Source organism: Cedecea sp. (assembly GCF_036500665.1).
GTDB lineage: Bacteria > Pseudomonadota > Gammaproteobacteria > Enterobacterales > Enterobacteriaceae > Cedecea.
This window is the reverse complement of sequence record NZ_DASYBS010000093.1, coordinates 1-57671: the sequence shown is the minus strand read 5'-3', so window position 1 is coordinate 57671 and position 57671 is coordinate 1. Positions and strand designations below refer to the sequence as shown.

General features: G+C 55.0%; 50 protein-coding genes and 1 riboswitch (1 of these 51 running past the window's edge). Of the genes, 18 read left to right on the top strand and 32 right to left on the bottom strand.

All coding sequences use genetic code 11. The features are described from left to right. Both alr and dnaB read right to left on the bottom strand, forming a co-directional pair. Positions 1–292: the 5' end (the start) of an alanine racemase gene (gene alr / locus VGM55_RS14660; protein ID WP_331635877.1), read on the bottom strand. Its footprint begins 809 nt before the window's first position; 292 of the gene's 1101 nt are visible here — the first part of the coding sequence; it begins with the start codon at positions 290–292; its stop codon lies beyond the left edge, outside the window. A 93-nt stretch (positions 293–385) separates the two neighbouring features. After that, entirely contained in the window at positions 386–1792 is a 1407-nt protein-coding gene (gene dnaB / locus VGM55_RS14655; RefSeq protein WP_008455821.1) for a replicative DNA helicase, read from the bottom strand. Between the two features lie 79 nt (positions 1793–1871). Here dnaB and VGM55_RS14650 point away from each other — a divergent pair, with 79 nt between their 5' ends. Beyond that, positions 1872–2855, top strand: a complete 984-nt coding sequence (locus VGM55_RS14650; protein WP_331635876.1) for a quinone oxidoreductase — start codon at positions 1872–1874, stop codon at positions 2853–2855. Between the two features lie 192 nt (positions 2856–3047). Here the strand turns inward: VGM55_RS14650 and dusA are convergent, their stop codons facing one another. The 3 genes from dusA to VGM55_RS14635 all read right to left on the bottom strand — a co-directional run bounded on the left by dusA (position 3048) and on the right by VGM55_RS14635 (position 6120). Then, entirely contained in the window at positions 3048–4052 is a 1005-nt protein-coding gene (gene dusA / locus VGM55_RS14645; RefSeq protein ID WP_154188560.1) for a tRNA dihydrouridine(20/20a) synthase DusA, read from the bottom strand. An 85-nt stretch (positions 4053–4137) separates the two neighbouring features. Further along, positions 4138–5445, bottom strand: coding sequence for a conjugal transfer protein TraF (locus tag VGM55_RS14640; RefSeq protein WP_331635875.1), 1308 nt, complete (start codon positions 5443–5445; stop codon positions 4138–4140). 171 nt (positions 5446–5616) lie between these two features. Continuing rightward, positions 5617–6120: a cupin domain-containing protein gene (locus tag VGM55_RS14635; RefSeq protein WP_331635874.1), complete on the bottom strand. Its 504-nt coding sequence runs from the start codon at positions 6118–6120 to the stop codon at positions 5617–5619. Between the two features lie 95 nt (positions 6121–6215). Between VGM55_RS14635 and zur the strand changes: the two genes are divergently transcribed. Beyond that, entirely contained in the window at positions 6216–6728 is a 513-nt protein-coding gene (gene zur, locus VGM55_RS14630) for a zinc uptake transcriptional repressor Zur (protein WP_154188563.1), read from the top strand. Positions 6729–6798: 70 nt separating this feature from the next. On the opposite strand, the gene VGM55_RS14625 is transcribed toward zur, so the two are convergent. The 4 genes from VGM55_RS14625 to VGM55_RS14610 form a co-directional block, all read right to left on the bottom strand. After that, positions 6799–7008 (bottom strand): CsbD family protein, encoded by a 210-nt coding sequence (locus VGM55_RS14625; RefSeq protein ID WP_038476694.1) that lies wholly within the window; start codon positions 7006–7008, stop codon positions 6799–6801. Between the two features lie 235 nt (positions 7009–7243). Further along, on the bottom strand, positions 7244–8578 hold the full coding sequence (gene dinF / locus VGM55_RS14620) for an MATE family efflux transporter DinF (RefSeq protein WP_331635873.1): 1335 nt from the start codon (positions 8576–8578) through the stop codon (positions 7244–7246). 75 nt (positions 8579–8653) lie between these two features. After that, positions 8654–9262, bottom strand: a complete 609-nt coding sequence (gene lexA, locus VGM55_RS14615) for a transcriptional repressor LexA (protein ID WP_154188565.1) — start codon at positions 9260–9262, stop codon at positions 8654–8656. A 109-nt stretch (positions 9263–9371) separates the two neighbouring features. Further along, entirely contained in the window at positions 9372–9740 is a 369-nt protein-coding gene (locus VGM55_RS14610) for a diacylglycerol kinase (protein WP_331635872.1), read from the bottom strand. 131 nt (positions 9741–9871) lie between these two features. Between VGM55_RS14610 and plsB the strand changes: the two genes are divergently transcribed. After that, positions 9872–12301, top strand: coding sequence for a glycerol-3-phosphate 1-O-acyltransferase PlsB (gene plsB / locus VGM55_RS14605; protein WP_154188567.1), 2430 nt, complete (start codon positions 9872–9874; stop codon positions 12299–12301). Between the two features lie 67 nt (positions 12302–12368). On the opposite strand, the gene ubiA is transcribed toward plsB, so the two are convergent. From ubiA to malK, 5 genes are all read right to left on the bottom strand, one after another. Continuing rightward, on the bottom strand, positions 12369–13241 hold the full coding sequence (ubiA, locus tag VGM55_RS14600) for a 4-hydroxybenzoate octaprenyltransferase (RefSeq protein ID WP_154188568.1): 873 nt from the start codon (positions 13239–13241) through the stop codon (positions 12369–12371). Further along, positions 13241–13750 (bottom strand): chorismate lyase, encoded by a 510-nt coding sequence (gene ubiC / locus VGM55_RS14595; RefSeq protein ID WP_154188569.1) that lies wholly within the window; start codon positions 13748–13750, stop codon positions 13241–13243. Before ubiC ends, ubiA begins: the two co-directional genes overlap by 1 nt. A gap of 438 nt (positions 13751–14188) precedes the next feature. Further along, positions 14189–15133: a maltose operon protein MalM gene (gene malM / locus VGM55_RS14590; RefSeq protein ID WP_331635871.1), complete on the bottom strand. Its 945-nt coding sequence runs from the start codon at positions 15131–15133 to the stop codon at positions 14189–14191. A gap of 99 nt (positions 15134–15232) precedes the next feature. Then, positions 15233–16552: a maltoporin gene (locus tag VGM55_RS14585; protein ID WP_331635895.1), complete on the bottom strand. Its 1320-nt coding sequence runs from the start codon at positions 16550–16552 to the stop codon at positions 15233–15235. Between the two features lie 45 nt (positions 16553–16597). Next, positions 16598–17707, bottom strand: a complete 1110-nt coding sequence (malK, locus tag VGM55_RS14580) for a maltose/maltodextrin ABC transporter ATP-binding protein MalK (RefSeq protein WP_154188571.1) — start codon at positions 17705–17707, stop codon at positions 16598–16600. Between the two features lie 373 nt (positions 17708–18080). Between malK and malE the strand changes: the two genes are divergently transcribed. The 3 genes from malE to malG all read left to right on the top strand — a co-directional run bounded on the left by malE (position 18081) and on the right by malG (position 21919). Beyond that, positions 18081–19271: a maltose/maltodextrin ABC transporter substrate-binding protein MalE gene (malE, locus tag VGM55_RS14575; protein WP_331635870.1), complete on the top strand. Its 1191-nt coding sequence runs from the start codon at positions 18081–18083 to the stop codon at positions 19269–19271. Positions 19272–19471: 200 nt separating this feature from the next. Continuing rightward, a complete protein-coding gene (gene malF / locus VGM55_RS14570; RefSeq protein WP_154188573.1) occupies positions 19472–21016 on the top strand; it encodes a maltose ABC transporter permease MalF in 1545 nt (514 codons plus the stop codon). A 12-nt stretch (positions 21017–21028) separates the two neighbouring features. Beyond that, positions 21029–21919 carry a maltose ABC transporter permease MalG gene (gene malG, locus VGM55_RS14565; RefSeq protein ID WP_038476716.1) on the top strand — a complete coding sequence of 297 codons (891 nt, stop codon included), beginning with the start codon at positions 21029–21031 and terminating at the stop codon, positions 21917–21919. 102 nt (positions 21920–22021) lie between these two features. Here malG and psiE read toward each other — a convergent pair whose 3' ends face one another. The 6 genes from psiE to pgi form a co-directional block, all read right to left on the bottom strand. Beyond that, entirely contained in the window at positions 22022–22429 is a 408-nt protein-coding gene (psiE, locus tag VGM55_RS14560) for a phosphate-starvation-inducible protein PsiE (RefSeq protein ID WP_154188574.1), read from the bottom strand. Between the two features lie 85 nt (positions 22430–22514). Further along, positions 22515–24611 carry a YjbH domain-containing protein gene (locus VGM55_RS14555; protein ID WP_331635869.1) on the bottom strand — a complete coding sequence of 699 codons (2097 nt, stop codon included), beginning with the start codon at positions 24609–24611 and terminating at the stop codon, positions 22515–22517. Then, on the bottom strand, positions 24611–25348 hold the full coding sequence (locus VGM55_RS14550; RefSeq protein WP_331635868.1) for a capsule biosynthesis GfcC D2 domain-containing protein: 738 nt from the start codon (positions 25346–25348) through the stop codon (positions 24611–24613). Before VGM55_RS14550 ends, VGM55_RS14555 begins: the two co-directional genes overlap by 1 nt. Beyond that, entirely contained in the window at positions 25345–25983 is a 639-nt protein-coding gene (locus VGM55_RS14545; RefSeq protein WP_331635867.1) for a YjbF family lipoprotein, read from the bottom strand. Before VGM55_RS14545 ends, VGM55_RS14550 begins: the two co-directional genes overlap by 4 nt. Positions 25984–26046: 63 nt before the next feature. Further along, on the bottom strand, positions 26047–26298 hold the full coding sequence (gene yjbE, locus VGM55_RS14540) for an exopolysaccharide production protein YjbE (protein WP_008455862.1): 252 nt from the start codon (positions 26296–26298) through the stop codon (positions 26047–26049). A gap of 368 nt (positions 26299–26666) precedes the next feature. Then, complete coding sequence (pgi, locus tag VGM55_RS14535) at positions 26667–28316, bottom strand: glucose-6-phosphate isomerase (RefSeq protein WP_154188577.1); 1650 nt, start codon at positions 28314–28316, stop codon at positions 26667–26669. Between the two features lie 239 nt (positions 28317–28555). Continuing rightward, positions 28556–28777, top strand: a riboswitch (Lysine riboswitch). Positions 28778–28881: 104 nt separating this feature from the next. Here pgi and lysC point away from each other — a divergent pair. Beyond that, positions 28882–30231, top strand: a complete 1350-nt coding sequence (gene lysC, locus VGM55_RS14530; protein WP_331635866.1) for a lysine-sensitive aspartokinase 3 — start codon at positions 28882–28884, stop codon at positions 30229–30231. Between the two features lie 53 nt (positions 30232–30284). Here the strand turns inward: lysC and VGM55_RS14525 are convergent, their stop codons facing one another. From VGM55_RS14525 to VGM55_RS14515, 3 genes are read right to left on the bottom strand one after another with little or no spacing between them, the layout of a single operon-like run. After that, a complete protein-coding gene (locus tag VGM55_RS14525; protein WP_331635865.1) occupies positions 30285–31073 on the bottom strand; it encodes a nucleotidyltransferase domain-containing protein in 789 nt (262 codons plus the stop codon). 3 nt (positions 31074–31076) lie between these two features. After that, a complete protein-coding gene (locus tag VGM55_RS14520) occupies positions 31077–32303 on the bottom strand; it encodes an RtcB family protein (RefSeq protein ID WP_154188580.1) in 1227 nt (408 codons plus the stop codon). 4 nt (positions 32304–32307) lie between these two features. Beyond that, the gene (locus VGM55_RS14515) at positions 32308–33435 is read right to left on the bottom strand and encodes a slipin family protein (protein WP_154188581.1); all 1128 of its coding nucleotides are present in this window, start codon (positions 33433–33435) and stop codon (positions 32308–32310) included. Between the two features lie 429 nt (positions 33436–33864). Here VGM55_RS14515 and rtcR point away from each other — a divergent pair, with 429 nt between their 5' ends. The 3 genes from rtcR (at position 33865) to VGM55_RS14500 (ending at position 36908) form a co-directional block, all read left to right on the top strand. Next, positions 33865–35442 (top strand): RNA repair transcriptional activator RtcR, encoded by a 1578-nt coding sequence (gene rtcR / locus VGM55_RS14510; protein WP_331635864.1) that lies wholly within the window; start codon positions 33865–33867, stop codon positions 35440–35442. A gap of 169 nt (positions 35443–35611) precedes the next feature. Further along, positions 35612–36544 carry a ketopantoate/pantoate/pantothenate transporter PanS gene (gene panS, locus VGM55_RS14505; protein WP_331635863.1) on the top strand — a complete coding sequence of 311 codons (933 nt, stop codon included), beginning with the start codon at positions 35612–35614 and terminating at the stop codon, positions 36542–36544. A 91-nt stretch (positions 36545–36635) separates the two neighbouring features. Further along, positions 36636–36908, top strand: coding sequence for a DUF3811 domain-containing protein (locus VGM55_RS14500; protein WP_008455871.1), 273 nt, complete (start codon positions 36636–36638; stop codon positions 36906–36908). A gap of 1 nt (position 36909) precedes the next feature. Here the strand turns inward: VGM55_RS14500 and rluF are convergent, their stop codons facing one another. After that, positions 36910–37788 (bottom strand): 23S rRNA pseudouridine(2604) synthase RluF, encoded by an 879-nt coding sequence (gene rluF / locus VGM55_RS14495; RefSeq protein WP_331635862.1) that lies wholly within the window; start codon positions 37786–37788, stop codon positions 36910–36912. A 347-nt stretch (positions 37789–38135) separates the two neighbouring features. Between rluF and VGM55_RS14490 the strand changes: the two genes are divergently transcribed. The 7 genes from VGM55_RS14490 to sorE all read left to right on the top strand — a co-directional run bounded on the left by VGM55_RS14490 (position 38136) and on the right by sorE (position 43847). Next, the gene (locus VGM55_RS14490) at positions 38136–39083 is read left to right on the top strand and encodes a sugar-binding transcriptional regulator (protein ID WP_331635894.1); all 948 of its coding nucleotides are present in this window, start codon (positions 38136–38138) and stop codon (positions 39081–39083) included. Positions 39084–39152: 69 nt separating this feature from the next. Continuing rightward, positions 39153–39956 carry an SDR family oxidoreductase gene (locus VGM55_RS14485; protein ID WP_331635861.1) on the top strand — a complete coding sequence of 268 codons (804 nt, stop codon included), beginning with the start codon at positions 39153–39155 and terminating at the stop codon, positions 39954–39956. Positions 39957–39965: 9 nt separating this feature from the next. Then, on the top strand, positions 39966–40373 hold the full coding sequence (locus tag VGM55_RS14480) for a mannose/fructose/sorbose PTS transporter subunit IIA (RefSeq protein ID WP_154188586.1): 408 nt from the start codon (positions 39966–39968) through the stop codon (positions 40371–40373). Beyond that, complete coding sequence (locus VGM55_RS14475; RefSeq protein WP_154188587.1) at positions 40373–40867, top strand: mannose/fructose/sorbose PTS transporter subunit IIB; 495 nt, start codon at positions 40373–40375, stop codon at positions 40865–40867. The genes VGM55_RS14480 and VGM55_RS14475 overlap by 1 nt, the downstream gene beginning before the upstream one ends. A gap of 65 nt (positions 40868–40932) precedes the next feature. After that, positions 40933–41730: a PTS mannose/fructose/sorbose transporter subunit IIC gene (locus VGM55_RS14470; RefSeq protein ID WP_154188588.1), complete on the top strand. Its 798-nt coding sequence runs from the start codon at positions 40933–40935 to the stop codon at positions 41728–41730. An 11-nt stretch (positions 41731–41741) separates the two neighbouring features. Further along, positions 41742–42566, top strand: coding sequence for a PTS system mannose/fructose/sorbose family transporter subunit IID (locus VGM55_RS14465; protein WP_331635860.1), 825 nt, complete (start codon positions 41742–41744; stop codon positions 42564–42566). Between the two features lie 51 nt (positions 42567–42617). Then, positions 42618–43847, top strand: a complete 1230-nt coding sequence (gene sorE, locus VGM55_RS14460) for an L-sorbose 1-phosphate reductase (RefSeq protein WP_331635859.1) — start codon at positions 42618–42620, stop codon at positions 43845–43847. Between the two features lie 238 nt (positions 43848–44085). Here sorE and VGM55_RS14455 read toward each other — a convergent pair whose 3' ends face one another. The 4 genes from VGM55_RS14455 to metH all read right to left on the bottom strand — a co-directional run bounded on the left by VGM55_RS14455 (position 44086) and on the right by metH (position 50159). Next, on the bottom strand, positions 44086–44400 hold the full coding sequence (locus tag VGM55_RS14455; protein ID WP_154188591.1) for a CcdB family protein: 315 nt from the start codon (positions 44398–44400) through the stop codon (positions 44086–44088). Next, positions 44400–44663 carry a type II toxin-antitoxin system CcdA family antitoxin gene (locus VGM55_RS14450; protein WP_154188592.1) on the bottom strand — a complete coding sequence of 88 codons (264 nt, stop codon included), beginning with the start codon at positions 44661–44663 and terminating at the stop codon, positions 44400–44402. Before VGM55_RS14450 ends, VGM55_RS14455 begins: the two co-directional genes overlap by 1 nt. 36 nt (positions 44664–44699) lie before the next feature. Next, positions 44700–46331, bottom strand: coding sequence for a Na/Pi cotransporter family protein (locus VGM55_RS14445; RefSeq protein ID WP_331635857.1), 1632 nt, complete (start codon positions 46329–46331; stop codon positions 44700–44702). Between the two features lie 144 nt (positions 46332–46475). After that, the gene (gene metH, locus VGM55_RS14440) at positions 46476–50159 is read right to left on the bottom strand and encodes a methionine synthase (RefSeq protein WP_331635856.1); all 3684 of its coding nucleotides are present in this window, start codon (positions 50157–50159) and stop codon (positions 46476–46478) included. Positions 50160–50350: 191 nt separating this feature from the next. Here metH and iclR point away from each other — a divergent pair, with 191 nt between their 5' ends. Then, complete coding sequence (gene iclR / locus VGM55_RS14435) at positions 50351–51184, top strand: glyoxylate bypass operon transcriptional repressor IclR (protein ID WP_331635855.1); 834 nt, start codon at positions 50351–50353, stop codon at positions 51182–51184. 141 nt (positions 51185–51325) lie between these two features. On the opposite strand, the gene aceK is transcribed toward iclR, so the two are convergent. From aceK to metA, 4 genes are all read right to left on the bottom strand, one after another. Continuing rightward, positions 51326–53068: a bifunctional isocitrate dehydrogenase kinase/phosphatase gene (gene aceK / locus VGM55_RS14430; RefSeq protein ID WP_331635854.1), complete on the bottom strand. Its 1743-nt coding sequence runs from the start codon at positions 53066–53068 to the stop codon at positions 51326–51328. A 51-nt stretch (positions 53069–53119) separates the two neighbouring features. After that, positions 53120–54427 (bottom strand): isocitrate lyase, encoded by a 1308-nt coding sequence (gene aceA / locus VGM55_RS14425; RefSeq protein WP_154188595.1) that lies wholly within the window; start codon positions 54425–54427, stop codon positions 53120–53122. A gap of 30 nt (positions 54428–54457) precedes the next feature. After that, the gene (gene aceB / locus VGM55_RS14420; protein ID WP_154188596.1) at positions 54458–56056 is read right to left on the bottom strand and encodes a malate synthase A; all 1599 of its coding nucleotides are present in this window, start codon (positions 56054–56056) and stop codon (positions 54458–54460) included. A 245-nt stretch (positions 56057–56301) separates the two neighbouring features. Beyond that, positions 56302–57231: a homoserine O-acetyltransferase MetA gene (metA, locus tag VGM55_RS14415; RefSeq protein WP_061276085.1), complete on the bottom strand. Its 930-nt coding sequence runs from the start codon at positions 57229–57231 to the stop codon at positions 56302–56304. Positions 57232–57671: the final 440 nt, after the last annotated feature.

Here is a 57671-nt window from a genome sequence, read left to right as displayed (position 1 = left end):
CCGTTTGAAAATTTTGGGCGGCGATAACAGGCAGGTCTTCAGCATTGAAGAACCCTTCCAGCAGCAGGATCGGCTTGGTGATGCCGCCCTCCCGCAGGCGCAGGGCTTCTTCGAGACGGGCAACGCCGAAAGCATCGGCGTCTTCTAAGGTGCGGGCGGTCTCCAGCAGACCATGCCCATAGGCGTTTGCTTTCACGACTGCCACCATGCGACTGTTCGGAGCCAGTTCGCGCAGGCGTTGCAGGTTGTGTCGCAGAGCGCGGCGGTTAATGACGACGGTTGCCGCTTGCATGTTCGTTCCTTGCTCAATGTTTGGATTAAATTGTGCAAATCCTCTTAATCATTCAGGTCACAGCAAGGCGGCTTGAAAGATGACGAGGATTTTTTATTCTTCGTCGTACTGCGGCCCGGCGTAGTTATCGAAACGCGACCACTGGCCGTTAAAGGTCAGGCGCACGGTGCCAATGGGGCCGTTACGCTGCTTACCGATAATGATTTCCGCGATGCCTTTCAAGTCGCTATTTTCGTGGTAAACCTCGTCGCGGTAGATGAACATGATCAAGTCGGCATCCTGCTCGATGGAGCCGGATTCACGCAGGTCGGAGTTAACCGGGCGTTTGTCTGCACGCTGTTCCAGGGAGCGGTTAAGCTGCGACAGCGCCACCACTGGTACCTGAAGTTCTTTTGCCAGCGCCTTGAGCGAGCGTGAAATCTCGGCGATTTCCAGCGTACGGTTGTCGGACAAAGACGGCACGCGCATCAGCTGAAGGTAATCAATCATGATCATGCTCAGGCCTTCATGCTCGCGATAAATACGGCGGGCGCGGGAGCGAACTTCGGTTGGCGTCAGGCCGGAGGAGTCATCGATGTACATGTTGCGCTTCTCCAGCAGGATGCCCATGGTGCTGGAGATTCGCGCCCAGTCCTCGTCGTCCAGTTGGCCGGTACGGATTCGGGTCTGATCCACGCGCGAGAGCGACGCCAGCATACGCATCATGATCTGCTCGCCGGGCATCTCAAGGCTGAAGATCAGCACCGGTTTGTCCTGCAGCATGGCGGCGTTTTCGCACAGGTTCATCGCGAAGGTGGTTTTACCCATCGACGGACGAGCCGCCACGATAATCAGATCGGAACGCTGCAGGCCCGCGGTCTTCTTGTTCAAATCCTGGTAACCGGTGTCCACGCCCGTTACGCCGTCGTGCGGCGTCTGGTACAGGGACTCAATTCGGGAAACCGTGGCTTCCAGAATCTGGTCGATGCTTTTCGGGCCTTCGTCTTTGTTGGCGCGGTTTTCCGCAATCTGGAAGACGCGGGACTCGGCAAGATCCAGCAAATCTTCGCTGGTACGCCCTTGCGGGTCGTAGCCGGCATCGGCGATTTCATTGGCGACGGCGATCATTTCACGCACAACTGCACGTTCGCGCACGATATCGGCATAGGCGCTGATGTTAGCCGCACTTGGCGTATTTTTAGAGAGCTCTGCGAGATAAGCAAAACCACCGACGCTCTCGAGCTGGCCCTGAAGTTCCAGGGATTCGGAAAGCGTAATCAGGTCGATGGGTTTGCTCATTTCGAGCAGGCGCTGCATTTCAGTGAAGATCATGCGGTGCGGACGGCTGAAGAAGTCGTTGGCGACCACGCGCTCGGCGACGTTGTCCCAGCGTTCATTATCCAGCATTAAACCGCCCAACACCGACTGCTCCGCCTCAAGCGAGTGCGGCGGCATCTTCAGCCCTTCTACCTGACGGTCGCGGGGTTCTTTCGGTTTGTTGAAGGGTTTATTTCCTGCCATAGTGAGGGAGCTACCAAATTCATAGTGAGAGACCGGGAAGTATAACCATTCTTGTCCCTCTTCGACACAAGGAGTTTCCATGGCAACGCGCATCGAATTTAGCCAACACGGCGGGCCTGAAGTACTGAAAGCCGTTGAGTTTACGCCGAAAGATCCGGCGGAAAACGAAGTTCAGGTTGAGAATAAGGCTATTGGTATTAACTACATTGATACCTATATCCGCAGCGGGCTCTACCCACCTCCGGCGCTGCCGAGCGGGCTGGGCACCGAAGCCGCCGGCGTTATCAGCAAGGTCGGCAGCAGCGTCACTCACCTGAAAATTGGCGATCGCGTTGTTTACGCGCAATCCGGCCTGGGCGCCTATAGCAGCGTGCATAATGCGCCAGCCGATAAAGTCGCTAAAATCCCGGATGCCATCTCCTTCGAACAGGCCGCAGCCTCGTTTCTGAAAGGGCTGACCGTGTTTTACCTGCTGCGTAAAACCTACGAAGTTAAAGCCAACGAAATCTTCCTGTTCCATGCAGCCGCCGGTGGCGTGGGCTTAATTGCCTGCCAGTGGGCGAAAGCACTGGGGGCAAAACTGATTGGTACCGTCGGCTCGGCGCAAAAAGCCGATCGCGCCCAGCAGGCCGGCGCCTGGCAGACCATTAACTACCAGCATGAAAACATCTCTGAGCGCGTCAAAGCGCTGACCGGCGGCAAGAAAGTCGCGGTGGTTTATGACTCGGTCGGGAAAGAGACCTGGGAAGCTTCGCTCGATTGCCTGCAGCGCCGTGGGCTGATGGTCAGCTTCGGCAACTCCTCCGGCCCGGTTACCGGCGTTAATCTCGGTATTCTGAACCAGAAAGGTTCGCTCTATGTGACGCGCCCTTCGCTTAACGGCTATCTCACCACCCGCGAGGAATTCGATGAAGCCTGCAACGAGCTCTTTTCACTCATCGCCAGCGGCGTAATTAAGGTAGACGTTGCGGAAAACCAGAAGTTTGCGCTCAAAGACGTGGTGCTGGCCCATAAGACGCTGGAAAGCCGTGCGACGCAGGGTTCCAGTTTATTGATTCCGTAGAAAGAATTAGGGCTTCCCTTAGGAAGCCCTTTCTTTTTTGTTCGTGCTGTATGTAGGGTACAGCGCGATGAAGTCTTGTTACTGCCAAACGATAGTCGCAGATTTAATAAGTAATTGAAATGACGCTGCCGGGATTAAGTTCAGGCTTGTGATCGGCTCCGCAATACCCAAATTATCCCGCCGTTTTTACGCCTAAAGCTGACGCTTATCGGCCACCAAAGACAACGCGTGTTCAACCACACCAATGCCTGCACCCGCCTTGTGGGCGTTTTCGCTCAGGTAGCGGCGCCACTGGCGCGCCCCAGGAATGCCCTGGAACAGGCCGAGCATATGGCGAGTGACGTGGCCCAGGTAAGTCCCGTTCGCCAGCTCGCGTTCAATGTACGGATACATCGCGCGTACCACGGCAACGGAATCGCTGTCCGCCACATCAGCACCGAAAATCTCACGGTCGACCGTAGTCAGCAGGCCTGGGTTTTGATAAGCCTCACGCCCTACCATCACGCCATCCAGATGCTGAAGATGCGTTTTGGCTTCTTCCAGCGTTTTGATACCGCCGTTGATAGCCATCGTCAGGTGCGGGAAATCACGCTTGAGCTGGTAAACGCGCGGATAATCCAGCGGCGGGATTTCACGGTTTTCTTTCGGGCTCAGGCCAGAAAGCCAGGCTTTACGTGCGTGGATGATGAACATCTCGCATTCGCCCTTACCTGCTACCGTTCCGATGAAGTCGCAGAGAAACGCGTAGCTGTCCTGGTCATCAATGCCGATGCGCGTTTTCACCGTCACCGGGATAGAAACCACATCGCGCATCGCTTTAATGCAGTCAGCAACCAGCTGCGCTTCGCCCATCAGGCAGGCACCGAAGCGCCCGTTCTGCACGCGATCGGAGGGACAGCCAACGTTAAGGTTAATTTCATCGTAACCGCGCGCTTCGGCAAGCTTCGCACAATGCGCCAGCGCCTGCGGATCACTTCCGCCCAGCTGCAGCGCAATCGGATGCTCATCTTCGCTATAGGCCAGATAGTCCCCTTTGCCGTGAATGATCGCCCCGGTCGTCACCATTTCGGTGTACAACAGCGTGTGGCGAGACAGCTGACGCAGGAAATAGCGACAGTGGCGATCGGTCCAGTCGAGCATCGGCGCAATGGAGAAGCGGTGCGGCTGGAAAGGAGTCTGGTTGCTTTGTGAGGACATACGTTTACGCAGGCTACGATTAAAAAAGGGTCGCTACTATAGCATAAAGCTGCGCCGGGGCATCAGGCTGCCCCGGCATTCAGCATCAGAAGGCTACGCTCAGCTGTGCGCCAGCGCCCCAGGTTTGATCCTGGCCATACAATCCCATCAAATCGACGTTCACATGTTTACCCGCCGCGAAGCCCACGCCGCCGGTAAAGACGTTGCTGTCGTTATTTTTCACATCCGCACGGTAACCGGCACGCACTGCCAGCCAGGAAAGCGGCCTCACTTCGGCACCTACGCCAACATACCGGGAATTGGCTTCGCTTTTGAAACCTTTTGTTTCGGTCAAATCACCGTCGGCACTCAGCGTCACCAGCTCGTTATGCCAGGCCACCCCAGCGGTGACCAGCGGGCTGATTTGATAAGTATCTTTATAGCTACGGACTTCACCGGTGCGCCCGTTAGTGATGCGGATATCTTTCGTGTCGATATCACGGGAAACCAGGTTCTGGCCGCTCAGGCCAACGGTCCAGTTCTCGCCAAAATCGGCCGCCACGCCGGCATCCAGGTTGAATCCGGTGTCATCGTTGCGGTACTGGCTGTTCTTCCAGTCGCCGCTGCGGTAGTCATAAATAGAGGTGGTGTAGTTATAGAGCCAGGTTTTCTGCAGCTTTGGCGTGACGCCAACGGAAACCGGCACGCCACCGACGTCAAATTTGTGGGCCAGCGCAATGCCGTAATCAGAAACGATAGCCGCACGCCCGGAGGCGGTGGAGTTCAAGTTCCGGGTGATACGGTCTGAGCCGTTTAGCGCCGCATCAATCGCTACGCTGCCCGCCACCAGGCTGGAATTCTGGATGCTGTGCAGATAATCGATATCGTTTTGATCGATTGAAGAGCTGACCTTCGCACGTGCGTAAGCCCTGGTGACAAAAGCAACTGAGAGTGTGTCATTTGGAATACTGACCGCAATGCCCGCTGCGGCTTTGGCATTTGCCGTTTCGCCCCGTAAATCTTCCAGCTCACCGGCTAAATCCCCTGCCGCACCGCGGAACTGATTTAACGTGCCGTTCGGATTGATAAGAATATCCCGCGGCGTTAACGATCCAATGGCCAGCTTATAGTTGTCCACCTTATCGCTAATCTCATCAATTTTGTCTTCGAGATTATCTTTATCCGTTATTTGCGCCCCGACGGTCGGCAGAATAACGGTAATATTGTCATCTGGCTGCGATCTGGCTAATAGCGCCGGGTTGATTAACACGCCGCTGCCATAATTAGCAGAAGCAACACCTGTTCCCCCCATCGCATCGTTACGCGCTTCGGACCAGGTCCCTGCCGCCCCGGCCTGATGGGCAATAAGTAACGTTGCGGCAAGTGTCGCCACCGAAGATTTTATTTTATTCATTCACAGCACGCCTGTCTGATTGTCAGATGATGTAACTCGCCCCTGACAGTTATGACTGAACAGAGGCAGACTATTGCTGTGAATAGCGCGATAAAAAGATGGATATTTGAACCATCAAGATCCCAAATATATCCTTAGGGTTAACGTCTCGTTGTTTCCTTGCTGATTAATTTATAGTTTACCCTTTGGCTTTCGTGAAGGCAGACCGTTATGCGGACCAAAGAATTGAGGGGGATGATCTATCCAGCGATCCTTGCGCTGCACGGCGTAAGACTGATTTAGCGGGTAATAAATTTTATTTTCAGCTTTATTAGCCTCCCCTACGACCAATAGCCGAACGTCTTGCTCGGTATTATTGATAAAGGTATGGCAAATGCCTGTTCCGGCAGGAAAACCTACGCTATCGCCGGGCTCAAGCTGCCAAAGATGGCCATTGATCCACACTTCCGGGTGCCCTTCGAGCACATACGCAAACTCCTCCTCGCTGCTCTCCGCATGGGGATAAGAGGTTCTGCGTCCAAGCGGAATGCGCTCGTGGTGAATACCAAGGCGGCCTAAGCCAAAACTGCGGGCAAGCGGGGCACCAATAGAAAACAGCTCCGTGCTGTCCGGATAGGTTGAATCATCCTCGCCTTCCAGCTCGCGCCAGTGGCGAATACAATCGGGTTTTTGCATCACTTCCTCCTGGGTAGATAGGGTCATTATGTACCAGGATTCGGCGTTTTATCCGCATTATGGTAAAGTATTGCGTCAATGACCGGGAGAGGCTGATGGACACCACAACTTCGCATGACGTGTTAGCACAGGCTGAAAAGCTGTGCCTGCAACGCAATGTACGCCTGACGCCGCAGCGTCTCGAGGTGTTGCGCCTTATGGCCGAGCAAACCGGCGCCATCAGCGCCTACGACCTGCTGGATCTCCTGCGCGTCAGCGAGCCACAGGCTAAGCCACCCACCGTTTACCGTGCGCTGGATTTTCTGCTGGAGCAGGGTTTTGTGCACCGGGTGGAATCCAACAACAGCTACGTGCTGTGCAATTTTATCGATCATCCAACCCATTCTTCTGCCATGTTTATCTGCGACAGATGCGGGGCAGTGAAAGAGCAGGCGGCTCAGGGTGTAGAAGATATTATGCAGAATCTGGCGTCAAAAATGGGTTTTGCCCTGCGCCACAACGTGATTGAAGCCCACGGGCTGTGTTCAGACTGTTCGGAAGTTGAAGCCTGTCGCCACCACGGCGCCTGCAATCACGACCACACTGTGCAGCCGAAGAAAAAGCGTTAAGAAGGGTAGGTACATCCTTGTACCCGGGCAGGATTGGTTTACGGATTAGCACATTTGAGGGGCCGCCAGGTTACCAGCGGTATTCGTTCCTGGACTCCCAGTCCTTAACCTCTTTCTCTGCCTGGTCTTTGGCGTAACCATAACGTTCCTGGATTTTACCCACCAGTTGGTCACGCTTCCCTTCAATGACGGTCATGTCGTCATCGGTCAGCTTACCCCATTTTTCTTTGACCGTACCTTTGAACTGCTTCCAGTTACCGCCGATTTCGTCCTTATTCATTGTCATCTCCTCATCGTTCGGTTTAGGTGTTTTGCATCCTCACTGTCGGATGCTGAATTTCTGGAAAACATCCAATATCTGCTGGATGTAGAAATAATTGTAGTCAAGGATTTCGGGTTACATTTAAAACTCAGAATCTTTAACCATTTTCAAAATCAGTGGCACGCGGACTCCCGCCTTAAAAGCGGGAAATCAGCATGATAGATGAGAAGTTAACGAGGATTAGAAAACGCGATCAATGGTCGCCATGCGCGGCAAACCAGGTGTTATTGCGCCAGTGGCGCCGCCAGATATAACCGAGCGACAGGCCGCGCAAAGCCAAAAATACCGCCAGCGACAGCCATAAAGCGTGGTTGCCAAACAGCGGCAGCGTAAGCAGCGTCACGCCAAAGCCTAATGCGGCAACCGCCATGCTGTTACGCATCTCCGCGCCACGCGTCGCCCCAATAAACATGCCGTCCAGTAGATAGCACCAGACGCCGACGACCGGCAATACGACCTGCCAGGCCAGGTAACTGTCGGCCTGCTGACGCAGTTCCGGCAAGGACGTCAGCAGCGCGACGATGTGTTCTCCGGCAACGGCATAGAGAGCGGCAAATGCAACCGCGACCAACCCGGCCTGCCTGCACGCTGCGCCCCAAACCTCCAGCAGTTGCCCACGGTTACGTGCGCCGTAGGCCTGCCCGGAATGAGCTTCCACCGCATAAGCGAAGCCGTCCAGCGCATAGGCGGTGAAGGTCAGCAGCGTCATCAGCACGGCGTTCACCGCCACAATTTCGCTACCGAGACGCGCGCCGAAGATGGTGATGGAGGCAAAGCAAATTTGCAGCAGCAGCGAACGCAGCATGATGTCGCGGTTGAGCGCCAGCAGCTTGCGGAGATCCCCCTGCCAGGCCGTTTTAAGACGTGCCCAGCTAATACCGCGCAGCTTCAGAACGTTACGCACCATCACCAGGCCGATAATAAACGTGGCGTATTCAGATACTGCCGTCGCCAGCGCCGCCCCCTGCACGTTCATCTGCAGCCCCATCACCAGCCAGAGGTCGAGCACGATATTGATAAGGTTCCCCACCACCAGCAGGATCACCGGTGCCCGCGCATACTGAACGCCCAGCAGCCAGCCCAACAGCACGAGGTTAGCCAGCGATGCGGGAGCACTCAGCCAGCGGATCTCCAGGAAACGACGAGCCTGATACAGCACGTCTTCGCTGCCGCCAACGACATGCAGCGCGAGGGCGATCAGCGGATAACGCAGTAGCACGATGGCAAGCCCGGCGATCAGCGCCAGCATCAATGGCTGAATCAGCGCGCGCGCCAGCCGCTGTGGATCGTTTGCGCCAAACGCCTGCGCCGTTAACCCGGTGGTACTCATTCGCAGAAAAAGCAGCAGCATAAACAGGAAGCTGGTCGCCGTCGCGCCGATAGCCACCCCGCCAAGATAAGTCGGGCTATCGAGATGGCCGATGACGGCGGTGTCGACAAGACCCAGCAGCGGTACGGTTATGTTGGAAAAAATCATCGGCAGCGCCAGCCACCACAGCGCACCATCCGTTGACGAGAAGAATCGCATGGGAATGATCCAGGGGAAAATAGAGGAGTTTAAAGCGAGTGGTACGGCAGATTTACCGCACCACCAGAAGAAGGGTTACAGCCATTCGCCGTTGCGAATCACCCCAACGGCCAGACCTTCAATGCTAAAATTCTGCTCGCGGAGATCGACGACAATAGGTTGGAATTCGCTGTTTTCCGGCAGCAGATGCACGGTGTTGCCCTGCTTTTTCAGGCGTTTCACGGTCACTTCATCGTCGATACGCGCGACAACCACCTGGCCGTTACGCACGTCCTGCGTTTTGTGTACCGCAAGCAAATCGCCGTCCATGATGCCGATATCTTTCATCGACATGCCGCTTACGCGCAGCAGGAAGTCCGCATTCGGCTTAAACAGAGACGGGTCAACCTGGTAGTGGCCTTCGATATGCTGCTGCGCCAGCAGCGGTTCACCGGCTGCAACGCGGCCCACCAGCGGCAGGCCACTTTCTTCTTCAACCAGCAGGCGAATACCTCGCGACGCGCCGGAAACAATCTCGATAACCCCTTTACGGGCCAGCGCTTTGAGATGTTCCTCAGCGGCGTTTGGAGAACGGAACCCCAGACGTTGTGCAATCTCGGCGCGCGTCGGTGGCATGCCGGTTTGGTTGATATGATCCCGAATGAGATCAAACACCTCTTGCTGCCTGGTAGTTAGTGCTTTCATTCCGCCCCCTGGGTGTTTATACAGTTATGCTGTGAGTATATACAGCCCCGGGCGAATTTGAAACCACAAATTAAGCAAAAAACCAGCGACTTAAACTATTCTGGAAAGGCTATCGCAAATGTGACCAAAGCAGCGTGGCCCAGGTCACAACGGCAAGGATAATCGCTATCAGCACCGCAGCAGAACCCATGTCTTTGGCTCGTCCGGAAAGCTCGTGGTACTCGGTGCCCACACGGTCAACCAGCGCTTCAATGGCGCTATTGAGAATCTCGACAATCATCACCAACACGACCGAGCCAATCAGTAAAATACGGGTAATAGGGTCAACGTCCAGCCAACAGGCGATAACAATAGCGATAACCGCAGCCACGCCCTCCTGACGAAAGGCGGCTTCGTTGATCCAGGCCGCACGCAGCCCCTTCCACGAGTAGCCTGCAGCCTTAATAATGCGGGTGATGCCGGTGGTATTATTCGCCATTCAAGGAAACCTTTTTAAATATTGAGCGTCAATGCTCATTGAGTCTAAATCGCAGCGCCACAGAAATTCCCCAGAGTTTCTGATATCCTTGCGGCGCATTTGCATTATTAACCTGAGGCTTTACATCATTTATGTCAGGCTGGCCAAGAATTTACTACAAATTACTTAATTTACCATTAAGCGTTCTGGTAAAGAGCAAGTCTATCCCGGCGGATCCCCAAACCGAGCTCGGTCTGGATCCTTCACGCCCCATTATGTACGTCCTGCCCTACAATTCTAAGGCAGACTTACTGACGCTGCGTGCCCAATGTCTGGATCACGACCTGCCCGACCCACTGGAACCGTTGGAAATTGACGGCGTACTGCTGCCGCGCTACGTGTTTATTCACGGCGGGCCGCGCGTCTTTACCTACTACACGCCAAAAGAAGAGTCGATAAAACTGTTCCACGATTATCTGGATCTGCACCGCAGCAACCCAGACCTCGATGTGCAGATGGTGCCGGTTTCCGTGATGTTCGGCCGCTCGCCAGGCCGCGAGAAAGGGGAAATCAATCCGCCTTTACGCACCCTGAACGGTGTCCAGAAATTCTTTGCGGTTTCGTGGCTGGGCCGCGATAGCTTCGTGCGCTTTTCCCCACCGGTTTCGCTGCGCCGCATGGCAACCGAACACGGCACGGACAAGATTATCGCCCAAAAACTGGCTCGCGTGGCGCGTACTCACTTTGCCCGCCAGCGTCTGGCTGCGGTCGGGCCACGCCTGCCGGTACGCCAGGATCTTTTCAACAAGCTATTGGCGTCAAAAGCGATTGCCCGCGCGGTTGAAGATGAAGCTCGCAGCAAGAAAATCTCCCATGAGAAGGCGCAGCAAAACGCCATCGCGCTGATGGAAGAGATTGCCGCTAACTTTTCCTATGAAGCGGTGCGTTTAACGGATCGCGTCTTAGGGTTAACCTGGAACCGTCTCTACCAGGGCATTAACGTGCATAACGCAGAGCGCGTGCGCCAGCTTGCCCATGACGGCCATGAAATTGTCTATGTGCCTTGCCACCGCAGCCACATGGATTACCTGCTGCTCTCCTACGTGCTTTATCACCAGGGGCTGGTCCCGCCGCACATTGCCGCCGGTATTAACCTGAACTTCTGGCCAGCCGGCCCGATTTTCCGCCGCCTGGGCGCGTTCTTTATTCGCCGTACGTTCAAGGGCAATAAACTTTACTCCACGGTGTTCCGCGAATATCTCGGCGAGCTGTTCAGCCGCGGCTATTCCGTTGAGTACTTTGTCGAGGGTGGGCGTTCACGTACCGGTCGCCTGCTTGATCCGAAGACCGGCACCCTGTCGATGACGATTCAGGCAATGCTGCGCGGCGGTACCCGCCCTATTACGCTGGTGCCGATTTACATCGGCTACGAGCACGTAATGGAAGTGGGTACTTATGCCAAAGAACTGCGCGGAGCGACCAAGGAAAAAGAAGGTTTCATGCAGATGGTTCGCGGTCTGAGTAAGCTGCGTAACCTTGGCCAGGGCTATGTAAACTTCGGCGAACCGCTGCCGCTGATGACCTACCTGAACCAGCATGTGCCGGAATGGCGAGATTCTATCGATCCTATCGAAGCGATTCGTCCCGCATGGCTGACGCCAACGGTGAACGATATCGCCGCCGATCTGATGGTGCGTATCAACAACGCAGGGGCGGCCAACGCCATGAACCTGTGCTGTACCGCACTGCTTGCTTCGCGCCAGCGCTCGCTGACGCGTGAACAGCTTACCGAACAGCTCGATTGCTATCTGAACCTGCTGCGTAACGTTCCGTATTCTCCGGACGCCACCGCACCAACGGTCACGGCGGATGCGCTAATTAACCATGCGCTGCAGATGAACAAGTTCGAGGTTGAGAAAGATACCATCGGTGACATCATCATTCTGCCGCGCGAGCAGGCCGTGCTGATGACCTACTATCGTAACAACATCATGCATATGCTGGTGCTGCCTTCTCTGATGGCGTCTATCATCACTCAGCATCGCCACATCTCACGGGTCGAGCTGCTGCGTCAGATAGAAGTGATTTATCCGATGCTGAAAGCCGAACTGTTCCTGCGCTGGGAAAAAAGCGAGCTGGGCAGAGAAATTGATGCGTTGATTGCGGAGATGGAACGTCAGGGTCTGGTGATGGTTGCCGATGATGAAGTGCAGATCAACCCTAACCGTTCACGCACCCTGCAGCTCCTGGCAGCGGGCGTGCGCGAGACCATCCAGCGTTATGCCATCACCTTCTGGCAGCTGAGCGCCAACCCGTCGATTAACCGCGGGACACTGGAGCGCGAAAGCCGCACGGTGGCGCAGCGTCTGTCCGTTCTCCATGGCATTAACGCCCCTGAGTTCTTCGATAAAGCCGTCTTTACCTCGCTGGTGCTCACCCTGCGGGATGAGGGCTATATCAGCGATACCGGGGACGCCGACGCGACTGAGACCATCAAGGTTTACCAGATGCTGGCAGACCTGGTGACCTCGGATGTACGTCTGACTATTGAGAGCTCGGCCTCACAGGACGACGCCTCTTAATCACGCGGAAACAAAAAAGGCGAGTCGGCATTGCGCATCGACTCGCCTTTTTTTATTGCCTGAACATTCAGAAATGCAGGTAGCTCAGCGCCAGCCCAAGGAACAGCACCAGTCCCACATAGTTATTGTTCATAAACGCTTTAAAACAGCCTTCCCGCTCGCGCCTGGCAATGAGTTTTTGCTGATGAATAAACAATCCACCCGCCAGTAAAATTGACCAGTAGAACGCGCCACCCAGGCCGTTTAGCCAGCTAACAATCCCCATCAGCACCATGGTCGCGATTTGCAGCAGGCCGATAATCAGCTTGTCGTTGCGGCCAAACAGAATAGCCGTCGACTTAATGCCAATCTTCAGGTCATCGTCACGATCGACCATTGCGTACTGCGTGTCATACGCCACGGTCCAGCAAATATTCGCCAGGAACATCAGCCAGCAGCTTAGCGGCACAGACTCGCCAGCCGCGGCAAAGGCCATTGGAATCGACCAGCCGAAAGCCGCCCCCAGCACCACTTGAGGCAAATGCGTGTAGCGCTTCATAAACGGATACACCCATGCCAGCGCCAGCCCCGCTATCGATAGCAGGATAGTCATGGTGTTTAGCGTCAGTACCAGCAGGAAGGCAAGCCCCACCAGCACAACAAACAGAATCTTCGCTTCTCTCTCGGAAACCGCCCCGCTGGGCAACGGGCGCTGTGCGGTACGCTTAACGTGGCCGTCAAATTTACGGTCAGCATAATCATTCACGACGCAGCCCGCGGCACGCATCAGCCAGACGCCAGCGATAAATACGATCAGATTCTTCAGCGATGGCAGTCCCGGCGTGGCAATCCACAGCGCCCACAGCGTTGGCCACAGCAGCAGCAAAGCACCAATTGGCTTGTCGGTACGCATCAACCGGTGGTAGGCCAGAAGTTTTCCCTGGTTAAGACTCCACTCCATTATCTTTCCTCTTTGTACAGCGGAGACGCCGGCAGGAACAGTTCGGTCAGCAGCAGCGGTTTGCCGGAGAGTCTCAGCCGGGAGCGACGCCCCCAGAGTTCGGCGCTGCGGCCAATTTCAATGTAGTCGCGCGTCAGGGTTGATGAGCTAAACAAATAGCGTCCGAGCGGCGTATTGCCAAGCTTCTGCAAGGCCAACTCGGGGCCCTCTAGCGTGGTTTCAGGCACAACGGTGCGCCCAAGCAGCCAGGGTTCGTCATCACCACAGAGAATAATTTCCCGCAGCCAGTAGCGCTCAGAGACGGGCAGTAACCCGGCTTCAGGCATATCACTGCCGGCCGGAAAAAAACCTTCACGCACAATGCGGACGGTGACTTTGCTGCAGTGCTGTTCGAAGCGTTTGGTCATCGAATCTTCCAGCAGCAGCCAGTCGAGATAAGCGGAGCTAAGCCCTTGCGGGACCTCCGTAAAGAATTTCAGGGCGCGCAACGGCGAAAGCGCGTCGGACATGGGAATACTCTCCGATACATAACCTGACGGCATTGTAGCGCAGAACGTCATCGGGGGGCAGACAATGGCAACACCCGCGGCAAATATCGCAACAATTGAGCAACAGGAAATGCTGCCCCCCTCTTTCCCCTAAATAATGCCAGTCACACCCAGGCGGCAAGGGAGTGACAAATTCGCGCAAGCGACTTTGAACGCAGTTTACTGCGGCCCCGTAGGGGGAATAATCCCCTGGAGCTTATATAAATAAGTGACTGGGGTGACAAATCTGCCGGGAGCAGATTTGAACGTTGCCAGCAACGGCCCTGAAAGGATGAAGATCATGGATGAGCTCAATAACCAGAGTGCAGCCAACTCCCCTGAGACTTGAATTATGACGGGGAAAAAAAAGGTGCGCCGGGGCGCACCAATACTTCAAGCATCAACAATGTGGGGAGATAGTTACCCCTTGCCTTTTACACTGCTGATAAAAGTTTTACGGGCGGAGGTGGAACCCAGACGCTCGGCTTCATTCAGCAGTTTCAGGGCCTTATCAATGTCGCCTTTATCCACAGCCTGTTTAATCGCGTGGTTAAAGTAGCTTTCCGTATCATTGAGCATTGGATCGCTCTTCTCGGCAGGAGCAGGTGCCGCGACCGGAGCGGGCACAGCCGTCGGTGCCGCGTAAGCCGTCGGCGGTGCAACGTTGCCTACGACAACAGGTTTCATATCGGACCCACCGAAGATCTTGCCAATCATGATGTTGCCGCTGTTCTGTTCGGTTTTGACCTGCACCGTCAGCATACCCTGCCCGCTGTGGCGGGCAACCGGGTCGGCAACATCAGGAATGGCGTTGCTTGCCCCTTCGGCGTAGAGTTTCGCTGGGTTAATCATACGGGTAGTTTCGGTCAGATCGCGTTTGGTGGTGTACACCAGCATATAAATCTGTTTCTGCCCCATCATCGGGGTCAGCTTCATCACGTTTTCCAGACGGTTGCCGGAGGTCATGCCCGGCTTCTGGTACTGGAAGTAGCTGCTCGGGAAGAAAGCAGAAGGCTGCATTTGCCCGTCGAGAATCAGGACGTTTGGCGCGTAAACGCTCAAGTCTTTTACCAGGCTGGTCAGCGTGATTTCCAGCGATCCCTGGTCGGCGGGCAGGATGAACGCCGCCACGCTACCGGAGAGCTCACCCACGTTAAGGCTAGCCGAAGAAGCACTCAGCACCACGTCCTGGCTGACGGGTGGCATCAAGGGAGTCCACGGCAAGCTCTGTAATTTCTCCGCTGGAATAGACGGTGCGGTTGAGACGTTTTGCGGGTTGATCGCCGCGTTGGCGGCAAAGGAAGCCGGCACGGACGATAAGCCCAGAACGGGAAGCAGGCAAAGCGCGAGAAGATGTTTTTTCATTGTTTTATCCTCGAAGCGAACCCGTCTCCTTCAGGCAAAAAAGAGACGGGTCAGGCATGTGAAACCGGCGGGCGCTAAGCACCCGCACGGCGGATTAACTTACCACCAGACTTCCATCTGAGCACCGAAGGTGACTTCGCTGTCGTTGCCGCGGCTGAAAGTACGGGCGCTGGTATCGCTGAAAGCAATGCCGGATGGCGTGCCCGCTACATAGTTAGAGTCGGTGGAATCGCTGGAAGAATAACCCCACTTCTCATCCCACTTGGCGTAGGTTGCGAAGACGCGGATAGCCGGACGAGACCAGATGCTGTTCCCCGCCTGCCACTGCTGTGCCAGGGTGATTTTGTACTGGTTGTTGCTCTTGTCGGTCAGCTGAGACTTCACGTTGTCGTAGCCGACTTCCAGCAGGGTGCTCATGATTGGCGTCCATTTGTACATAGGACGAACGCCCACGGTCCACCACTTGGTGCCGTTGTTATCATCGCGGTTGATATCCTGGTACATACCCACGTACATCAGGCCCCAGGTATCGTTGAAGTCGATAGCACCGTGGTCGATAACGCGCAGCATTTTACCGTCGTTGTTTTGGAAGGTATTCGGGCGCCCGGTACCGTTGGTTTGTGCCATCGCGTTAGTGCCGTACTGCACCACAAATTTGTTCAGGCTGGTGCCGAGGAAGGTCTGAGTATGTTCCACGGTACCCAACCAGCCATTTTTAGTCGCATCCTGCACGCCAAAATCGTAGTGCTTGCTGGTATTTGCGCGACCGTAATCAAAGCCAACTTCCAGAGAACCGCCTGGGTTCACTTCCATTTGCCCTAAACGAATATCAAAGATGTCGTTCGCCAGGTCTTGTTTTTTGGTAGTACCGTTGATAAATGCCTCTGAACCACCGGCTTCACCGTTACGGGTGGCAGCCAGGGAGAGTTTACCGAAGCCCAGGTTAATATCTTCCAGGCCAGCACCTGGGCCAGAAACGTCCCAGTAGTAGAAGTCGATCATGTGCACGTCATGGCGTTTGTAGTAACGCTTACCTGCCCAAATGTTGGCGCCCGGCAGCGCGTCGATCAGGTTTTTACCCACCACGTTCATCTGGCGCACGCGCGGACCACCGTTGGTGTCCTCGTCATCGTTCAGCTGGTTAGTGGCGTAACCAATCATGGTGTCAACGTAGAAGCTTTTCTCGCCTTCCTGCCAAACTTGCTGACCTAACTCAATTTCAGCATAAGTTTCACATTCGTTACCCAGACGGTATTTAGAGCCAGCACCTGTCGCTTTAAAACACTGCTGCTGGCCGCCGCTACCTGTCCAGCCAATACCAGAACGTGCGTAGCCCTTGAAATCAACGGCACCCGCCTGTGCAGACACGATGCCTGCAATTACGGCGACCGCCAGTGGGAGTTTGCGCAGAGTAATCATCATTCTATCTCCTGAGATCATTGCTTTTCTTTTTTATGGGAATGCTTAAACGCCGGGCTCTTGATGCAACCGACGACATGCGGTGCCATCTTCTCGGAACAGATGGCAACGCTCTGGCGGCAGGCCAATAGCGAATGTGGCACCCTCTTTTACCAACACCACGTCGTTCTGGCGGTAAACCAGGTTTTGACGAATGGCGGGGATTTGGATGTGAATCTGAGTCTCATGTCCAAGCTGTTCAACGACCTGCACTTCCCCTTCAAGGGTGACGTCAGCAATGTCGCTCGGCAGCAGGTGTTCCGGGCGAATGCCAAGTGACATATTGGCCCCCACCTGAACGTTGCGGCTTTCCACCGGCAGCCAGACATGCTGACGGTTAGGCAATTCCACCTGCACCTGATCAATGGCCGTCGCGGTCACTTTCACCGGCAGGAAGTTCATTTTTGGCGACCCGATAAAACCCGCCACAAAGCGGTCTGCCGGGTAGTGATAAAGCTCTAACGGCTTCCCGACCTGCGCGACGCGACCGGCGTCCAGCACAACGATTTTGTCGGCCAGGGTCATCGCCTCAATCTGGTCATGGGTCACGTAAATCATCGTGCGGCCAAGGCGTTTATGCAGACGGGATATCTCGATACGCATCTGCACGCGCAGCGCCGCATCGAGGTTTGAAAGTGGTTCATCCAGCAGGAACACGCGCGGCTCCGCGACCAGCGTTCGGCCAATCGCTACGCGCTGGCGTTGTCCACCGGAGAGCGCTTTCGGGCGTCTTTCCAGCAGGTGCGCGAGCTGCAGGGTTTCTGAAACCTGATTGACGCGCTGGTTGATATCGTCTTTTTTTGCCCCGGCAAGCTTCAGGCCAAAGGACATGTTTTCCGCGACAGAGAGATGCGGATAGAGGGCGTACGACTGAAACACCATGCCAACGCCGCGTTCAGCGGGCGGGATGTCGTTCATGCGCTTTTCACCAATCAGCAACTCACCGCTGGTGATGGTTTCAAGCCCTGCAATCATTCGCAGCAGCGTTGACTTACCGCAGCCTGAGGGTCCGACAAAAACCACGAATTCTCCTTCATTGATGTCGAGGTTGATATCTTTCGACACCACCACGTCACCCCAGGCTTTTGTTACGTTCCGCAGCTGTACGCTTGCCATTACCACTCCCTCATTACTGCCGCCTGCCGTCGGACAGGTGATTCAATATGTGTCCGACTATGAGGGATCGCTACATTTGGTAAATCCTCCACCCTAACGCTTTTTTGTGGGGGAGGAGGCGGGAGGATGAGGAAGAGGGATCTGCAACCGGTTGCAGGTGGCACAAGGGATTTTCGTGATCGCGGCTTCAGTTTTCAGTGCGTTTTTATGTGCGCCAGAACACATAACGGCCAGTTATGCAAAGCAGATCACAGATAACCACCCAGGGGCGTAGAGCAAAGGAGGATGAGAAGCGCTTGCCATCTCCGCAGACTTAACAACGTTAATCTGCACTACCCTATAAAGCGCATACCACCACTCAAAGGATGGGAACATGAAAATTAAAACCGGCGCCCGTATCCTCGCTCTGTCAGCCCTGACGACGATGATGCTTTCCGCCTCTGCACTGGCAAAAATCGAAGAAGGCAAACTGGTCATCTGGATTAACGGCGATAAGGGCTACAACGGCCTGGCCGAAGTCGGTAAGAAGTTTGAGAAAGATACCGGTATTAAAGTCACCATTGAACATCCTGATAAACTTGAAGAAAAATTCCCACAGGTGGCGGCAACCGGCGATGGCCCGGACATTATCTTCTGGGCTCACGACCGCTTTGGTGGTTATGCGCAGTCCGGCCTGTTGGCCGAAATCACCCCGGACAAAGCTTTCCAGGACAAGCTCTATCCGTTCACCTGGGACGCGGTGCGTTACAACGGTAAATTCATCGCTTACCCGATTGCGGTAGAAGCGCTGTCGCTGATTTATAACAAAGATCTGGTGCCAAACCCGCCGAAAACCTGGGAGGAGATCCCGGCCCTGGATAAAGCGCTGAAGGCGAAAGGCAAGAGCGCGCTGATGTTCAACCTGCAGGAACCGTACTTCACCTGGCCGCTGATTGCCGCGGACGGTGGGTATGCCTTCAAGTTCGAAAACGGCAAATATGATGTGAAAGATGTGGGCGTAGACAGTGCGGGTGCAAAAGCGGGCCTCGGCTTCCTGGTCGATATGATCAAGAACAAGCAGATGAACGCCGACACCGACTACTCCATCGCCGAAGCCGCGTTCAACAAGGGCGAAACGGCGATGACGATTAACGGGCCGTGGGCCTGGTCCAATATCGACAAGAGCAAAATCAACTACGGCGTGACGCTGCTGCCAACCTTTAAAGGTAAACCGTCTAAACCCTTCGTGGGCGTACTGAGCGCCGGTATCAACGCCGCCAGCCCGAATAAAGAACTGGCGAAAGAGTTCCTTGAAAACTACCTGTTGACCGATCAGGGCCTGGCGGACGTGAACAAGGACAAACCGCTCGGTGCCGTGGCGCTGAAATCCTTCCAGGAACAGCTGGCGAAAGATCCGCGTATTGCCGCCACCATGAATAACGCCCAAAAAGGCGAGATCATGCCGAATATTCCTCAGATGTCTGCCTTCTGGTATGCCGTGCGCACCGCGGTTATCAACGCCGTGAGCGGTCGCCAGACCGTTGATGCTGCACTGAAGGATGCTCAGGGACGTATCACTAAGTAAACCTTGCCCCTCACCCCGGCCCTCTCCCCATAGGGGAGAGGGGGAATTCGGATTGAATCCGGCCTCTCCCCTAAGGGAGGGGGAATTCGGAAGGCATCCGCGCCTCCGCTGGAGTGAGAAAGCTGGCCCTTTCTATCCCCTCTCCCCTGCGGGGAGAGGGTTAGGGTGAGGGGAAATAATACGCTGTAGAGGAAGACCCCATGGATGCAGTTAAAAAGAGCCGCTGGTGGCAACGCGAGGGACTGAAGTGGTCAGTCATCGGCGCATTAGGCCTGCTGGTTGGCTATCTTGTGGTTTTAATGTACGCCCAGGGGGAGTACCTGTTCGCCATTATGACGCTGATTTTAAGCTCACTTGGCCTCTATATTTTTGCTAACCGTAAGGCCTATGCCTGGCGCTATGTTTACCCCGGAATGGCCGGTATGGGGCTGTTCGTCCTGTTCCCGCTGATTTGCACCATCGCCATCGCCTTTACCAACTACAGCAGCACCAACCAGCTGACCTTTGAACGCGCGCAGCAGGTGCTGATGGACCGCCAGTATCAGGCGGGAAAAACGTTCAATTTTGGGCTTTACCCGAACGGCAACGAGTGGACGCTGGCGCTCACCGACGGAGAAAGCGGTAAAAACTATGTTTCGGACAAATTCACCTTTGGCGGCGCACAAAAAATCCAGCTGAAAGAGGCTGATGCGCTGCCGGAAGGCGAGCGCGGCAACCTGCGTGTGATCACCCAAAACCGCCAGGCGCTCGGCCAGATAACCGCCGTCCTGCCGGATGAAAGCAGGGTCGTCATGAGCTCGCTGCGCCAGTTTTCAGGCACTCGCCCGCTCTATACCCTGGCGGAAAACGGCGAGCTGACCAATAACCAAAGCGGCGCAAAATACGCGCCAAATGAGCACATCGGCTATTACCAGGCGATTAACGCCGACGGCAGCTGGGCCGGGGAGCAGCTAAGCCCGGGCTATACCGTGACCATTGGCTGGAAAAACTTCCTTCGCGTCTTCCATGATGACGGCATCCAAAAGCCGTTCCTGGCCATCTTCGTCTGGACGGTGATTTTCTCCGTGCTGACGGTGATTCTTACCGTCGCGGTGGGGATGGTGCTGGCCTGCGTAGTACAGTGGGAATCATTGAAAGGCAAAGCGGTCTACCGCCTGCTGCTGATTCTGCCCTACGCCGTGCCTTCGTTTATTTCGATTTTGATTTTCAAAGGCTTGTTCAACCAAAGCTTCGGCGAAATCAACATGATGCTGAGCGCGCTGTTTGGCATTAAACCGGCATGGTTTACCGACCCGATAACCGCCCGTTCGATGATAATCATCGTCAATACCTGGCTGGGCTATCCGTACATGATGATTTTGTGCATGGGGCTGCTGAAGGCCATTCCTGACGACCTTTATGAAGCGTCGGCGATGGACGGTGCAGGTCCATTCCAGAACTTCTTTAAAATCACGCTGCCGCTGCTGATTAAGCCGCTCACGCCGCTGATGATTGCCAGCTTTGCCTTTAACTTTAACAACTTTGTGCTGATTCAGCTGTTGACCAACGGCGGGCCGGACCGGCTCGGGACGACCACGCCGGCCGGCTATACCGACCTGCTGGTGAGCTACACCTACCGCATCGCCTTTGAAGGCGGCGGCGGCCAGGACTTTGGCCTCGCCGCGGCTATCGCCACGCTTATCTTCCTGCTGGTTGGGGCGCTGGCTATTGTGAACCTGAAAGCCACCCGCATGAAGTTTGATTAAGGAGCCTGACCTATGGCTATGGTGCAACCCAAATCTCAAAAGCTGCGTCTGTTTCTCACGCACTTTCTGCTGCTGTTGTTTATCGCGGCAATCATGTTCCCGCTGCTGATGGTTATCGCCATCTCACTGCGTCCGGGTAACTTTGCGACCGGCAGCCTTATCCCGGACCAGGTCTCGTGGGAACACTGGAAACTGGCGCTGGGCTTTAGCGTTGAGCATGCCGACGGCCGCGTCACGCCGCCGCCGTTCCCGGTCCTGCTGTGGCTGTGGAACTCGGTAAAAATTGCCGGCATTACGGCGATTAGCATCGTCGCCCTTTCCACCACCTGCGCTTACGCCTTTGCCCGTATGCGCTTCCCGGGGAAAGCGACGCTGCTGAAAGGCATGCTGATTTTCCAGATGTTCCCTGCGGTGCTGTCACTGGTGGCGCTGTATGCCCTGTTTGATCGCCTGGGCCAGTACATTCCGTTTATCGGCCTGAATACCCACGGCGGGGTTATCTTTGCTTATCTGGGCGGGATTGCGCTGCACGTCTGGACGATTAAAGGCTACTTCGAAACCATCGACGGTTCGCTTGAAGAAGCCGCCGCGCTGGACGGAGCAACGCCGTGGCAGGCGTTCCGACTGGTGCTGCTGCCGCTGTCGGTGCCGATTCTGGCGGTGGTGTTTATTCTTTCGTTTATCGGCGCGATTACCGAAGTGCCGGTGGCCTCTTTGCTGCTGCGCGACGTGGACAGCTATACGCTGGCCGTTGGCATGCAACAGTACCTTAATCCGCAGAACTACCTGTGGGGTGATTTTGCCGCCGCGGCGGTGCTCTCCGCGATACCGATTACCGTTGTCTTCCTGCTGGCCCAGCGCTGGCTGGTGAGCGGCCTGACCGCCGGCGGGGTGAAAGGTTAACGTTTATCCCTGAAAGTCATTTGCTTCATCTTTATGCCATACCACTGCAACCCTCACTTTGACCTTAGCATTTTATTCAGGCGGCCCCAGGGCCGCCCTTTTTTATTCTCGTTTCAGGCGCTGGCTGTTGCACAGCCAAAGCGTTATCACCAGCACCAGAATCGCCCCCGAATAAATCAGCACGTCGAGCGGTGATTTATGATCGATGATAATCAGGCGCACGATCGCGGTGATGCCGATGTAGACGAAGTAGCGCAGCGGGAAGTGATAGCCCGACTGAAAGTACTTCACAATCAGCGCGATAAACTCGAAATAGAGGAAGTAAACCACCAGACCCTCGATAAACAGATACGAGCTGGCGTCATCCCCCGGCGTGAACAGCACGGTGGCCAGGTGAATGGTTTCTTTGCCCAGGAAGATAATCAGGATCAGCCCCAGGGCTAATAAACCCAGATTGAGCACCGTCTGCATGACGGTAGAAATCCAGGCAAAACGCGGTGTCGCAGGCATAACAGCCCCTCATTATTATTGTGGTATTGAGAGGCTGTTATACTTTGAAAATGTGATCTTGATCTAGTTTATTTACTTACCTTCACTAGCGGAAATTTTCACTGCGATCGTTAGTCATGCCGTAGAGGTCGAACTTACGACCCAGCATCTGCCCACCGTCTCGCGTCAGCGGCGTCCAGCTCACCTGGGCACGGCTGCGGGTCGGGTAAGCCGAGAAGATATCCAGCGGCACGTTGATGTAGAAACCTTTGGTAAAGTCCCCTTCCCCGTACTCTTTTTTCGACACGTTGGTGATGGTGGCGTAGGTACCTACCACAATCCCGCTGTCAAAGTGTTTAGATATCTCCAGCGTGCCGCCCTTATCCTGTGCCAGGTACTGGCCAATGCTGAGCTTAACCAGCACATCCTGAGCAAACGGCGGCGTCCAGTAGCCGGTGATATGCCCCGTTTTGGCGCTGTAGTCGGTAAACTTCATCATATCCTGCGAGCTGCGCCAGTCGCGCTGCTTGACGTAGTTGCCGTTGACGCCAATCGCCCAGTTGCTGTCCACCGGGCGGTAAAGCAGCTCGGCGCCTGCCCCGCCGTACATCGTTTCCAGGTAGCCCGCATAAACCTGGCCGTAGATCCCATGTCCGAAGTACTGGAAGTAGTTAGCCTGCAGGTTGTTGATGTAGACATCGTTTTCTACGTAATCACGCACATGCGTACGCACGCGCGGCAGCGTGGAGTCCGCCGGCGGGTTGGTGTAGTTAAATTTGTCGTAGTTATTGGCGACGTTGGCAAACAGGCTGCCGCTGGTTAACAGGTGATCCGTCAGCCAGTAGTCCGCGTTCCCCATCACCCCAAGCTGGTACATATAGAAGCTTTCCGGGCCGCCGATGGACTGGTTGAGGATCGGATCTATCGAGTAGTTAAAGCGCGATTTTTCAATGTAATAACCTTGCTCGGTGCTTTCAGGTACCACCGGCTCAACGCGTTTTTGTACCAGCGTGGTTTCATGACCCAGCGGCTCGCCTGCAAGATGGTTGCGCAGGCTGGCGACGTCCGTTTCCGTGGTCACCTGAGGCATGTTGAGGCGGCTTTCAGTCACGCGAATGGTGCGAATATTGTCCGGCAGGTCATTCATGATAATGCGGTTGGCTCGCTCAATGCCTTCGCGGGAATTACGGTATTTCACCTGCTCGCCCGTGACGTACAGCGTGTCACCTTTGACCTGAATATTTGGGTTAACCAGCCCGGCGTTGTACTTGAGATCGGTCAGTTGGTTTGCCACCACGTTATGCTGCAGAATTTCGTCCTGCGGATGAGGCTGGTACTCCGGGCGGCGGGAGTCGTTGTAGCCCGGCTTGAGGTCGTTGAAATTGGTGCGGAGCGTCACGCCGAACATAAAGGTGTTGCCGCGCTCGTAGCTCATGTTCACGTCGGCCCAGTCGGTCAGCCGGTAGATAGCCCCAACGTTCACGCTGCTGCGCTGGTCTATTTTCCCTGCGAACTCATGGCTATAGTTGTTGCCTTCGTACTCAAGCTTCAGCCTCAGCGGCTGCCACGGCGTTTGGTACTCTACGCCGCCAAACAGCGACGTGGGGCCGTGGAACATACCGCTGAAGTTAAATGAGCCAGCCATGTTGTAGCTGTTATCACGATGACAGTATTTGTCGCTGTATTCACATAACGGGTTCTTGATGTTTCCGCTGGTGCCTAAATAGCCCCAGCCCATGCCGAGGCTGAAGTCGAACGGCCCCCAGGCTTTACTCGCTACCACATATTCGCCATCAAACAAACCAGTGCCACCCAGATCGCGAATACCAGCAGACACTCCAGGTAGCCAGTATCCCTCTTCCCACAGGCGGAATTTCACGTCAAACGCCTTATCTTTATAGGTCTGGTTACCCGAGAACGCCTGCACGCTACTGTAGCGGCGGGTACGCACGTCGGTATAACGCAGCGTGGCTTCCATCCAGGGGAAAAGCTGCATGGAGGCGGAGTAAAAGCGGTACTGGTCGTTATCGCGGTAGTTAAGGTTGAACTCACCCTCTGGCGCCATACGCGCCGTCGGCGTTTGCAGCAGGCCTACGCCGCCAAAGTCTGCCTGAGAGGGACCAACGGGTGCCGGATACGTTTCGGCGCGGCAGGCGGAGGTCACCGCCAGCGCAATCAGGCTATACAGGTAACGTTTTTTCATTAATCCGGTATCCGGTGTGTCAGGGAATTGAGGATTTGCTGGTTCAGCTCGTCAAAAGTGGAGCTGAAAAGGCGGTCGGAGAAACCCACAAAAATGAGGCTGCCTGGCGAGGGTTCGATATGGCGTTTATTCCAGTACGCCACCGGCGCTTTTTCGGTTTTGCCATCCGGGTAAATGACCCAGGCATAGCTTCTGTCTGCACCGCTCAACAGGCTGGTGTCGTCGAGATATTCATCCACGCTACGTCCGGGCGTGAACGCTTTCACGCCCGGCGAGCTGACTAACCCCACCAGCGTTATTGTGGTGGGCTGTGGCCCAGTCCACAGGATGTACTCCCCCTGAAGCGGCACGTTCGCCTGCGGGCGCAGACGGACCCAGTCAGGATCCAGATTAACAAACTGCCGCCCGGTGACATGGATTGCGCTAAGCTGTTGGCGCAGCCCGTTGATTGCCGCACCGTCATCACCGCCTTCATCCGCGGCAACTTCGCTGAGGCGCGACAGGAGCTGCTGCTGTTTTTGTTCTTCTGCCGCGCTGGCCTGCCGTTCGCTGATAACCGCTCCCGGCCACCAGCTGCGGCTGAGTTCAGGGCGTGTCACTAAATCCGCCAGCCGCTCAGCGTCTTTAATCACCTGCGGCTGCGTTTGCGATTTGCTATAAACCGTCACGGTACTTTCTGCGTGGCTTAAGGCGCTGGCGAAAAGCAGGGCTATCAGGGGAAAGGGGATTTTTTTCATTGTTTTGCCGCCTTCACAAGAAGGGTGGTGATAGGCCAGTAGCCTGGACCAAGATACTGTTTTGATTGGCGGATTTGCCCTTCATCGTCCACCCAATAGCGGTTCGTCCAGCTTTTACCTGACGCGGTAACGTCTTCTTCAAGTACCCGAACTTTGGTCACACTACTGCCAACTTTCACCGTGTCGGTGCCATCAAATTCAAAAGTGGAGGTCGCGGTTGCATAGCGTACCTGCTGGTGTTCGGTCCAGGCTATTTGCCGGGTCCAGCTCGCACCCTCCGTAATCTGTTTCACTTTCGCCAGCGGGTCGCTGCCCAGGTTGGTGACTTCCGTCAGGTTGTCCCCCAGCCCGGAGGTTTTCACAATGCGGCCGTTTTGCGTGACGATGACCGCTCTGTCCTGCGTCACCCATTTCTGCTGGCCATCTTCGTTATAAGCAAGCACCACGAACAGCTGAGGCCCGCTGTTGATGCTCATGTACTGGCTGGCGTAGCGCATCTCGGCAATTTCATCGTCAGTAAGCTGCACACCACCGCCCCCGGCGATACTGTGCCAAAGTGAAGCGCCCAGCCCCCTTGTAGTGGCGGAGCACGCCTGAAGTAACAGACAGACAAAGAGTATTGCGAGTCGCTGCACGTTGATTCCCCGATTTAAAATAACCACACCGAAGTGTGGTTATGGTTAAACACACCCGAAACGTTAACGGGTGGTGGTGCTGGTCGTGGTGGTTGTGGTGGTGCCGGTGTTAGAACCGTCGCCGCCACCGGTCGCGGCTAACGCCACGCCGACCGCAGAACCAACAGTGCTGGCGCTGGTTGCAGCAGAACTGCCTGCAGACACAGAGGTCGCCTGCGCGCCGGCCGCGTCACCCACTGCTACAGGGTCAGCATTCGCCGCGCCGGCGGCTGCCAGCGTAAATATGGCTAAAGCGCCATAAAGGGTTTTTCTCATTACAATTTCCCTTCATTGAATGAATGGAGATTTACCCGAAAAGGCTTTCAGGCGCGATCGAGTATACACAACACAATGTGGTGAATTAGCTTGCGGGAAATAAGGAGCGCACTTTAAGAAAAAGAGTAAAAATCAAAATTGAAACCACATAAAACTTAAAATAAATGCATAATAAACAAACAATTAAATACAAATTAGATAAGCTCAAATTCAAGATAATCTTAAATTAAAGACATAGATACGGTGCAGGAAAGATAATTTTCAGATTTACCTCAGGGTGGCAATATCGAAAATTATGACAACAAGGAGATAACTCTTATAAAAAATATGCCAGCACAAGGCTGGCATATTTTAATCACGCGGGTTAATTAATCACGCCATGCTTTATAGCGGTTAATCAGGCCGTTGGTTGAGCTGTCGTGGCTGGCGATTTGTTTGTCGTCGCCCAGCTCCGGCAGGATGCGGTTAGCCAGCTGTTTACCGAGCTCCACGCCCCACTGATCGAAGGTGAAGATGTTCAGGATAGCGCCCTGGGTAAAGATCTTGTGCTCGTAGAGCGCAATCAGCGTACCCAGGCTGAACGGGGTGATTTCACGCAGCAGGATAGAGTTGGTCGGGCGGTTGCCTTCAAACACTTTGAACGGCACAACGTGGTCCAGCGTTGCCGGATCTTTACCCTGGTCACGGTATTCCTGCTCAACCACGTCGCGGGATTTACCGAACGCCAGCGCTTCGGTCTGAGCGAAGAAGTTAGACAGCAGCTTCGGATGATGATCCGACAGCGCGTTATGGCTGATAGCCGGCGCGATGAAGTCGCAAGGAACCATTTTGGTGCCCTGGTGGATCAGCTGGTAGAACGCATGCTGACCGTTGGTGCCCGGCTCGCCCCAGATGATTGGGCCAGTTTGGTAGTCTACGGCGTTGCCGTTACGGTCAACGTATTTACCGTTGGACTCCATATTGCCCTGCTGGAAGTAGGCAGCAAAGCGGTGCATATACTGGTCGTATGGCAGAATCGCTTCAGTTTCAGCGCCGAAGAAATTGTTATACCAGATGCCGATCAGCGCCAGCAGGACCGGCAGGTTTTGCTCGGCAGGCGTAGTGGAGAAGTGCTTATCCATCGCGTGCGCGCCGGACAGCAGTTCAACGAAGTTGTCGAAGCCAACGGAAAGAATGATGGACAGGCCGATCGCGGACCACAGAGAGTAACGGCCGCCAACCCAGTCCCAGAACTCGAACATGTTGGCAGTGTCGATGCCAAATTCGCCGACGGCTTTGCCGTTGGTGGACAACGCAGCAAAGTGTTTCGCCACGTGTTTTTCATCGCCAGCCGCGCGCAGGAACCAGTCGCGGGCGCTGTGGGCGTTGGTCATGGTTTCCTGAGTGGTGAAGGTTTTGGACGCCACCAGGAACAGCGTGGTTTCCGGGTTCACTTTCTTCAGCACTTCAGCAATGTGGGTCCCGTCAACGTTGGACACAAAATGCATGTTGAGGTGATTTTTGTACGGGCGCAGCGCTTCGGTCACCATGAATGGGCCGAGGTCGGAGCCGCCGATACCGATGTTCACCACGTCGGTGATAGCCTTGCCGGTATAGCCTTTCCAGCTTCCGCCGATGATGCTTTCAGAGAAGGCTTTCATCTTCTCAAGCACCGCGTTCACTTCCGGCATCACGTCTTTACCGTCGACCACGATCGGCGTGTTGCTGCGGTTACGCAGCGCAACGTGCAGCACGGCGCGGTCTTCGGTGCGGTTAATTTTTTCACCGGCGAACATGGATTTGATCGCGCTCTGCAGGTCGGTCTCTTTCGCCAGAGCCTGCAGTTTTTCGAGCGTTTCGGTGGTAATGCGGTTTTTAGAGAAGTCCACCAGCATCAGGTCATCGAAGGTAGCTGAGAACTTGCTGAAGCGGTCGTTATCTTTCGCGAACAGATCGGAAAGCGTAACGTCTTTCATCTCATCGTAGTGTTTCTGGAGCGCCTGCCAGGCAGAGGTCTGCTTCGGGTTGATGTTTTTCATAGCAATACTCTTCTGATTTGAGAATTGTGACTTCGGTCGATTGTAGCGCCTGCAGGCAAAAATTGTGATTGATTTTATGCCATTAACCGAGGGTTTCCCGTAACCCCCTAAAAAGCGGCAAAAATACCCTCTTATAAGTTAAATTCCTGATTCCGGATTTAACATGAAAAATCCGCATAACCCCGCAGTTGACATGCCTTCGCTGAAGCTTTATTTATTAGGCGCTACCTGCGCTTGCGCAGGCCAGAAGAGGCGCGTTGCCCAGAAAATCGTATCCGAGAAACCAGTAACGAAGACGATACGTGAGGGGGAGCAACGCCGAGATGATGGAGCGGCTGGTCACGCTTATTGTCGGCTGCAGGGGCTAAATCCTCTGGGTTGTCACCAGGAAACGTTCGCAGTCGAGCGTTTCATGTTCGGCTCATAAAGCCGGATAAACAAGGTGGAGCACTTCTGGGTGATATCGTAGTTCTCCTGCTCTGCGCCCACCCGTTTACCGCTCTTCCCTTGTGCCAAGGCTGAATACTTTTTTGCCAGTTGAATGGCCCCCTGACACGAGGTAGTTATGTCTCAAACCGTAGTCGCCAAATTTGGCGGTACCAGCGTCGCCGACTTCGACGCGATGAACCGCAGCGCCGATGTCGTACTGGCCGATAGCCATGTCCGCGTCGTGGTCCTTTCCGCCTCCGCTGGCGTGACCAACCTGCTAGTTGCTCTGGCCGAAGGGCTCGAAGCAACCGAGCGCTTCGTCAAGCTCGATGCCATTCGCAAAATTCAGTACAACATCGTTGAACGCCTGGCGAGCCCGGAAGTGATCCGCGAAGAGATCGACCGCCTGCTGGAAAACATCACGACGCTTGCGGAAGCCGCCTCCCTTGCGACCTCAACCGCGCTGACCGACGAACTGGTCAGCCACGGCGAACTGATGTCCACCCTGCTGTTTGTTGAGATCCTGCGTGAACGTAGCGTTGAAGCGCAGTGGTTCGATATTCGTAAAGTCATGCGTACCAATGACCGCTTTGGCCGTGCCGAGCCGGATATCGCCGCGCTGGCGGAGCTGGCAAGCCAGCAAATGCTGCCGCGCCTGGCGGAATCGTTGGTGATCACTCAGGGCTTTATCGGCAGCGAAGAAAAAGGCAGAACGACCACCCTTGGCCGCGGCGGCAGCGACTATACCGCCGCATTGCTCGGCGAAGCGCTGAATGCCGCTCGTGTAGATATCTGGACCGACGTGCCGGGCATCTACACCACCGACCCACGCATGGTGCCAGCGGCAAAACGTATCGATCGCATCGCCTTTGAAGAAGCCGCTGAAATGGCCACCTTCGGGGCGAAGGTCCTGCACCCGGCCACGCTGCTGCCCGCCGTACGCTGTGATATCCCGGTGTTTGTTGGCTCCAGTAAAGATCCGGCCGCAGGCGGGACGCTGGTGTGCAAAAAAACCGAGAATCCGCCGCTCTTCCGCGCCCTTGCGGTACGCCGCAAGCAAACGCTGCTGACGCTGCACAGCCTGCATATGCTGCATTCACGCGGTTTCCTCGCGGAAGTGTTCAGCATTCTGGCTCGCCACAATATCTCCGTGGACCTGATAACCACCTCCGAAGTGAGCGTGGCGTTGACGATGGATACCACCGGTTCAACTTCTACCGGCGACAGCCTGCTGACCACCTCGCTACTCACCGAGCTGTCGTCTCTGTGCCGCGTGGAAGTCGAAGAAAACCTGGCGCTGGTTGCCATCATCGGCAATAAGCTGTCCCAGGCCTGTGGCGTAGGCAAAGAAGTGTTCGGCGTGCTCGACCCGTTCAACATCCGCATGATTTGCTACGGCGCATCCAGCTACAACCTGTGCTTCCTGGTGCCCGGTGATGATGCCGAGCAGGTCGTGCAGAAGCTGCACCGCAACCTGTTTGAATAACTAAATAACCGAGAAGAAAAAGGCCCGGCAACATCGCGTATACCGGGCCTTTTTTATGTGTTCAATACGGTTTTCATCAACAGCCGGTCGAGTTCGCGGCTATCGCCCTCCCGGCTGTCCGGCAGCTCGGGCGGGATTTCACCTCGCGCCAGCTCAGAGACGATAAACTCATGCAACAGCGGCCGACGCGGGCCGTATTTCGCTTCTCCGACGCCCCGTTTGATCTCCAGCAGCTCGTCCACTTCCTTACGCAGAGACGCATCCAGGTTACTTCCCGCCAGCAATTCAGCAAAACGCATCGGCGGGACGCCCTTTCCTTCTTCTACCCAACGCAAAGCCAGCAGCGGGCGCAGCACGTAGAAGTACTTTTTCAGACGCACTTCATCGCCCTGCAGGTAGCCGCGAAAGTTTTTACGCGCCATGGAGTAATAGTGCCAGCGAGCCCGCAGCGGCGAAAACCAGCGGGGAACCTGCGCTTTCAGCTCGGCGATTACAGCCTCATCCTGCTGATAAACAACCGGCGAATCCAGCCACTCGATAAGCGTCGGGTTCGCGCCCTTCAACAGGCCGAGCGCTTTACGCCATTCCCAGCCGCAGACATCCAGCTCATCATCAATAGGCAATTCAATCACATCCCTGCCGGCATCAACCCGCAGATACCATTCCGGGAGATGAACGTATAAAAACCGCACGTCATAATCGCTGTCCGGGGAAGCAAAACCCCAGGCCCGGCTGCCGGACTCGCAGGCATAAAGCACCCGTACGCCAAAGCGCCGTTCTACTTCTGCTAATTGTTGCCGTACCCGCTCGCGCATTGCGGCATCTACTCCGTTGTAAGTCATTTTTTATCCTTTTACACAGACGACCTGCCGGAGCGTATGCACAATTTCCACCAGCGAAGACTGCGCCGCCATGACGGCATCAATGTCTTTATAAGCCATCGGGATTTCATCAATTACTTCACTGTCTTTACGGCACTCAACATGGGCGGTGGCGCGTATCTGATCCTCAACGGTAAAGCGATTTTTAGCCGCCGTTCGGCTCATGGAGCGCCCGGCGCCGTGGCTACAAGAGCAAAAACTTTGTTCGTTACCCAGCCCACGCACGATAAAGCTTTTGGCCCCCATAGAACCTGGAATGATGCCCATCTGGCCTTTCTGTGCCGAAACAGCCCCCTTACGGGTGACCAGCACTTCCTCACCAAAATGCGTTTCCTGCTGCACGTAGTTATGATGGCAATTCACCGCTTCCTGCTGCGTCATAAACGGTTTGCTCACAATACGCGACAGCGCGGCCAGCACGCGAGACATCATGACCTCCCGATTATGGCGGGCAAAGTCCTGCGCCCACTCCACCGCTTCGATGTAATCATCGTAGTGCTGGCTGCCTGCCTGAAAGTAAGCCAGGTTTTTGTCCGGCAGATTGGCCATGTGCTGCTGCATATCCTTCTGCGCCAGGGCGATAAAAAGATTCCCGATGGCATTTCCCACACCGCGCGATCCGCTGTGCAGCATCACCCATACTCTCTGCTGCTCATCCAGACAAACTTCAATAAAGTGGTTACCGGTGCCCAACGTCCCCATATGTTGATAATTGTTGGTTTTCAGCAGCTTCGGGTATTTGTCCGTCAGGCGCTTAAATCGTGGTGCCAGCTGCGACCAATGCCCGTCAACCTCTTCAGGCGGTGTGCTCCACGCGCCTTTATCACGGCGAGAGCGCGTGTTGGTTCGGCCATGAGGCACCGCCTGTTCAATCGCACTGCGCAATCCGCTGAGGTTATCCGGCAGATCGCCCGCCGCCAGCGAGGTGCGCACGGCAATCATTCCACAACCAATATCGACCCCAACCGCCGCCGGTATAATGGCGCCTTTAGTGGGAATAACGCTGCCGATAGTTGATCCTTTTCCGAGATGCACATCCGGCATCACCGCCAGATGTTTAAAAATAAACGGCATCTTCGCCGTGTTCAGCAATTGCTCGCGCGCCTCCGGCTCAACCGGTACGCCGTGGGTCCACATTTTTATCGGCGCGCTGTTTTCCGCCGCCAACAGTTGAAATTCGTTATGCTGCATTTTCTTATCCTTTGAGATTAACCAGTCCGTGTAGAACCTGATCCAGGCCACCAAAAACGGAAATTTTATCAATGCGTTCCGCGACTCTTTCGAGCGTTTCCAGTTCCTTTAAGCGCAACGCTACCGGGTTGTTTTCCATCACCTTTGCGGTATTCAGCAGCGAACGCGTGGCCGCCGTCTCTTCACGCCGACGAATTACATTGGCCTGCGCCGATTTCTCAGCCTCTACAAGCCGGGACAGAATGGTTTTCATGTCGCCCGGCAACACAATGTCTTTTACGCCCAGCGAGGCTATTTCGATACCGAACGGGGCTGTGCGGTTTTTTACCTGTGCGCTGACGACCTCATCAATAACTTGCTTATCCTCCAGCAACTCGTCCAGCGTTCGCGTCCCTACCGCTTCTCGCAGCGCAAATTGCAGCTCACGATACAAATGCTCTACTGGTTTAGTTAATTGGCCAAAAGCCTGTAACACATCGTTGTAGCGCCAGTTTGCGGCCATGTTTAAACGCAGGTTTACCTTATCTTTGGTCAGGATCTCCTGCCCACCGACCTCCAGAGCCTGCAGGCGGGTATCCACCACTTCGGCTTCAACCAAATGATTTATTTTCCACCATGCGGTCATGCCCGGCGGTAACAGCGCCTGAGTTTCACCATCAATTTTTATGACGCCAACGTGCCAGGCTGGCACAGAAACGACCAAGATGGCATCTCGCCCTTTCACCGCGCCGCTTCGACGTGGCTGCAGAACTGCATTCATTATTTCGGCGGGCACCTGCACGGTTTGGGTATCGATGCGTGCCAGCGTCAACGTATCCCCGGCCTGCCAGAACAAACGCTGCGTTAAAGGGGGTAAAATTTCCTGCAAAATGCCGTTTACCGACAGAGCGCCAATTTCGCCATCCGCCAGATCCACGGTCAGGCAGTAGCGTTCAACCCAGTCGGGCTGGAAACGACGTAAATACAGCGCGAGCATTTCAGGAACTTCGCTGCCATCCAGATTCACCACCAGCACTTCCGGCTGGCTAAACCAAGGCAGCCGGTGTTCACCCGCTTCCAGAACCTGATAGTAATCGCCCTGCTTCGCCAGCAGCCCCAGTTGACCTTTGCGTATTGTTATTTTCTTCATCATTTTCCTGTTCCTTAAAAATCAGGCGCGGGTAAGGGAGCGAGACTGCAGGGGAATTCCTTTTTGCCTGCGGCCCGGCGCCATTACCGGCGACCCTCTTCGGAGCTTGCTGACAGCTCAAGGCTCCTGTGTGACTTTCTTCGTTAACAACCAGTTATGAATTGGGAATCGAACCCTTGTCTGTGCGTTCTCACCACGGAACACGCCCGAAAAACAGTCTGTACCGTTCCTGGCGTGCCGGTGGGGTTTAACCCCCTTTGTGCTAAACACATTTACGTTATTGCCAGAAGCGTGCCAGAAAATAAAAAAGATAAATAAATCACATAACATTATGATTAATAGATATTTTAAAAATAAACCCTGGTTCAGGCCTTGTCGGATATAGCGCTATTTTTTATCCTTTAATATCGATATTTATCTTTTAGGATAAAAATGAAAAAACGGCGTGTGGTGATTGGCGTGCTGGGCACGGTGCTGGATAAACGCGGCAAGCGGGCAAATCGTTTCCATAAATGGCGACCAACGGTTGGCCTTTGCCAGCAGCCGGACTTCCCCGTTGACCGGCTCGAGCTGCTTTATCAGCCGAGAGATTCCGGCATGACGGAGCAGTTATCAGACGATATCGCGCGTGTTTCGCCCGATACGGAGGTACGCAGGCATCAGGTCACAATCAAAGATCCGTGGGACTTTGAAGAGGTGTACGCCGCCTTTCTTGATTTTGCTACCCGGTACGATTTCGATACCGAAAATGAAGAGTATTTGGTGCATATCACCACCGGAACGCATGTCGCACAAATTTGCTGGTTTCTCTTAACGGAGGCGCGCTACCTCCCCGCCAGCTTGCTGCAAACCAGCCCGGCCCAGAAAGGCACCCCAGAAGAAGGCTCTCCCGCAGGAACTTACTCGGTTATCGACCTCGATTTAAGTCGCTATACCACCTTAACCAGTCGCTTTCAGCGCGAGCAGCAACGGTCCATTTCTTTCCTGAAAGCGGGCATCGACACGCGAAATGCCACCTTTAACCAGCTTATCGATCGCATTGAGCGGGTTGCGCTCCGATCCGCGGCCCCCATGTTACTTACCGGCCCTACCGGGGCGGGCAAATCTTTCCTGGCAAAACGCATTTACCAGCTCAAGCAAGCTCGCCACCAGGTTGGCGGCAAGTTTGTGGCGGTAAACTGCGCCACGCTGCGGGGTGATAACGCGATGTCCACGCTATTCGGGCACGTCAAAGGGGCGTTCACCGGCGCGTTGACGGCACGTACAGGGCTATTACGTGAGGCCGACGGGGGCGTACTGTTTTTGGACGAAATCGCCGAGCTGGGGCTGGACGAACAAGCCATGCTGCTTAAAGCTATCGAAGAAAAAACGTTTTTTCCGTTTGGCTCCGATAAAGAGGTACAGAGCGATTTCCAGCTAATTGCAGGCACCCACCGGGATATGCGCCAGTGGGTTGCGGCGGGCCACTTTCGCGAAGATCTCTATGCCAGGATTAATATGTGGAGTTTTGCCCTGCCGGGTCTGGCGCAGCGGCGGGAAGACATTGCGCCCAACGTAGAGTACGAACTGCAACGCTTCTCTACCGAAGCACAAACGCAGATACGTTTTGATAAAGAGGCCAGGGACCATTATCTGAATTTTGCCTGTTCTGCACAGGCACAATGGCGCGGTAACTTCCGCGAGCTCAGCTCATCCGTATCACGTATGGCGACCCTGTCCGAGCAAGGGCGGATCGCGCTGGACACTGTGCAAGAAGAGATCTCGCAGCTTAAAGAGAGCTGGCAAATCGCCTCTCCCGAAACAACGCTCAATCCAGATATAGACTTGTTCGATAGGCGCCAACTTGAAACCGTGCTGGAGGTTTGCCGCCGCACCCAGTCGCTTTCCGAGGCCGGACGCGAACTCTTTGCCGTCTCGCGGTTGAAAAAGGCAAACCCTAATGATGCTGACCGCCTGCGTAAATATCTGGCGCGTTTTAACCTGAGCTGGGAGAGCGTCCACGACGGCTAAAGCGCATAATTTGTTTGAATAATCTTCCTTGCCGCGATAAACAATACCCAGGGCCAGGCTCGATCCTGGCCCGCAATAATAAGCCAACACAACACAAACGCCGATTCGTTCATGGCCTACCACCGCATAGTGGCCAGTCTGGCGACGAGGCATTCGCAAGGAAAATAACATGTTCGCCACTCTAACCCGGCTGTTCCCGCTCTGGGCACTGCTGCTCTCCGTCGCTGCGTATTATACCCCCTCAACCTTTACGCCGATTGGCCCGTGGGTCAGCACGCTGCTGATGCTCATTATGTTTGGTATGGGCGTGCATCTGCGACTTGAAGACTTTAAACGCGTGCTGTCGCGCCCGGCACCGGTGGCCGCAGGGATTTTTCTGCATTACCTGGTCATGCCGCTGGCGGCGTGGCTGCTGGCGATGCTATTCCATATGCCGCCCGATCTTTCAGCCGGGATGGTGCTGGTCGGCAGCGTAGCCAGCGGCACGGCGTCCAACGTCATGATTTACCTGGCCAAAGGCGACGTTGCGCTCTCCGTGACAATCTCATCGGTTTCCACGCTGGTCGGCGTTTTCGCCACGCCGCTACTGACCCGTCTCTATGTAGATGCCGACATTAAAGTCGATGTGATGGGCATGCTGGTCAGCATTCTGCAAATCGTCATCATCCCGATTGGCCTTGGCCTGATTGTGCATCACCTTTTCCCACGCGTGGTGAAGCGGGTGGAACCGTGGCTGCCCGCGTTTTCCATGCTCTGCATTCTCGCCATCATTAGTGCGGTTGTGGCAGGTTCGGCGTCACACATCGCCTCCGTTGGCCTGGTGGTGATTGTCGCGGTAATTCTGCATAACACTATTGGCCTGCTCGGCGGCTACTGGGGCGGACGCCTGTTTGGGTTTGACGAGTCCACCTGCCGGACGCTGGCTATCGAAGTGGGGATGCAGAACTCAGGTCTTGCGGCCACGCTGGGAAAAATCTACTTCTCTCCGCTCGCTGCTCTACCTGGCGCATTGTTCTCCGTCTGGCACAATCTTTCCGGTTCCCTGCTCGCCGGCTATTGGTCTGGCAAGGTGATAACCTCGAAGCCTGATGACAAAAAATAATCGCTAAAAGCCTGCTGATGCAGGCTTTTTTGTCTCGTCGGCGCGGAGGGTTTGTTTTACACTGAACGTCCTTTCCCGGGAGATTGCAACGATGGCTACAGCCAGACTGACACAGCAAGACATGACGGAAAGCGAACAGCGTGAGCTTAAAACACTGCTGGATCGCGCCCGCATTGCCCACGGTCGTACGTTGACCAACTCAGAGACTAATCAGGTAAAAAAAGAGTACATAGACAAGCTGATGGCGGAACGTGCGCTGGCGGCCAAGAAAGCTCGCCAGCTGAAGAAACAGAATGCATTAAAGCCGGATACGACGACCACCTATTCATGGTCGGCCAATAACCACACGCGAGGAAAACGCTAGTTTAACGGCCTTTCTTCTTCCGGCCCGGAGACGCAAAACGCTTACGGGATGCAAGCTCGGCGGGCGTTTTTGCTGAGCTTTTCGGCCCGCTGACCAGCGGTTTTTTCGCCGCCGGGCTGGCCGTTTTTGGCTTCTCTTTTTTGGCCGGTTTCGCCTCTGAAGACGAATCCTCAATCAGCTTAAACAGCTCAATCAGTTCATCATCCGTCAGGTCACGCCATTCCCCCAGCGGAATACCGGTGAGATTGACGTTCATGATGCGCGTGCGCTCCAGCTTAGCCACTTCATAGCCAAAGTGTTCACACATGCGGCGGATCTGGCGGTTCAGCCCCTGAACCAGGGTGATGCGAAACGCAAACGGGGCTTCTTTTTTGACTTTGCATTTTTTGGTGACAGTACCCAGAATCGGCACGCCTGCCCCCATACCGCGAATAAACTCATCAGTGACCGGTTTGTTCACCGTGACCACATACTCTTTCTCGTGGTCGTTCCCGGCGCGCAGAATTTTGTTCACCAGGTCACCGTGGTTGGTGAGGAAAATCAGCCCCTGGGAATCTTTGTCCAGGCGGCCGATTGGGAACACGCGCTTGCTGTGGTTCACGTAGTCGACGATGTTGTCTCTTTCGCCGTCTTCCGTGGTGCTCACAATCCCCACCGGCTTATTCAGCGCAATCAGCACCAGGTCTTCTTCATTGCGGGGTTCGATGAGCTGACCATTCACCTTCACGCTATCGCCGGCAAAAACCCGATCGCCAATTTTGGCGCGCTTACCGTTAATAAAAACGTTGCCCTGTTCGATGTAGCGATCGGCATCACGGCGTGAGCAGATCCCGCTCTCGCTGATGTATTTGTTAAGACGGGTAGATGACTCTGGCAGCATAAATTCTCCTGTAAAAGCGAAATATACCTCACCTCGACAGCGATAAAAATAATCGCGCTTTACTCCCTGAACACTGAATGTGATCTACGGCGCCTTTCAGGACAAAAGTGCGCGCCGATGACGAAAGCAACTTTGTCAGATGAAATGACGCAGAATCAAACCATTACAAGCAAATGCACAAAAGTGCCAGTGACCTCCTTTCTGTTTATCAAATGTGCAACATAAGTCACCGTGTGACCACAATGAAAACGAAGATAATTTCTTTAAATAGCGGCAAAGCTAGGGTTATATCAGATTGTGTTCGTAAGAATCAGATTTGCACAAATGTGCAGGAGTCGAAAGTGACGGTGGAAAATAGCGACGATATTCGTCTGATCGTGAAAATCGCCCAGCTCTACTATGAGCAGGATATGACCCAGGTGCAGATTGCACGCGAGCTGGGGATATATCGTACTACCATTAGCCGTCTGCTGAAACGCGGTCGCGAGCAGGGCATCGTCACTATCGCCATTAACTACGACTACAACGAAAATCTGTGGCTTGAGCAGCAGCTAAAACAAAAATTCGGGCTCAGAGAGGCGGTAGTGGCCACCTGTGACTCTCTGCTGGAGGAGGAGCAGCTCAATCTCATCGGCCAGCATGGCGCGCAATTGGTCGACAGACTGCTGGAGCCGGGCGATATCGTCGGCTTCTCCTGGGGGCGTGCGGTGCGCGCTCTGGTAAAGAATCTGCCGCAGGCCAGCCAGTCCCGTCAGGTTATCTGCGTCCCGATTATCGGCGGTCCCTCCGGAAAGCTGGAAAGCCGTTACCACGTGAATACGCTGACCTACGGCGCAGCGGCGAAGCTGAAAGCGGAATCGCATCTCGCCGATTTCCCGGCGCTGCTGGATAACAAATTAATTCGCAACGGTATTATGCAGTCCCAGCACTTTAAAACCATAGCGTCTTACTGGGACAGCCTGGACATCGCGCTGGTAGGGATTGGTTCCCCGGCTATCCGCGACGGCGCCAACTGGCATGCGTTTTACGGCAGTGAAGAGAGCGACGATCTCAACGCCCGCCACGTCGCCGGCGATATCAGCTCGCGTTTTTACAACATTGATGGCGCGATGGTAGAAACCGCCATGAGCGAGAAAACGCTCTCTATTGAGATGGCGAAACTCAAGCAGACGCGCTATTCGGTAGGTATCGCAATTGGCGAAGAAAAATACTCCGGAATTCTTGGCGCCTTGAATGGCAATTACATTAACTGTCTGGTGACAAACAGAGACACCGCCGAGTCGCTACTGAAGTAAATTTCAATAATATGATTTCACGCAGCACTGCTGCGGGGATCCCTTTATCTAAAGAAACAGGAGTCGATAATGGATACGTGGTTAAATTTAAAAGACAAAATTATTATTGTTACCGGTGGAGCATCAGGAATTGGCCTGGCGATTGTCGATGAATTATTAGCCCAGGGCGCAAATGTGCAGATGAGCGATATTCACGGCGGCGATAAACATCAGCTCGGTGAAAATTATTGTTTCTGGCCAACCGATATTTCCAGCGCCAGCGAGGTAAATAAAACTGTCGACAGTATTATTCAACGCTTTGGTCGTATTGATGGGCTGGTGAATAACGCTGGCGTCAACTTCCCGCGTTTATTAGTCGATGAGAAAGCGCCAGCCGGTCGCTATGAATTAAATGAAGCAGCATTCGAAAAAATGGTCAATATCAATCAGAAAGGCGTGTTTCTAATGTCGCAGGCGGTGGCCCGCAAGATGGTTAAACAGCGCAACGGCGTGATTGTTAACGTTTCGTCGGAAAGCGGCCTGGAAGGCTCTGAAGGCCAGAGCGGCTATGCCGCGACCAAAGCCGCGCTGAACAGCTTTACCCGCTCCTGGTCGAAAGAGCTGGGTAAACACGGCATCCGCGTCGTGGGCGTTGCGCCGGGTATTCTGGAAAAAACCGGGCTGCGCACGCCTGAGTACGAACAGGCGCTGGCCTGGACCCGTAATATTACCGTCGAACAGCTGCGCGAAGGCTATAGCAAAAATTCGATTCCGATTGGTCGTTCGGGTCGGCTCAGAGAAGTTGCTGATTTTGTTTGCTATCTGCTCTCAGATCGCGCCAGCTATATCACCGGAGTCACCACTAACATCGCGGGCGGAAAAACGCGCGGCTAAGGGGGAAAAATGGTTAACGTCATCTTCTGCGCCCACGGCCAGCTGGCCTGCGCCATGCTCGACTCGGTGCGCATGGTTTACGGCGATGTCAACGTCAGCGCCGTGGAGTTTGTACCGGGTGAAAACGCGGGCGACATCGCCGGTAAGCTTGAAAAGTTGGTAAGTACTCACAAAGACGAAGAGTGGCTTATTGCCGTCGATTTACAGTGCGGAAGCCCGTGGAATGCCGCCGCCGGGCTGGCGATGCGCAACCCGCAGCTCCGGGTCATCAGCGGCCTGTCGCTGCCGCTGGCTCTGGAGCTGGTCGATAATCAGCAAACGATGAATGCAGAAGCGCTGTGCCAACACCTGGAACTTATCACCAGCCAGTGCTGCGTCACCTGGCGGCAACCGGAAACCGTTGAGGAGGATTTCTGATGAACATTACGCTCGCGCGCATTGACGACCGTTTGATTCACGGCCAGGTCACCACCGTTTGGTCAAAAGTGGCCAACGCCCAGCGCATTATTATCTGTAATGACGATGTGTATAACGACGACGTTCGCCGCACGCTGCTTCGCCAGGCTGCGCCTCCGGGCATGAAAGTCAATGTGGTGAATATCGAAAAAGCCGTCGCCGTATATCATAACCCGCAATATAAAGATGAAACCGTTTTTTATTTATTTACCAACCCGCAGGATGTTTTAACTATGGTCCAGCAGGGCGTAAAAATAGCGACCCTTAATATCGGCGGCATGGCATGGCGACCGGGTAAAAAACAACTAACTAAGGCTATCTCATTAGATGAGATGGATATTAATTCATTTCAACAGTTAGATAAGCTAGGTGTAAAACTCGATTTACGCGTCGTGGCCTCCGACCCTTCGATAAATATTCTCGATAAAATAGCAGAACTGTCCGTTACAGAATAATAAAGCGCGCCTGTAGTAATATGCCGTAACAGGCAGGGACCCCTATATCTTCAAGGTGACACATTATGGAAATCAGTACCCTACAAATAATAGCCATATTTATTTTTTCCTGTATTGCCGGGATGGGCAGTGTGCTGGATGAATTCCAGACTCACCGCCCATTAATCGCCTGTACCGTGATTGGCTTAATTCTCGGCGATTTAAAAACCGGGATTATGCTCGGCGGTACGCTGGAGCTGATCGCACTCGGCTGGATGAACGTTGGTGCAGCGCAGTCTCCGGACTCGGCGTTAGCCAGCATTATCTCAGCCATTCTGGTGATCGTTGGCCAGCAAAGCATCGCCACCGGAATAGCAATCGCGCTACCGGTAGCTGCCGCGGGCCAGGTACTCACTGTGTTCGCTCGTACCATTACCGTGGTGTTCCAGCACGCGGCGGATAAAGCCGCGGAAGAGGCGCGCTTTAGAACAATCGATCTGCTACACGTTTCGGCGCTAGGCGTCCAGGCGCTGCGCGTCGCTATCCCCGCGCTGGTGGTTTCGCTATTCGTCAGCGCCGATATGGTCAGCAATATGCTCCACGCCATCCCGGAATTCGTCACCCGTGGTCTGCAAATCGCCGGCGGTTTTATCGTGGTAGTCGGCTACGCCATGGTGCTGCGCATGATGGGCGTGAAGTATCTGATGCCCTTCTTCTTCTTGGGCTTTCTCGCGGGCGGCTATCTCGACTTCAGCCTGCTGGCCTTCGGCGGCGTGGGGGTCATCATCGCGCTGATTTATATCCAGCTCAACCCGCAGTGGCGTAAACCTGAACCGCAGGCCGCAGCCACCTCTTTCACCGCCATTGACCAGCTTGACGACTGATGGAGTCCAACATGGAACAGAGAAAAATAACCCAAGGCGATCTGGTAAGCATGTTTCTGCGATCCAACCTGCAGCAGGCATCATTCAACTTCGAGCGTATTCACGGGCTTGGCTTCTGCTACGACATGATCCCGGCAATCAAGCGCCTCTACCCACTGAAGGAGGATCAGGTCGCCGCACTGAAGCGCCATCTGGTGTTCTTTAACACGACCCCGGCTGTCTGCGGGCCGGTGATTGGCGTGACCGTAGCGATGGAGGAAGCGCGGGCTAACGGCGCCGCTATCGACGATGGCGCAATTAACGGTATCAAAGTAGGCCTGATGGGGCCGCTGGCAGGCGTTGGCGACCCGCTGGTGTGGGGTACATTGCGGCCAATCACCGCTGCCCTCGGCGCATCGCTGGCGCTCTCCGGGAACATTCTTGGGTCGCTACTTTTCTTTTTTATTTTCAATGCAATACGCCTTGCGATGAAGTGGTATGGGCTGCAACTGGGCTTCCGTAAAGGGGTCAATATCGTCGGCGATATGGGCGGCAACCTGCTGCAAAAACTGACCGAAGGTGCCTCCATTCTTGGCCTGTTTGTCATGGGTGTGCTGGTAACCAAGTGGACCACCATCAACGTACCGCTGGTGGTCTCACAAACGCCAGGGGCCGATGGCTCGACCGTCACCATGACCGTACAGAACATCCTCGATCAGCTCTGCCCCGGCCTGCTGGCCCTGGGCCTGACGCTGATGATGGTGCGCCTGCTCAATAAGAAAGTGAATCCGGTGTGGCTGATTTTCGCCCTGTTCGGTCTGGGGATTATCGGTAACGCGCTGGGCTTCCTGTCCTGATTATTCCGCCCCGGCGATGTCGGGGCTACCGTGCTAAATAAGAGGTGGTTTATGCAAACAACAGCCCTGCGTCTATACGGCAAACGCGATCTGCGCCTGGAAACGTTCGAACTTCCGGCCATGCAGGATGATGAAATCCTCGCTCGGGTAGTTACCGACAGCCTGTGCCTCTCCTCCTGGAAAGAGGCGAATCAGGGTGAGGACCACAAAAAGGTGCCTGACGATGTGGCGACTAACCCGATCATCATCGGCCATGAGTTCTGCGGGGAGATTATTGCCGTCGGCAAAAAGTGGCAGCACAAGTTTCACACCGGGCAGCGCTACGTGATTCAGGCCAATCTGCAGCTGCCGGACCGCCCGGACTGCCCGGGCTATTCATTCCCGTGGATCGGTGGAGAAGCGACCCACGTGGTGATCCCTAACGAGGTGATGGAGCAGGATTGCCTGCTCTCCTGGGAGGGCGACACCTGGTTTGAAGGCTCGCTGGTGGAGCCGCTTTCCTGCGTGATTGGCGCGTTCAACGCCAACTATCATCTGCAGGAAGGCAGCTATTACCATGTAATGGGCATTCGCCCGCAGGGACGCACGCTGATCCTCGGCGGCACCGGTCCGATGGGCCTGCTGGCTATCGACTACGCACTGCATGGCCCGATCAATCCGGCGCTGCTGGTGGTCACCGACACCAATAAGCCCAAGCTCAGCTATGCGCGTCAGCACTATCCGTCCGAGCCGCAAACGCTGATTCACTATCTTGATGGCCATGATGCCTGTCGCGAAACGCTGATGGCGCTCTCCTGCGGCCACGGTTTTGACGATATCTTCGTTTTCGTCCCGAACGAACAGCTTATTACCATGGCTTCATCGCTGCTGGCACCTGATGGGTGCCTCAATTTCTTTGCCGGCCCTCAGGATAAGAGGTTCAGCGCACCCATTAACTTCTACGACGTACATTACTCTTTCACCCATTACGTGGGCACCTCCGGCGGCAATACCGACGATATGCGCGCCGCAGTTGAGCTGATGCAGACGAAAAAAGTCCAGACCGCGAAAGTCGTAACCCATATTCTGGGGCTTAACGCAGCGGGCGATACTACGCTGGACTTACCGGCGGTTGGCGGCGGTAAAAAGCTGGTTTATACCGGGAAAGATATGCCGCTAACGCCGCTGGGGAAAATTAGCGACCCGGCGCTGGCGGCAATTATGGAGCGTCACCGCGGCATCTGGTCAAAAGAAGCTGAAGAATATCTACTGGCCCACGTGGAGGATATTGTTGCCGGTTAATCGATACTCGCTAATCAAGAAAAGAAAGGCAGCCTGATGGCTGCCTAAAATTGGTGACAAACACCCGAAAAACGCGGTTTTCGGGTGTTTGGGGCAAACCAGAGAACATCATTCATTGTTTTTATTATACCGAAGTTCGGATCTTTTAAGGTCAATGAACTTTGTCAGCAGTCTCAGGCAGCCTGATGGCTGCCTTTGAGGTGCATCGACGCACCGCTTGCGCCGGAAAGAAAGAGGCTTAGTAACCCTGAATCATAAAATCAACGGCGCCACACAGATCATCTCTGTAATACGTCAAATCCGCGACCGAAGCGCCGAGTTCTTTGATTGGAATCCCCGCCATCATATGGGTCATAGCAACGCAGGTTTGCCCCTGAATTGTCACGACAGGGCAGATTTTTTCCGGAGGCATAGCCCCCAGCAATTCGCACTCAATAACGGGAATCACCAGGGCATGCTTCAGGACATCAGCAATAGGATGCTGCATATTGATGAGATAAGGATACGTTTTCTTCCCTGCGCCAGTATTCTCGTAGGCATGAAACTGTTCCATCAGAAGGTCCTCTGAAAATCGCTGAACGAGCCGTGCTCCTCAACAAATTCATTAAGCGCGGCGATCTTTTCCTGATTGTCCCTGAGCCACTCAGCCCGAGCGTTTTCGCGAAATTTCTCGATTAATGCCTCGGTCAGTACCGCCGAGATGTTTAACTTCAGCTTACGGGCCTCATCCAGAATCTCCGGCGCGAGCGTGACATTCACCGATTTTTTGGCGGCTGCACTTTCAACACGCATATTAACCCCCATAACAATGCGCATACATTGTTCAATTATAGAGCGATGCCGGGTTAACGATCAATACTCATCCCGTTCGTCGTCATCGTCCGGCTGGTCCAGCACGCTGTAGGCGACGGAACAGAACAAGGAGTTGAGGCGCTTCATATCCCCCAGCAGCCCAAGGTGCAGCGAACTTGTTTCGATGCTCTGCACGTTCTGCTGGTGCAGGCGGTCAACGTGGGCATGGGAGAAGCGGCGGTTCATGATGCGGAAACGGTGCTTATTGCGGCGCAGGCGGCGGGCGCTGCCCAGATCGCTTGAGAAAAATACCGACAGGCTGAGCTGCAGGTTGCTGATCAGCTGCTGAAGCAGGTTATCCAGCTCGGTCAGGCCGTCCTGCGAGAAAGCCCGACGCGCGGCAAGAGATTTATCCGCCACTTCGCTGCCCATGCGTTCGATGATGTCTGCCGCCTGTTCCAGGTTTAGCGACATTTCAATGATTTCCGCCCAGCGTCGCGACTCCATTTCCGCCAGATCTTCTTTTGGCATCTGCGCCAGATAAAGCTTGATGGCGGTATACAGCACGTCCACATCGTCGGCCAGCTTGCGCAGCTCTTTTTCCTGGCGCGGTTCGCCGTGCATCACCTTGCTCCAGGTTTCCAGCATCTGTTCCAGCACGTCCCCCATTCTAAGAGTTTCACGCGCGGCGTTAGATAACCCCAACGCGGGCGTATCCAGTGCCGTCGGGTCGAGATGCTTCGGCTTCATGCGGGCGTCGACTTCCGGCGCTTCGCTGATAACCCGGCGGCAGAAACGCGCCATCGGCTCGGCAAAAGGCACCATCACCAGGCAGCGGATCAGGTTGTAAAAGACGTGAAAGTAGATAACCAGCTCTGATTCAGGCAGCGGCAGGTGATGCATCAGCCGGGCAAGAATATGCACAAACGGCAGCACCAGCAGGCTACCCACCAGCTTAAACAGCAAGCTGCCCAGCGCCACCCGGCGGGCCGCAGCATTCGCGGCGCTGTTGTTGATCATCGCCAGCAGGCCGGAGCCCAGGTTGGCCCCGATGACCAGGCACAGCGCCACATCAAAGGAGATCACGCCGGTAGACGTCAGCGTGGCCGTCAGTAAAACGGCAGCCAGGCTGGAGTAGCTGATGATGGCGAACATCGCGCCAATCAGCGCGTCGAGCATGATATCGCCGGTCAGAGAGGCGAAGATGACCTGAACACCGTTCGCCTGGGTAATCGGCGTCACGGCCCCAACAATCAGCTCCAGCGCCAGCAGAATAAGGCCCAGACCAATCCCTACGCGGCCAAGCTGTCCCGCACGGGTCTGCTTTCGGCTGAGAAAGAAAATAACGCCGATAAAAATCAGCAGCGGCGAAAGCCACGAAAGATCGAAGGTCAGGATACGCGCCATTAGCGCTGTACCGACATCAGCCCCGAGCACGATCACCAGCGCAGGGGCCAGCGCCACCAGGTCCTGGGCAACAAACGAGGTCACCAGCATGGTGGTGGCATTACTGCTTTGCACCAGCGCGGTAACGCCTATCCCGGCGCAGAAGGCGAGCGGTTTCTTTTCTACGCTGTGGCTAAGCACGCTGCGCAGGTTGGCACCGTAAACACGCATGATACCGGTACGCACAATGTGCGTGCCCCAAACCAGCAGTGAAACGGCGGACAGCAGGTGTAACAAAGTCAGCACGGATTTTTATTCTCCTTATCGTTTTTAGGGTTCCTGAGGCAAAAATAGCCACCCTCCTTCAGTATAAGGGGTTAACTTCAATAAAGAGACAAGGCGCCCATAGAGCGCCCTGTAAGTTGTAAGGAAAGATAACAGGTTTGTGAGTCAGTCGGCGTCGTACCCGAGGTTCGGCGCAAGCCAGCGTTCAACCTCGCTGACCGGCATACCTTTACGGCGAGCATAGTCTTCGACCTGGTCACGCTGAATTTGCGCGACGGCAAAGTACTTGCTGTCCGGGTGGCTGAAGTACCACCCTGAAACGGACGCGCCTGGCCACATGGCGTAAGACTCGGTAAGCTTCATGCCAATCACGTTTTCGACGTCCAGCAGCGCCCAGATGGCCGCTTTTTCCGTGTGCTCCGGGCAAGCCGGGTAGCCTGGTGCCGGGCGAATCCCCTGATAATTCTCGCGGATAAGCTCCTCGTTGCTGAGATTTTCCGTCGCCGCATAGCCCCAATAGACTTTACGCACGCGCTCATGGAGATATTCAGCAAAGGCTTCGGCCAGGCGATCCGCAACGGCTTTCACCATGATTTTGTTGTAATCATCGTGCTGCGCATCGTAGGCGCCCGCCAGGTCGTCTTCTTCAACACCGCCGGTGACCGCAAAAGCACCGATGTAGTCTGTTTTACCGCTGTGCTTAGGCGCAACAAAGTCGGCAATGCAGTAGTTCGGGAAGCCGCTTTTTTCGGTTTGCTGGCGCAGATGGCGGCTGACGGCTTTAACCTGAGTCCGCGTTTCGTCGGTATAAATCTCAACATCGTCCCCCACCCGATTCGCCGGGAACAGGCCAACCACGCCGCGTGGCGTCATTGTTTTCGTCCGGTGGAGCATATCCAGCATGTCGTTGGCGTCTTTAAACAGGCGTTTTGCTTCCTCGCCAACAACCTCATCTTCCAGAATGCGTGGGTATTTTCCGGCCAGCGACCAGGTCATGAAGAACGGCGTCCAGTCGATGTAGTTCCGCAGCGTTTCAATGCTGGCGGTAACTTCCTGCACGCCCGGCCGATGCGGAACCGGAGGCGTGTAGCTTTCCCAGTCAAAAGGAAGGTCGTTATCCCGCGCTACCTCCAGCGTAACCGGCGGCGTGCGTGGTTTTTTACGCGCATGCTGCGTTCGCACCACTTCGTACTCTTTGCGGGTACGGGCGACAAATTCATCGCGCTGGGTTTCTGAAAGTAGAGCAGAAACCACGCCGACGGTACGCGAGGCGTTCTGTACGTAGACGGTTGGGCCGCTGTAGTTCTGCTCTATTTTCACCGCCGTATGGGCTTTTGACGTCGTCGCTCCACCAATCAGCAGCGGCAGCGTAAAGCCCTGGCGCTCCATCTCTTTGGCGACGTTGACCATTTCATCCAGCGAAGGCGTAATCAGCCCGGAAAGGCCGATAATATCCGCGCCCACTTCGCGGGCGGTTTTCAAAATTTTCTCGCCGGGCACCATCACGCCAAGGTCGATAATTTCGTAGTTGTTACACTGCAGCACCACGCCGACGATGTTCTTGCCGATGTCATGCACGTCGCCTTTCACCGTGGCGAGGACGATCTTGCCGTTAGTCGATCCCTTTTCCTTACTGGCTTCGATATAAGGCTCGAGATAAGCCACCGCTTGCTTCATGACCCGGGCCGATTTCACCACCTGCGGCAGGAACATTTTCCCCTCACCGAACAGATCGCCGACCACGTTCATCCCCGCCATCAGCGGGCCTTCAATCACTTCGATTGGGCGAGCCGACCGCTGGCGAGCCTCTTCGGTATCTGCTTCGATGAACTCGGTGATCCCTTTCACCAGCGAATATTCAAGCCGCTTAACAACGTCCCAGCTGCGCCACTCGGCCTGTTGCGCATTGGCGGCTTCATCACTTTTGCTGCCGCGATATTTTTCAGCCAGCTCTAACAGCCGTTCGGTGCTGTCATCACGCCGGTTAAGAATGACGTCTTCTACAGCGTCACGCAGCTCGGCCGGAAGATCGTCGTAAATCGCCAGCTGCCCGGCGTTCACGATCCCCATATCCATGCCGTTGCGGATCGCGTAATAGAGGAATACCGCGTGAATGGCTTCGCGTACCGGATCGTTGCCGCGGAAGGAGAAGGAGACGTTAGACACGCCGCCGGAAATCATCGCATGCGGCAGCTCGCGCTTAATGTCTTCGCAGGCGCCGATAAAATCCTGCGCATAGTTGTTGTGCTCTTCGATGCCGGTCGCCACCGCGAAGATGTTCGGGTCAAAGATGATGTCTTCCGGTGGGAAGCCCACCTCTTCGGTAAGAATTTTGTAGGCGCGGCGGCAAATCTCGATTTTGCGCTCGCGGGTATCCGCCTGACCCGCTTCGTCGAATGCCATCACCACCATCGCCGCGCCGTAGCGGCGTACGAGTTTCGCATGGTGGATAAACGGCTCAATGCCTTCCTTCATCGAGATGGAGTTAACGATACCTTTGCCCTGAATGCACTTCAGCCCTTTCTCGATGACGTCCCATTTCGAGGAGTCGATCATGATTGGCACGCGGGCGATATCCGGCTCGCCGGCAATCAGGTTGAGGAAGCGCACCATCGCCGCTTCGGCGTCGAGCATCCCCTCGTCCATGTTGATGTCAATGATCTGCGCGCCGCTGGCGACCTGCTGCAGCGCAACGTCCAGCGCCTCGCTGTATTTTTCTTCTTTGATCAGCCGCTTGAATTTAGCCGAGCCGGTGACGTTGGTACGTTCGCCTACGTTCACAAACAGGCTGTCTGCGCCAATGTTCAGCGGCTCAAGTCCGGCCAGGCGGCAGGCAACCGGCAGTTCGGGGAGCTGACGCGGCGCAACGCCAGCTACCGCTGCGCTCATCGCGGCGATATGCGCAGGCGTCGTCCCACAACAGCCGCCGACAATATTCAGAAATCCGGCCTGTGCCCATTCCCCAATCTGCTGCGCCATCACGTCTGCATCGAGATCGTACTCGCCGAAAGCATTTGGCAGACCGGCGTTAGGGTGAGCGGTCACGTAGCACTCGGCAATACGCGATAATTCAGCCACGTACTGGCGCAGTTCGTCCGGCCCCAGCGCGCAGTTAAGTCCGAAGGAGAGCGCGTCGGCGTGGCGCAGGGAGTTATAGAAAGCTTCCGTCGTCTGACCGGAAAGCGTACGGCCTGACGCATCGGTAATGGTGCCAGAAACCATGATCGGCAGGTCAACGCCGAGCGCTTCAAACTCCGCCTTTACGGCGAAGATGGCGGCTTTGGCATTGAGGGTGTCGAAAACCGTTTCGATCATGATCAGGTCGGCCCCGCCTTCCACCAGCGCCCTGGTCGATTCACGGTAAGCGGCGACCAGTTGATCAAAAGTGATGTTGCGGAAGGCCGGGTCGTTCACGTCCGGGGAGATTGAAGCCGTGCGGTTGGTTGGGCCTAACACACCGGCGACATAGCGTGGTTTTTCCGGCGTACGTGCCGTCCATTCATCGGCACAGGCACGCGCCAGCTTCGCGGCTTCGTAGTTAATTTCCGCCGACAGCGATTCCATTTGGTAGTCAGCCATCGCAATGGTTGTGGAGTTGAAGGTGTTGGTTTCAACGATGTCTGCGCCTGCCTCAAAGTAGGCATAGTGAATCGCGGCGATAATTTCCGGTTTGCTAAGCACCAGCAGGTCATTGTTGCCCTTAAGGTCACACGGCCAGTCGGCAAAACGCTCTCCGCGGAAATCGCTCTCATCAAGACGGTAGCTTTGGATCATGGTCCCCATACCGCCGTCCAGCACCAGAATGCGTTCACTCAGTTGTTGCTTCAGCTTCTCTACATTGTTACTCACGCTCACTCCCACCTTTTTTCCCTGACTGACGGACCTGCAGCCCCATACTTGCACAAACTACAGGGTCGTAAAAGCCGCACGTCAGGAACATGAGAGATGTTCAGCATCACTCATCCGATCAGTCCGTGAGCGGTTGCAAATTCGCCAAATAAAACGAAAATGATTTCCACGATACGAAAAAGGAGTCCGGTATGGTTGCTACAGTCCCCGCTAAACGAGGTAAGAAACCCCGCGCCGCAGTCACCGCTGCCCCGCAGGCCACCGGGCAGGTTCAATCACTCACTCGCGGCCTCAAACTGCTGGAGTGGATTGCCGAATCTCACGGCAGCGTGGCGCTGACCGAGCTTGCCCAGCAGGCCGGCCTGCCAAACTCCACGACCCACCGTCTGCTGACCACGATGCAGCAGTTAGGCTTCGTTCACCAGGTAGGCGATTTGGGCCACTGGACGATTGGCGCTCACGCTTTTGTCGTCGGCAGCAGCTTCCTGCAAAGCCGCAACCTGCTGGCCATTGTGCACCCGATCCTGCGCAAACTGATGGAAGCCTCCGGCGAAACCGTTAACCTCGCGGTGCTCGACAAGAGCGATCATCAGGCGATTATTATCGACCAGGTTCAGTGTACTCAGCTGATGCGTATGTCGGCCCCCATTGGCGGCAAGCTGCCGATGCACGCCTCCGGCGCGGGAAAAGCGTTTCTGGCACACCTGAACGATGATGAAGTTGCCAGTTTGCTGCACCGCAAGGGGCTGCACAACTACACGCCGGCCACGCTGACTTCTCCGCTGCATCTCAAAGAAGATCTGGCGCAAACGCGCAAGCGCGGCTATTCATTTGACGATGAAGAACACGCGCTGGGGCTGCGCTGCGTCGCCTCGTGTATCTACGACGAGCACCACGAGGCGTTCGCCGCAATCTCCATTTCCGGGCCGATTTCGCGCATCACCGATGACCGCGTAACGGAGCTGGGCGCGCTGGTGATTAAAGCAGCGAAGGAAATTACTCAGGCCTACGGCGGCGGGCGCTAGCCCGCCAGGATTAATGACAAAAGGCCGAAAACGTGGTTTTCGGCCTTTTGGGGCAAACCAGTAAACATTATTCATTGCTTTTATCGGACCAGCGTTCAGCCTTTTTAGAGCACGAAATCTTGTTGGCTATTTTGCGGGCCGCTAGCCCGCTCGCTTCACTTCGCCAAACCGCTGGCTGAAGCGCTGGCGGCGGCGATAGGCGAAGACATCTTCTACATAGCCCTCGCGGATGCGGGTTTGCAACGCTCGCCAGAAGTCCGCCCGGAACAGGTCGGCGTGCATTTCATCAAATAGCGGGCGAATGCGCCTGTCCGCGCAAAGATAGTGCCGGAACTCCTCCGGGAAGACATCGCCCGGCGAGATGCTGTACCACGGCTCAGCCGAAAGCTCATCTTCCGGGTAGCGCGGCGGCGGGATATCACGGAAGTTCACCTCGGTCATATAGCAAATTTCGTCATAGTCGTAGAACACCACCCGACCATGGCGCGTAACGCCAAAGTTTTTAAATAACATATCGCCGGGAAAGATATTCGCCGCGGCGAGCTGGCGAATTGCGTTGCCGTACTCTTCTATAGCATCGCGTAGCTGCTGGCCCTCTACCTGCTCAAGCCACAGATTAAGCGGCACCATACGCCGCTCAATATAGAGATGGCTAATAGCAATACGCTCGCCGAGATCGGTAAGCTTTTCCGGTACCTCCTGCCGCAGCAGCGCCATTAGCCCCGGGCTGATTTGCCGCTTGTCCAGCACGAAGTTTTCAAACTCCTGGGTATCCGCCATGCGCCCTACGCGATCGTGCTCTTTTACCAGCTGGTAACAGGCACGTACTCTCTCCGCGCTAACCTCTTTCTGCGGGGCGAATTTATCCTTTATCACCTTAAAAACGCGGTCGAAGCCCGGCAGGGTAAAGACCAACATCACCATGCCGCGTATGCCGGGCGCCTCAATAAACTGCTCGGGCGTGTTGTTAATGTAGGTCAGATATTCGCGATAGCTCTCGGTTTTGCCATGCTTCTGGCAGCCAATGGCCATGTACAGCTCAGCGGTGGTTTTCCCCGGTAAAATTTCGCGTAACCACTCAACAAGCGCAGCGGGAAAAGGGGCATACACCATAAAATAGGAGCGAGCGAAACCAAAGACGATACTGGCTTCAGGGGCGCTGGTGAGGCAGGTGTCGACCATCAGCCGCCCGTCATCAGTACGGTGAATGGGTAATAAAAAAGGAACTTTACCCTCAGGTAAAACCAGCTTACCGACCAGCCAGGCGGCTTTATTACGATAAAACAGCTCGTTGGCGACTTCGAGCGTGGCCGTTCGCAATGCTTCTGCGCCGAACGTTTCATATAGATGGGCCAGTATAAAACCAACGTCCCTCGCAATATCTTGCCAGGGCAGGCGCAGCGGGAGATCGGAAAGCAAGGTCGTGAGCAACGTCGTCCAGCCCTGCTCCGGGAAAAAAGTTTTGGCCAGAGGGCGAGGCAGCGGCCGAAGCTGTTTGCCTGCCTGAGAGCTAAAAATAAAGAGCCGCTCGGGAGTCAGCGAGCGATGGTCGAAGAGCCGACAATAGACTGAATTGAAGAAGCTTTCGGCAATCTCAAAACGCGGGTAATCCGGTAATAATTTGGTGTACTGCTCTTTCACCCGCAGCAAAAACGCGGCGTCGGTATTTTGGCCGCCGGTGATACAGCGAAGCTGCTCGACGACCAGCCCAACATGGTGATCGTAGAGGTTGATACGACTTTTCATCGCCTGCTGAACAGCGTGCCAGTCGGCCTGCTCAAAGCGCTGCTGCGCCCCGGCAGTGACCTCAAGAAATCGCCCGTATTGCGCGTCAAATCCCTGCAGGATGGTATGGGCAATCAGAAGTTCGAGGCCACGCGTCATAGGCTTCTCCGCCGGATTGTGCCCTCTCCCAATAAGAGAGGGATTTTAGGATCAGAACTGCTCTTCTTCAGTAGAGCCGGTCAGTGCGGTAACGGAGGAGGCACCGCCCTGGATAATGGTGGTGACACGGTCGAAGTAGCCGGTGCCCACCTCCTGCTGGTGAGAAACGAAGGTGTAGCCTTCAGAAGCGGCAGCAAATTCAGGCTGCTGTACCTTCTCAACATAGTGGCGCATTCCCTCACCCTGCGCATAAGAGTGCGCCAGGTCGAACATGTTGAACCACATGCTATGGATCCCCGCCAGGGTGATGAACTGGTATTTGTAGCCCATGTCCGACAGCTCTTGCTGGAAGGAAGCGATGGTTTTGTCATCGAGGTTTTTCTTCCAGTTAAATGATGGCGAACAGTTGTAGGCCAGCAACTTGCCTGGGAAGCGAGCGTGGATAGCCTCAGCAAAGCGACGAGCCTGGTCCAGATCGGGTTTAGAGGTTTCACACCAGACCAGATCGGCATAAGGGGCGTAAGCCAGGCCGCGGCTGATAGCCTGCTCAATGCCAGCCCGAGTGCGATAGAAACCTTCCTGCGTACGCTCGCCGGTAATGAACTCGCGGTCATATTCGTCGCAGTCGGAGGTGATCAGGTCTGCCGCATCGGCATCGGTACGAGCGATCAGCAGCGTAGGAACCCCCATCACGTCGGCCGCCAGACGAGCGGCGATTAATTTCTGGATTGCTTCCTGGGTCGGGACCAATACTTTGCCGCCCATGTGACCGCACTTCTTCACCGAGGCAAGCTGGTCTTCAAAGTGCACCGCAGCGGCACCGGCCTGAATCATCGACTTCATCAGTTCAAACGCGTTGAGCACGCCGCCAAAGCCCGCCTCCGCATCCGCCACGATCGGCAGGAAGTAGTCAACGTGGCGTGGATCGCCCGGCTCAATATTCGATGCCCACTGGATCTGATCCGCGCGCTGGAAGCTGTTGTTGATCCGATCGACTACCGCAGGCACCGAGTTAGCCGGGTAAAGCGACTGATCCGGATACATGCTGGAGGCCAGGTTAGCATCCGCCGCAACCTGCCAGCCGGATAAGTAGATAGCCTCGATACCGGCTTTAGCCTGCTGCAAAGCCTGGCCACCGGTTAACGCCCCAAGACTGTTTACATAGCCTTTTTTCGACTCACCGTGCAGCAGGCGCCAGAGTTTCGCCGCGCCGTGCTGTGCCAGGGTACATTCCGGGGTCAGCGAACCACGCAGTTTCACCACGTCTTCTGCGCTATAGGTACGCTCAATGCCTTCCCAACGCGGCTGTGTCCATTCCTGTTGTACTTGTTGAATCTGTTGGCTACGAGAGGTTTTCATTTCGGATGCTCCATTTTTATAAGGTTAGGTTCAGGCAAGCAGGCGGTAGCCCGGCAGCGTCAGGAAGTCGATTAACTCTTCTGAAGTGGTAATTTTTTCCATCAGCCTCGCAGCTTCATCGAAGCGTCCCTGGCTAAAACGCTGGTCGCCCAGCTCGTCCTGAATCACCAACATCTCCTCGGCAAGCATCTGGCGGAACAGCGCTTTCGTCACGATCTGGCCGTTGCTTAGCGTCTTTTGGTGGTGGATCCATTGCCAGATGGAAGTACGAGAAATTTCAGCGGTCGCGGCATCCTCCATCAGCCCGTAAATCGGTACGCAGCCGTTGCCGGAGATCCACGCCTCGATGTACTGCACCGCAACGCGGATGTTGGCGCGCATGCCTTCTTCGGTACGCTCGCCGGGACAAGGCTCAAGCAACTGTGCCGCGGTAATGGGCGCATCTTCGCTGCGGCTGATGTCCAGTTGGTTATGGCGTTCGCCCAGCGCTTTGCCAAACACCTCAACAACCGTGTCCGCGAGTCCCGGATGCGCAATCCAGGTGCCGTCGTGGCCGTTGTTGGCCTCCATCTCTTTGTCCGCTTTAACTTTGTTCAGCACCCATTCATTCCGCGCGCTGTCTTTGCTCGGGATAAAGGCCGCCATGCCGCCCATCGCAAACGCACCGCGACGATGACAGGTTTTGATAAGCAGGCGCGAGTAAGCATTCAGGAACGGTTTATCCATCGTCACGGATTGTCTGTCCGGCAGGACGCGGTCCGGATGGTTTTTCAGGGTTTTGATGTAGCTGAAGATGTAGTCCCAGCGCCCGCAGTTCAGGCCGACAATGTGATCTTTCAGCGCGTGCAGGATCTCGTCCATCTGGAAGACGGCCGGTAACGTTTCGATCAGCAAGGTCGCTTTAATGGTGCCACGCGGCAGATCGAACCGATCTTCCGTAAAGCTGAATACTTCGCTCCACCAGGCGGCCTCTTGCCACGACTGTGTTTTCGGCAGATAGAAATAAGGGCCGCTGCCTTTTGCCAGAAGAGCATTGACGTTATGGAAGAAATAGAGACCGAAATCAAACAGGCTGCCTGGGATAGCTTCCCCACGCCAGGCCACGTGTTTTTCAGGCAGATGCAGGCCGCGCACGCGGCAAACCAGGACCGCCGGGTCGGGCTTCAGCTGATAGATTTTGCCTGCCTCATTGGTCCAGCTGATGGTGCCGTTAATCGCATCGCGCAGGTTGATCTGGCCGTCGATGACTTTGCTCCAGCTCGGCGCCAGGGAATCCTCAAAGTCGGCCATAAAGACTTTTACGTTAGCATTCAGGGCGTTGATCACCATCTTACGTTCAACCGGCCCGGTAATTTCTACCCTACGGTCGAGGAGATCCTGAGGAATGCCTCTAATCTGCCAGTCACTTTTACGAATGGAATCAGTTTCCGAATTAAAATCAGGAAGCTTTCCGCCGTCGATAGCCTGCTGTTCAGCAATGCGAGATGCCAGCAGCTTGTTGCGCTGTGGAGTAAAGCGACTCACCAGATCGCTGAGGAATTCTACGGCTTCCGGGGTGAGGATCTGCTTCTCTTGCTCGCCAAACGGCTGGCTAAAGGCCAGCTCTTCGCTAACTGTCTGTTGTGTCATTCGGTTACTCCTTCGTCTTATCCCGTCGAGACGGCCAAAAGTGAATCGCGCACGGCTGTGCAGTTTTCATGCAACAGAATTAAGACTACTTCATGAATTTTTAAAATCAAAAACAATTTCCATTTTTGATTTTAAATTGATTTATCGCATTGATATTTATGAGATTAAAGTTTTTACAGGCAGGGAAGTGGTTTTCAGAATAGAAAAAAGGCGCCGAAGGCGCCTGTGGTGGGAAGCTGAAACGCTTAATCGAGCGTCGGATTCATGTGGCGCAGGTCGAACGGCGTGATCTGGTAGACGTAATAGTTCAGCCAGTTGGTGAACAGCAAGTTACCGTGGCTGCGCCAGGTCGCATGTGGTTTTTTCGCCGGATCGTCACCCGGGAAGTAGTTATACGGTACTTCCGGCTGAAGCCCCGCCTCGACATCGCGGAAGTATTCACCTGACAGCGTCAACGCGTCATATTCCGGGTGGCCGGTCACAAACGCAATGCGCTTATCCCTGCTGCCAAACAGATAGGCATCGCCCTGTTCTGTTTCGGCAAAGATCTCCAGATCGGTGTAGTCCCGAATCAGTTGTGCAGGGAAGTCGGCATAGCGAGAGTGAGGCGCCAGGAATGAGTCGTCAAAGCCGCGCGTCAGCAAAGCATGGGGCTGAGTAACATGGTGCTCGTAGACGCCAGACAGCTTTTCATCCCGAGTTTGCTTCGGAATACCATACAAAATATTCAGCGCGGCCTGCACGGCCCAGCAGACAAACAGCGTTGAGGTGACATGATCTTTGGCCCACTCCAGGACCTGCTGGATCTGCGGCCAGTAAGCGACATCGTTGAATTCAACCAGCCCAAGCGGCGCGCCGGTCACAATCAGGCCGTCATAGTTATCGTGTTGGATATCTTCAAAATTACAGTAAAAGTTATTGAGATGCTCACTAGGCGTGTTGCGAGATTCACGGCTATCAATGCGCAGCAGCTGGATGTCCACCTGCAGCGGAGAGTTGGAGAGCAGCCGCAGGAACTGGTTTTCCGTCTCAATTTTCTTCGGCATCAGATTCAGGATCAGTACCTTTAGCGGACGTATTTCCTGATTGCTGGCGCGCGATGAAGTCATCACAAAGACATTTTCCTCACGCAGGAAATTGACGGCTGGTAGCTCGTCCTGCACCCGAATCGGCATAACCTTATATCCTCAAAGCATACGTTTAAACGTTTAGACATCCAGACACCTGACGATACCGAGTTTATAGATCAATGTCGAGTCAGAAGCGAAAAGGTGAAAATGTTTCATTTAAGAGTGATAACGAAGGGCAGATGCTTACGCTGGATTGAAGGCAGGAATGCAGTGGATAAATCTGCCGTAGAGAGTTAAAAATATGAAGGGTATAAAAGCAAAAAACCCCGGTCTTCCGGCCGGGGTTAATGCTTATTTGATGCCAGATAAACAAAAAACCCCAGCCGTCAGGCTGAGGTTTTCTGTTTTATTTGATGCCTGGCAGTTCCTACAGTACTCGTATCATCCTGATACTCGCCCCTTTGGGGCCGCCGCACACGGCGTTCAAACGTGTTCCCGACACGTTTGTCGCATGCCCATGCTCGTGCAGATAATTTCCTGATACC

Coding starts and splice junctions, on each gene's coding strand:
- ubiA (WP_154188568.1), bottom strand. CDS start 13,241: ATGGAGTGGAGTCTTAACCAGGGAAAACTTCTGGCCTACCACCGGTTG.
- malG (WP_038476716.1), top strand. CDS start 21,029: ATGGCTATGGTGCAACCCAAATCTCAAAAGCTGCGTCTGTTTCTCACG.
- VGM55_RS14550 (WP_331635868.1), bottom strand. CDS start 25,348: ATGAAAAAAATCCCCTTTCCCCTGATAGCCCTGCTTTTCGCCAGCGCC.
- VGM55_RS14450 (WP_154188592.1), bottom strand. CDS start 44,663: ATGCGCATTGTTATGGGGGTTAATATGCGTGTTGAAAGTGCAGCCGCC.
- aceK (WP_331635854.1), bottom strand. CDS start 53,068: ATGACGCGTGGCCTCGAACTTCTGATTGCCCATACCATCCTGCAGGGA.
- VGM55_RS14470 (WP_154188588.1), top strand. CDS start 40,933: ATGGAAATCAGTACCCTACAAATAATAGCCATATTTATTTTTTCCTGT.
- metA (WP_061276085.1), bottom strand. CDS start 57,231: ATGCCGATTCGGGTGCAGGACGAGCTACCAGCCGTCAATTTCCTGCGT.
- VGM55_RS14635 (WP_331635874.1), bottom strand. CDS start 6,120: ATGCAAAAACCCGATTGTATTCGCCACTGGCGCGAGCTGGAAGGCGAG.
- VGM55_RS14465 (WP_331635860.1), top strand. CDS start 41,742: ATGGAACAGAGAAAAATAACCCAAGGCGATCTGGTAAGCATGTTTCTG.
- VGM55_RS14610 (WP_331635872.1), bottom strand. CDS start 9,740: ATGGCGAATAATACCACCGGCATCACCCGCATTATTAAGGCTGCAGGC.
- psiE (WP_154188574.1), bottom strand. CDS start 22,429: ATGCCTGCGACACCGCGTTTTGCCTGGATTTCTACCGTCATGCAGACG.
- VGM55_RS14555 (WP_331635869.1), bottom strand. CDS start 24,611: ATGAAAAAACGTTACCTGTATAGCCTGATTGCGCTGGCGGTGACCTCC.
- aceB (WP_154188596.1), bottom strand. CDS start 56,056: ATGACACAACAGACAGTTAGCGAAGAGCTGGCCTTTAGCCAGCCGTTT.
- rluF (WP_331635862.1), bottom strand. CDS start 37,788: ATGCTGCCAGAGTCATCTACCCGTCTTAACAAATACATCAGCGAGAGC.
- dinF (WP_331635873.1), bottom strand. CDS start 8,578: ATGCGATTCTTCTCGTCAACGGATGGTGCGCTGTGGTGGCTGGCGCTG.
- VGM55_RS14625 (WP_038476694.1), bottom strand. CDS start 7,008: ATGAATAAGGACGAAATCGGCGGTAACTGGAAGCAGTTCAAAGGTACG.
- VGM55_RS14480 (WP_154188586.1), top strand. CDS start 39,966: ATGGTTAACGTCATCTTCTGCGCCCACGGCCAGCTGGCCTGCGCCATG.
- VGM55_RS14515 (WP_154188581.1), bottom strand. CDS start 33,435: ATGATGAAGAAAATAACAATACGCAAAGGTCAACTGGGGCTGCTGGCG.
- sorE (WP_331635859.1), top strand. CDS start 42,618: ATGCAAACAACAGCCCTGCGTCTATACGGCAAACGCGATCTGCGCCTG.
- malE (WP_331635870.1), top strand. CDS start 18,081: ATGAAAATTAAAACCGGCGCCCGTATCCTCGCTCTGTCAGCCCTGACG.
- rtcR (WP_331635864.1), top strand. CDS start 33,865: ATGAAAAAACGGCGTGTGGTGATTGGCGTGCTGGGCACGGTGCTGGAT.
- panS (WP_331635863.1), top strand. CDS start 35,612: ATGTTCGCCACTCTAACCCGGCTGTTCCCGCTCTGGGCACTGCTGCTC.
- VGM55_RS14455 (WP_154188591.1), bottom strand. CDS start 44,400: ATGGAACAGTTTCATGCCTACGAGAATACTGGCGCAGGGAAGAAAACG.
- VGM55_RS14475 (WP_154188587.1), top strand. CDS start 40,373: ATGAACATTACGCTCGCGCGCATTGACGACCGTTTGATTCACGGCCAG.
- VGM55_RS14650 (WP_331635876.1), top strand. CDS start 1,872: ATGGCAACGCGCATCGAATTTAGCCAACACGGCGGGCCTGAAGTACTG.
- malK (WP_154188571.1), bottom strand. CDS start 17,707: ATGGCAAGCGTACAGCTGCGGAACGTAACAAAAGCCTGGGGTGACGTG.
- VGM55_RS14485 (WP_331635861.1), top strand. CDS start 39,153: ATGGATACGTGGTTAAATTTAAAAGACAAAATTATTATTGTTACCGGT.
- yjbE (WP_008455862.1), bottom strand. CDS start 26,298: ATGAGAAAAACCCTTTATGGCGCTTTAGCCATATTTACGCTGGCAGCC.
- VGM55_RS14520 (WP_154188580.1), bottom strand. CDS start 32,303: ATGCAGCATAACGAATTTCAACTGTTGGCGGCGGAAAACAGCGCGCCG.
- lexA (WP_154188565.1), bottom strand. CDS start 9,262: ATGAAAGCACTAACTACCAGGCAGCAAGAGGTGTTTGATCTCATTCGG.
- VGM55_RS14640 (WP_331635875.1), bottom strand. CDS start 5,445: ATGAATAAAATAAAATCTTCGGTGGCGACACTTGCCGCAACGTTACTT.
- VGM55_RS14585 (WP_331635895.1), bottom strand. CDS start 16,552: ATGATTACTCTGCGCAAACTCCCACTGGCGGTCGCCGTAATTGCAGGC.
- VGM55_RS14525 (WP_331635865.1), bottom strand. CDS start 31,073: ATGACTTACAACGGAGTAGATGCCGCAATGCGCGAGCGGGTACGGCAA.
- malF (WP_154188573.1), top strand. CDS start 19,472: ATGGATGCAGTTAAAAAGAGCCGCTGGTGGCAACGCGAGGGACTGAAG.
- iclR (WP_331635855.1), top strand. CDS start 50,351: ATGGTTGCTACAGTCCCCGCTAAACGAGGTAAGAAACCCCGCGCCGCA.
- malM (WP_331635871.1), bottom strand. CDS start 15,133: ATGAAAAAACATCTTCTCGCGCTTTGCCTGCTTCCCGTTCTGGGCTTA.
- VGM55_RS14500 (WP_008455871.1), top strand. CDS start 36,636: ATGGCTACAGCCAGACTGACACAGCAAGACATGACGGAAAGCGAACAG.
- pgi (WP_154188577.1), bottom strand. CDS start 28,316: ATGAAAAACATCAACCCGAAGCAGACCTCTGCCTGGCAGGCGCTCCAG.
- dnaB (WP_008455821.1), bottom strand. CDS start 1,792: ATGGCAGGAAATAAACCCTTCAACAAACCGAAAGAACCCCGCGACCGT.
- zur (WP_154188563.1), top strand. CDS start 6,216: ATGGACACCACAACTTCGCATGACGTGTTAGCACAGGCTGAAAAGCTG.
- ubiC (WP_154188569.1), bottom strand. CDS start 13,750: ATGTCCGACGCGCTTTCGCCGTTGCGCGCCCTGAAATTCTTTACGGAG.
- plsB (WP_154188567.1), top strand. CDS start 9,872: ATGTCAGGCTGGCCAAGAATTTACTACAAATTACTTAATTTACCATTA.
- dusA (WP_154188560.1), bottom strand. CDS start 4,052: ATGTCCTCACAAAGCAACCAGACTCCTTTCCAGCCGCACCGCTTCTCC.
- aceA (WP_154188595.1), bottom strand. CDS start 54,427: ATGAAAACCTCTCGTAGCCAACAGATTCAACAAGTACAACAGGAATGG.
- lysC (WP_331635866.1), top strand. CDS start 28,882: ATGTCTCAAACCGTAGTCGCCAAATTTGGCGGTACCAGCGTCGCCGAC.